The organism is Paraburkholderia elongata, from assembly GCF_013177735.1.
Classification (GTDB): domain Bacteria; phylum Pseudomonadota; class Gammaproteobacteria; order Burkholderiales; family Burkholderiaceae; genus Paraburkholderia; species Paraburkholderia elongata.
The window spans coordinates 1-42,960 of record NZ_WOEZ01000254.1 but is presented as its reverse complement, the minus strand read 5'-3'; the positions used below and the strand labels follow the sequence as shown (position 1 = coordinate 42,960).

The window sequence follows — 42,960 nt, the reverse complement described above, 5'->3', positions numbered from 1 at the left end:
GTCTGACGATCAACGGGCACGAAGCGACTCATCTATGGGCTCTCTCAGTGAACTGGCTGATTCATTAACGCCCAACGTGCCCGCCCGGATGACCAACCTCGGCGCAAACTCCGACAACCTCCTAGTCAACAGACGGTTGCGCCTATCACGATCTCTGTCGCGCAACGTCGAGATTGACCACGCCGTGTCGCGTGCTAGATGCTTGAGAGGACTTCCGCTATTCTGTCAGTTGTTTAATAGCCACACCGTAATGACCATGGATCTCGACAAAATCGACGCTCGCATTCTTGACCTTGTGCAACGTAACAATCGCCTGACCAGCGACGAGCTTGGAGAAAAGGTCGGATTGTCCGCAACTGGAGTCCAGCGTCGACTGAAGCGGTTGCGATCAGAGGGCGTGATTGAAGCAGACATTTCAATCGTTTCACCCAAGGCGATTGGCCGGAACGTGACGATGTTGGTCCTCGTCACCTTGGAGCGGGAGCGGGCGGATATCGTTGACCGCTTCAAGCAGGCGATCTGCAATACTACCGAGGTAATGAGCGGCTTCTACGTTACTGGTGATGCAGACTTTGTTCTACTGGTTACTGCAAACAATATGGAAGACTACGAGCAATTTACCAGGCGTTTCTTCTACGAGAATACGGATATTAAGTCTTTCAAAACGATGGTTGTTATGGATCGCGTTAAAGCTGGCTTTACTCTGCCGATGCCTTTAGGCGCATCAATTTAGATTGATTCGGATAGGAGGGCGCCGGCAAGGTCCTGTCTATTTTTTCTTGACTGCTGGGATGGTGTTGTGAACTGGCTTCGTATGCTCCCGATTTCGGTTCCTTGTCCAACCAATCGAGAGCGTGACATGGCGCGCGAGCGGATACGGACGTCTCGCGGAGTAAAAAGAGCTCCTAAACATCGCGCGACGTAAAGGAGCTAACTCTCGGACCTAAGAGCGGTCAGAGAAACTTAGGAATGCGTCGGCTCTTTGGCCAGTTCGTTCTCAACCTGTGAGACCGCCTGACGAGCAATGCCAACGATGTCGTCGATCTCCGCCTTGGTAATCGTGAGCGGAGGAGCGAAACCCAGGATGTCGCCGTGCGGCATCGCGCGAGCGATCAGCCCGCGGTCTCGAGCGGCTTTCGACACTCGTGCCCCGACCTTCAGTTGCGCGTCAAAGCGTTGCTTGGTCGCCGGGTCAGCAACGAATTCAACCGCTGCCATGAGGCCAACACCACGAACCTCACCGACGATCGGCGAATCGCTGAACGCATCCTCTAGTGCCGTCTGGAAATATTCGCCGACGTTTGCGGCATTTCCGGGGAGGTCCTCACGCTCGACGATGTCGAGGACTGCATTCGCAGCTGCAACGCCAATCGGATGGCCAGAGTACGTGTAGCCATGCGAGAAGGCACCGACCTTCTGTGCACCTGCGTCGAGCACCTCATAGACTTTTTCGCCCACAATACATGCCGACAGTGGCGCGTACGCGGACGTGAGCCCCTTCGCGACGGTGATGAGGTCCGGCTCGATCCCGTACTTTTGCGAACCAAACATCGCGCCGGTACGACCGAAGCCTGTGATCACTTCGTCTGCAATCAGCAGGACATCGTATTTCGCCAGAACCGGTTGGATCGCTGCCCAGTAGCCTTCCGGTGGGGGCGTGATGCCGCCCGTGCCGAGGACAGGTTCAGCGATGAATGCACCGACAGTTTCCGGGCCCTCACGAAGAATGAGTTCCTCCAGCTCGCGAGCACGACGTGCCGAGAACTCCAGCTCCGTCTCACTCGGATTTGCACCCCAATAATAATGGGGTACGCCCGTATGCAAAATTCCCGAGACCGGCAGGTCCATGTAGTCGTGATAGAAGCTCATGCCCGTCATCGAGCCGGACACAACTGAGCACCCGTGGTATCCGCGTTCACGCGCGATGATCTTCTTCTTCTTCGGCAGCCCGCGAAGATTGTTGTAGTACCAGACGAGCTTCGCCTGCGTTTCGTTGGCGTCGGAGCCGGAAAGGCCGTAGAACACCTTGCTCATCTTGCCCGGCGCCATCTTGACGAGGCGGTCAGACAGTTTGGCAAGCTCCTCCGTCGTGTGTGCAGCGTACGTGTGGTAATAGGCGAGCTTGTAGGCTTGCCGCGCAATCGCCTCGGCGACTTCGTCGCGGCCGTAGCCAACGTTGACGCAGTAGAGACCGGCGAACCCGTCAATGTACTCGCGGCCTTCGGCGTCGCGAATGCGAATGCCCTTGCCACCTTCAACGATCGTGGGATCTCCGGCCTTCCCGGCAGCAAAATCGTGAAGCTGCGTGAACGGATGGAGGACCGAATTGCGATCCATTTCCGAAATCTTTTTGATATCCATGTCTATCTCCTTAATCCTTCAAATTGCCGAAGCAGGTGTACTTCTGCTCCATGTAATCACCCATGCCGTAGCGCGATCCTTCCCGCCCAAGGCCCGACTGCTTCCATCCCCCGAACGGAATCGATGCACCCGTGAACTTCGGTGTATTGACGGCCACCATCCCGTACTCCAGTCGATCGGACATACGCATCGCACGATTCAGGTTGCTCGTGTAGACATACGCAGCGAGACCGTATTCGGAATTGTTTGCGCGTTGCAGTACTTCAGCTTCGGTATCAAACGGCAGGATTGCGGCGACCGGACCGAACGTCTCCTCCTTCGCAATATCCATGTCATCTGCGACGTCAGCCAGAACTGTCGGAGGAACGAACTGGTGCCCCAGCGGAGAGGTGCCTCCACCTGCAACGACGCGGGCTCCCGCGCTTACTGCCTGCCCAATCTGGTCGCGACATTTCGCAGACACAGACGGACGAGTCATCGGGCCGATGTCGGAGCTGGGATCCAGACCATGTCCCACCTTCAGCTCTTTGACAGCGGTCGAAAACTTCTCCACAAACTGCTCGTAGATGGATCGCTGGACGTAGATTCTGTTTGCAGCAAGACAATCCTGGCCAGACGTCGCAAACTTCGCATCAATACAGCCCTCGACCGCGACCTCGAGAGACGCGTCATCAAATACGATGAAAGGTGCGTGACCGCCCAGTTCCATCGAGACCTTCTTGACCGTCTCTGCCGACTGGCGCAGCAGGATTCGGCCCACCGTGGTCGAACCGGTGAAGCTGAAGGAGCGGACCTCCGTAGCTTCAAGAAGACGTTTGGACATCTCGGCCGCGTCGCCGTTGATGACCTGAAACACACCCGCCGGCATACCTGCTTCGTCAGCCAGTTTTGCGATGGCCAGCGCGCATAGCGGCGTTTCCGGCGCGGGCTTGACGATCATCGGGCAACCCGCTGCGAGCGCAGCGCCGGCCTTGCGCGTAATCATCGCGATCGGAAAATTCCAGGGTGTAACCGCCGCCGTCACTCCGATTGGGTGCCAGGTGACAGTCAGCCGGCTACCCGCCAGGTGGCTCGGAATAGTCTCACCATAGGCACGTTCACCTTCGGCTGCAAACCAGTCGAGAAAATTCGCGGCGTACTCGATCTCCCCGCGCGATTCCTTGATAGGCTTGCCTTGCTCCGACGTCATGATTACGGAGAGGTCTCCGGAGTTGCTCCGCAGCAATGCAGCCCACCTTCGAAGAATCGCGCCACGTGCGGTCGGAACAAGTTCGCGCCAGCCTTCAAACGCAGCTCGCGCGGCATCGACCGCGGCATCAATGGCATGCGCGGAAAGCATGTCCACTTGGGCAATCACTTCGCTGGTTGCGGGATCGATGACACTTATCTTCTCTTGGCCGGCTTTCCACGAACCGTTCACGTAGGACCGGTGTTCCAACAGGTCCGCGCGGCTCAGCGAAGCCAGTGCATTTCTTGCTAACTCTTTCACGACGTGTCCTCATAAGCTCGTCAAACGACGTATACATGGTAGCGTCGGTGCCTCGCTGAAAAAGCGCACTTGAATTGATTGTGACGTCGAATTCCGGCGATGTTCCTCTCGCTACGCAGCTTTTCAACGCCGCGTGGCATTGAGGGCGTATTCCCGTCGAGGCGACTGGCCGCTGCACGCTCGACCGCACGACCTACGGCTCTTGGCCCGGCGCACAACACCTCCGGGTAGTCAAACGTGCGGCGATTCCCTGCCAGTTGACGGTCCGCACAAATTGTGCGCGACGAAGACAAAAATGCAGATTATCTGCGTGATGTAGCGACCAAACGCCGTATTGCGCTTTTATTGCCGGCGGAAACTCTCTCCATTCCAAATGAATTCGAGGAGAGGAGGCATGAAACCTGGCACACGTTGCGAAGCCGTTCAGATCGGACATCCCGCTGCCGACAGTGCTTCTCAACGCAATGTGCCCGTAATCCCGAAAGATTCACGACGGCGCTTTTGGAATCTGGCAGACCGGCAAGTTGCATCCTGGAAATTCAGCGAGCACGAATGAGCACAGCACCTTTACTCACTGTCAAGCAACTGACGCCGGAGTCTTTTTCTCCGTTTGGCTGGGTGTTGGGTAAAGCAATGGCTACTGCCGGCGACAAGCCGTTCTTCAAAGGCGCCACGCTGTCGATGTGGCGGGAGCACCTGTTCGATACGGGGGCTCCGAACAAGACCGAAATTGTGTGGGGCAACTTCAGCGACGACGACCCGATTGTGCGCACCCTCGAGACACGCTTGTTGACTCAGCAAGCGGTTGTGCCACTGACCGGGCCGTTGATCCAAATTGTTGCTGCCAGCAATGAATCTGGTGGCCCTGACATTGACTCAATCGGAGCCTTTGAAATTCCAATAGGCATGGGGACATGCGTGCGCCCGGGATGTTGGCACGCAATCCGTGTGTCGAAAGGCGAGGTTATGGCCCTTCTGCTATCTCGGCAATCGACAACTTACGATTTGATTGTCCACCTGCACACGGGATGTCCAACAGCAGAGAGTTCAAGGAATTCAATTGTGCCGCGTCGGGTAGTCTTGACGGAGGTCGAGTCAAACGAAATTGTCGATGTCGCATAAATCTTTTCGTTAATACCGAAAAGCGCAGTGATTTTGAGTTATCTCACGTTCAATAACAGGTGGTGATCATGCGCAAAATTGAATCCCTTTCGTATATTGCGGCGCTCTCGTCGCTTTCATGTGCTTTCGCGGTCGTCTACCCGGCACCGGCGGTCGCAGATGAGACAGTGGTGATCGGCCATGTTGCTCCGCTCACTGGCCCTGTCGCACAGTTGGGTAAAGACAACGAGAATGGTGCAAGGCTCGCGGTCGAGGAGATCAACGCAAAAGGCCTCGTGATTGGTGGTCAGAAGGTCGTTCTGCAATTGGACGGTGAAGACGACGGCGCAGACCCGAGGACGGCTACCCAGGTGGCACAGAAGCTCGTTGACGAGAAAGTGGTGGCGGTCGTTGGTCACATGGAGTCGGGCACTTCGATTCCGGCATCAAAAATTTATAGCGACGCGGGAATTACGATGATCACACCATCGGCGACCAACCCGACTCTCACGCGACAGGGTTTCAAAAACGTCTTCCGCCTGGTTGCCACTGACGCGCAACAAGGTCCTGCGCTGGCAAACTATGCAAGCGAGAAACTGAAGATCAAAACCGTTGCGATCGTTGACGATGCTACGGCATACGGCCAAGGCTTGGCGGATGAGTTCGCAAAAGCGGCAAAAAACCTGGGTATCCAAGTCCTCTCTCGAGACACCACGAACGATAAAGCTGTCGATTTTCACGCCATTTTGACGAAAATCAAGAGTGAAAGACCTGACGCAATCATGTATGGCGGTCTGGATGCAACCGGGGGGCCTTTCGCCAAACAGTCCGCACAACTTGGCTTGCAGGCGAAGATTCTTTCTGGTGATGGCGTATGCTCTGACAGATTGGAAGCGCTGGCGGGAAGCGCGGTTGATCGCGTAGTGTGCTCTCAGCCCGGAGCGTCCCCGGAGAAGATGCCGGGAGGCGCCGCGTTCAAGGCCAAATATCAAAAGCGTTTTGGGCATGCGATGGAAATCTATGCACCGTTCACTTACGACGCTGTGTATATCGTGGTAGATGCGATGCGTCGTGTGAATTCGACAGATCCAGCAAAGATTCTGGCTGCGACGCCGGCCACCGACTATCGCGGCGTTACTGGTGAAACCAAATTTGATGAGAAAGGGGATCTTCGGAACGGTGTGATCTCGATCTTTGACTATCAAAACGGGAAGAAGACGTTCGTCGACCAAGTGACGATGTAAGCGGTTCCGTCCGGGAGCAACTGGTCGAGTCGAGCTCCCGGATGTTTGTTTCTCAAGTTTGAGACGTAAAGTAAAGAGAGGACTTTCGTACATTCGATTTTTCAAAATTGGATTATTGAAGGAACGAAAATTCATTTTATGAGGTATTGTCAATGAGCGAAATCTCAAGTGACACCGGATTTCCAAAGCTTCGAAAGTTTTTCGATCGCGCGGAATATTTGGTTCGCTTAGAAAAAGTACGTACCGAGATGGTCTCGAGAGGCATGGATTTGCTGATCGTGTCGGACCCCGCCAATATCGGTTGGATGTCGGGGTACGATGGCTATTCGTTTTACAACCATCAATGTGTGGTTGTTTCGATGGATAACGAACCCGTCTGGTTCGGACGCGGCATCGATCTCAACGGTGCCAAAGCGACCACTTACATGACCGATGCCGCATTGTTCGCGTACCCGGAGGAGTATGTCCAGCGTGACTTGCATCCGATGGAGTACCTTGCTCGCGAAGTGATTGCGGGTCGTCACTGGGAAGGTTTGGCTGTCGGGGTGGAAATGGACAGCTTCTACTTTTCTGCGGCGTCGCTTACGACACTGCAGAAGCATTTGCCGAAGAACTCGTGGGTGGATGCGACAGGGCTCGTTAACCGTCAACGCGCCGTGAAGTCGGAGACCGAACTGCGCTATATGCGGATCGGGGGGCGCATCCTGGAGAAGATGTACGGTCGAATCCTCGATTTGATCGAACCGGGTATGCGGAAGAACGATCTGGTTGCTGAAATTTTCGCAACCGCGATTCGGGGTGTGGATGATTTCGGTGGGGATTATCCGTCGATTGTGCCTCTGGTTCCGACCGGAATTGAGGCTGCTACTCCTCATTTGACGTGGGACGATTCGAAGTTCCAGCGCGGTGCGGGTACCTTCTTCGAAATTGCAGGGGTTTATAGAAGATACCACTGCCCGTTGTCGAGAACGGTATATATCGGTCAGCCTCCGCAGAAATTCCTGGACGCCGAAAAAGCGGTTATTGAAGGAATTGAGGCTGGGCTTGAAGCTGCCAAGCCGGGAAACACGTGCGAGGATATTGCAACGGCCTTCTTTTCTGTCATGAATCGGCACGGCATTCAGAAAAGTGGTCGCGTGGGATATCCGATCGGAATGAGCTATCCCCCAGACTGGGGCGAGCGTACTACGAGCTTGCGCGTCGGGGATAAAACAGTGCTGGAGCCGGGCATGACTTTCCACTTCATGCCTGGCCTGTGGTTCGAGGACTGGGGACTGGAGATTACCGAGAGCATCGTTATTACACCGACAGGTTCATCATGTCTGTGCGATGTTCCGCGGAAGCTCTTTGTCAAAAACTGACTTGTTCTAAGTTGACGCGTGTTTCGGGAGAAGTGGATGAGGGCATTGCTGCTCAACTTCTCCGGAGCACTGTGAGTTGATTGTTGTGCGAAACGGTGACGACCGGGGCGCCGGTGATGTCCAATTAAGGTGTCCTGATCTACCGTAAGGCGCCACACGAACTTTTATCAAGGAGTGGCCCGATGCTGGCTTCACCAATAACCCCCACTGTCGATTTCGACGCCGATGGCGAGCAACATGGGTTCTTGAAACTGCCGTACTCACGGGACGATTCTGCGTGGGGCACGGTCATGATTCCGGTTGCGGTCGTGAAACGTGGTGAGGGACCAACCGTCTTGCTTACGGGCGGCAACCACGGGGACGAATACGAAGGCCCCGTTGCGTTGTCGAAGCTTGCAGGCGAGCTTCGCGCACACGACGTGCGTGGACGGGTCATTATCATTCCGTTCATGAACTATCCGGCGTTCCAGGCCGGTACACGCACTTCGCCGATTGACGCGGGCAACCTGAACCGCAGCTTCCCAGGCAGGCCCGACGGCACCGTGACGGAGAAAATCGCTGACTACTTCCAGCGGTACCTGCTCCCGCTTGCGGATTACGTGCTCGACATTCACGCTGGCGGTCGCACGCTCGATTTCGTGCCATTTGCCGCGATCCACGTGCTCGACGACAAGGCTCAGCAGGCACGTTGCGAGGCCGCGATGCGAGCATTCGGCGCCCCGTACTCGATGCGGCTTCTCGAACTCGACAGCGTCGGGATGTTTGACACGGCAGTCGAGGAGGCTGGCAAGGTGTTCGTATCGACGGAACTCGGCGGCGGCGGTGCGTCAACGGCGAAAAGCGTCGCTATTGCTGACCGGGGCGTGCGTGGCTTCTTACGGTACGCCGGCATCCTGGAGGGTGATGGGCAACCGGGTACGGAGCGGCGCACGACGACACTCCTCGATATGCCGGACGGATCCTGCTACACCACCAGCGACCACGGCGGATTGCTGGAGATGTGCCGCGACCTTGGCGAAACAGTTACGTGCGGCGATGTCCTGGCACGCATCTACGACACGAGTCGCACCGGCGTGCCGGCGGTCGAATACAGAGCACGGCGAGACGGGATTGTCGTAGCCCGACACTTTCCTGGGTTGGTGAAAGTCGGCGACACGATCGCGGTTGTTGCAATAGTCGTCGAGCGCGATGTGGTAGCGGCCGGCTGCCGTGCTGACGAAGGACGATTACGAGGGCTACTTCCGCAAGCATGAACCGTTCGTCGCTGCCTTGAGCGGCGATCTGACCGTGTGATAGTCGCCTTGATGGCGCCCCCAATAAATGGCAACCCAAGAACGCCCGCTCCGTATGGAAAGTGCAGCGTCTCGTGTATGGAATGGAGACTTGTCTGTGTGATACGGCTTGAAATGCAGACTCTTCGTCCTTCTCGCGGTGGCGCCGGCAGCCTACAAGCCCCTGTCCATAAGAAGTTTAAGTGCAGGCTTATTTGTGTACTCACAATAGGTGTATGTGCCTTTCCCGCACTCACATTGGACCAAGGTCCAATGGCGGCCTTTACACCAGACTCATAGCCTATTGGTTGGGGCGTGCCGCTCCATGGGTAAGTAGCATTCTGACACCTGTGGAAGCCCATCAGACGAGGCTAACTAATCGATTTCCCAACCGGAGAGGAACATTGTGAGCCTCGACACCCTGGAAACGCTGATGGCCGCTTCACTCGTCCTTCTGCTCGGGAGGTGGATCCTTGCCCGTACACCCATATTGCGGGCTTACAGTATCCCCGAACCGGTAGTCGGCGGACTACTTGTCGCGCTGCTGGTTTTTGCGCTGCGCAGCGCCTTGAAAATCGACGTGCGTTTCGATCCGGGGCTTCAAGTGCCGTTGATGCTGACGTTCTTCGCCACCATCGGTCTTAACGCAGATCTCGCAGGGCTGAAAGCTGGCGGTCGCGCGCTGATTGTCTTTCTCGGCGCAGTGGTCGGGCTGCTTGTGATGCAGAATGTGCTCGGCATCGGCCTCGCCTGGGCGTTGGGGCAAGAGCGCATTCTCGGCCTGCTCGGGGCGTCCGTCACCCTGTCGGGCGGCCATGGCACAGGTGCCGCGTGGGCCAAGGTGTTTGCAGAACGTCACGGGCTCGCATCGGCGACGGAGATCGCGATTGCCTGCGCCACGTTCGGCCTGATACTCGGAGGATTGATTGGCGGCCCGGTCGCGCGTTTTCTCATCACGCACTATGGCCTTACCCCCAACCCCGAATCGAATTCCGCAGACACGACCGGCTTCGAGCAGCCCAAAGCGGTGCGCCCGATCACCGCGGACGCAGTCATCGAAACAGTAGCGCTCATTGCCGTTTGCCTCGCGGTCGGCTCGGCGCTCGCGTCCTGGTTGAACGGCACGGCGTTCGAGTTGCCCGCGTTCGTGTGTGTATTGTTCGTTGGCGTCATTCTTCGCAACGGGCTTGCTGTGCGCGGCTGGTACCAGGTCTTCGAGGACGCAGCAGCACTGCTCGGCAATGTAAGCCTCGGACTCTTTCTGGCGATCGCACTGATGAGCTTGCGTCTAGCGGACCTGGCCACGCTTGCGCTACCCCTTCTCGCAATCCTGGTAGTCCAGGCGATGGCCATGGCCGGCTATGCAATATTCGTCACTTTTCGGATCATGGGGCGGAACTACGATGCGGCGGTGCTAGCAGCGGGGCACTGCGGTTTTGGCCTCGGGGCTACGCCAACTGCCATCGCGAACATGCAAGCCATTACGGGGCGATTCGGCGCCTCCCATCTGGCCTTCCTGATCGTACCGATGGTGGGAGCGTTCTTTATTGACATCGCGAATGCGATCGTGATCAAGTTGTTCCTGCTGCTGCCAATTTACAGGTAAAGGCAACCAGACCTGCAGCGTGGCGAGCCCCTTCAGCGTACACACGACACGTAGCTTTTATGTGAATCGTAGTAAATGCTCACTCGACCGTTGCCAAGATTGACCGCCTTGTGGAAGCCCTTCCCGGCGAAGGTGTGTGACCAATATATGCTGCCGCCCCCCCAACCATAGAGACCATCTGGATAACGCGAATCGTTTTTTGGCGCGACGATCGCGTACTTGCTCCCTGTAGCTGTACTGTTACCAGCGTTCGCGTAGGCGAACAGCGCCTTCAGTTCTTCGACCGTTGGTAGCCGCATATCACGCTTCGCACAGTGGTACAGCGCGTCGTGGTAGTCGTAGCGCACCACCCGTGATCCATTGAAAGGGTCTCGGGCGCCTTTCGTCGCGCTCAGGGATTTTTTCTCCCATGGATAGGTGTCAGTTGCGGGGCGGCTAAAGCAGGTCTTGTTGTGAGAGAAGACGGTCGTGCCACCGCCGAACATTGGATACGTCCCCGCAGGCATGCAGATTTCTTCAGTGGCTACCATCGCGTCCGCCCCTGCTGCGGCGGTCGAAAGACTCAAACTCAGAAATGGTGCTGCAATCGACAATGCGCGAAGCAGCACCAATCTCCGATTCCACTTTCCGCTGACGAAAGTCATGACAGTCCGATAAGTGTGTTCATGATCGACCACGTGGACACGATCTGGTTGCGTCACAAACCCCGGCCGGGCGTGGAGCGTCGGCCACAGCCCAGATGATCCGGAGACGCTTGCATCCTTGTGCGTCAAGCTAAGCCCGGAAACGGAGGAAGTAAACGTCTTTTTTGGTGGGGCAAATAACTGATAACCCATTTTATAAAGCTGCTGGATCACGGCCGGGATGTATCCTTCAGATAGGGCGTCGCAGTCGCACCGAACACGCGAGCATGGAAGGTGGGTTCAGCGATTCCGGTCGCAGCGCCTTGAGTCGTAGCGGTGATGACATGAAGCGTATTTACGTTCTGATTATGCTTTGCAGTGCGTTGGCCGCCTGCATATCGGCGGGCGTCGACGTCAAACCAGAGCAGCTGTCGAGCTTCAAGCAAGGTGTGACCAGCCTTGACGAGGTTGTCGCCGTGCTTGGATCTCCAACGGCACAGACCACGCTAAGCGATGGGTCGACCGTGCTGATCTATTCATTCGTCACATCCAGGCCCCGTCCCGAAAGCTTTATCCCGCTCATCGGTTCGCTCTTCGGCGGGGCCGACACGCAATCTTCGACAGTCGTGTTCGAGTTCGACGAAAACGGCGTTCTCACGAGTCAACGCAGGACGACATCGAGCGGTGCACAGGGATTGAGTGCGAAGACGCCCGGCACGCTGCCGCAGTCGGATGAGCCTGGTCAAACGAAGTAGCCGGAGCCCGGCCTGTCCGCGAATGCGGGAGATCTGGTGCCCGGCAAGAGCAGAAGGCTCGCTATGACACGTGATCCATTGGTTAGCGAGAGGCTGTAGCACCCGCTGAAGTTCCGTCCTCCGTGCGCGGTACCGCGTCTTGTGCCGGCAGCGCCGGGAGTGCGGACTTGAGATGAACGTCGTGCTGCGGGAATGGGATTTCGACTCCCGCCTGCCGCAACTCACGTTCGATCGCCGTAAGCACATCGTGGGTGGCGGGAATTCGTTGATTCACGCCCTCGACAAAGAAACGCGCCTCAAAATCGAGTGAACTGTCACCGAAAGCGAGGAAGAATACGCTAGGGGCGGGATTGGTGAGGACATAGGGCACTGAGCGCACTGCTTTCAGGATCGATTCGCACGTAGCCGCGGTGTCGGATCCATAGGCGACGCCGACCTTCAGCACGACCCGCGTGATGTGATCGCTCAGCGTCCAGTTGGTGACTCGCTCCGTGATCACGGTCTTGTTCGGTATCACCACTTCCTTGCGATCGAAGTCGGTCACAGTCGTGGCGCGTGCCTGCACACGGGTCACGACGCCGGTCACGTCTGCGACAGTCACGGTATCGCCGATACGGATCGGCCGCTCGAACAATATGATCAAACCGGAGACGAAATTTGCAAAGATCTCCTGCAGGCCGAAGCCGAGGCCCACGCCCATGGCCGCGACCAGCCATTGAATCCGGGACCAGTTGCCGCCCAGCACACTAAACACCGTCATCACCGCCCCGCCCACAATGACGTATCGGGCCACGGTCCTGATGGCATAACGGCTACCGCCCGAGAGCCGTGCCCGGTCTGGAAACGCAATATCAAGGAAGCCCCCGATGTTTTTGACCGCAACGACTGCGACAAATCCTATCGTCAGGGCGAGCATCACGTCCCCGAGCGTGACGGCGCGCTCAACCGTTTGCCCCTCCTCGACATCGGTATAGGTCCAGAGAGAAATCTCGTTGAGCCGGCTCAGACCTGGCAATGCTCCGTGCCAGACCACCAGCACGGCAATCACCAGCAGTACGGCGGATAACGCACGCAACAACCGCGTCGCCTGGGCTCCGATCGAGGCCAGGTCGGGTCGGTCCAGGTTCTTGCGCGCCCCGTCGATGAGGACTTCCGCCTCCCGATCCATGCCCTGCGTCCGTGCGCGCTCGAGTTCGTCGCGCCGGTCGTGCAGCCAGCGCGCTGTCAGCGTATGGAACAGCGCGATCGCTGCCGCAGTCAGGCAACTGATCAGCGTGAGCCGGCCGAAGACCTGCGCAGCATTGTAAAAGCCAACCGCTGACAGTACCGCTAGTGATAGCGGCACCACACAGGCGAACACATAGGCGGCATATTTCATGACCACGTCCCGGTCTTCCGCGCCTGGACCGAAATACCGCGAGAGAACCCGGCCACCCGGGCGGAAGGTCACGCCGATTACTCCGGCGAACACGATGAGCGCCAGCATATGGGTTGGGCGCCCCAGTGAGGCCCGCACGATGAGATCGTCATACTGGGATGCGGCTCGGTTGACGAAGCCAAGCGGCACCACGAGGAACGTGAACACGCGTGATGCGCGGCGCAACGCACGCGCTGACTGGGCGTCGAGTCCGAAATGCAGTTGGGCAATGCCATCACGACGAAACAGCCTTGAGAAGAACAGCCCTATGAGTACTCCCCACGCCGCCGGGCTGAGCCCTTCGCCGACAGCATTGGCAAATTCTGAAGCCGTCGACGAGGCGACGATCAGATTGCCGACCGTCCAGATGGCCAGCGGCAGTGGTGCAACGACGAGCAGGGTCGTGCCAAGGGCCTGCACGGTGGCGGTGACGTCGGGGTCGCCCTCTGCCCCCTTGCGCTCGGACAGGTGCCGCAGACGCGCAAGCAGACGCTTGCGCGCCGCCACGATGGCGAACACGGCGGCAAACAGGACAAGCACCTGCGGCGAGCGTTGCTGCGCCTGGTCCTCGATGGTTTCACCCACTTCGCGCCAGCCCGTTGGCGAAGCGAGCCACGACAGTGTCTGTGGCAAATCGCTGAAGGACCTTTGGGACAGGGGGGCCACAGGCACCCAGAACAGCGCCTTGTCGATCAGGCTGCGATAGTCTTGCGCGGTGCTCAGGAGCTGGTCCTCGGCAGCGACGAGTTCATCCAGTGTGTTCAGATAGGTTCGCTGCGAAGTCGATAGCCGATCGAGCAGTTCCCTGCGGTCCGCAATCAGGACTACCGCTTCGCCGCGCAGGGCCGCCAGTTCTGCCGGGCGCGTGCGCGCAGCCTCTTTGCGCATGACGGCGTCGATCTCCTCGTCCGGGTTCGCGAGACGACGTTGCTCGCGCTCGACCTGGAACGCTGCCGCAGCGATTGACTCAGCGGCTCGCGCCCGTTCGCCGCGCGCGCGACGGAACTGCTCCGCTTCAGGCAGCGCGGCAGCGCGCTCCGCGAGCACCCGGGCCAGTGATTCCGTGAGCTTGCTGCGCTCCAGGCTGAGGCGCGCGCGCTGAAAATCGACCGCCAGTTGTTCCGCCTCCGCCTTGCGCCGATCGCGCGCTTGCCGCAGCGACTCGATTTCCTTCGCCGTCGCCGCAAGCTGTGCAGAGCTTTGGACATTGGCCGCCGCCAATCGACTCAAGGCGGGACTGCGGTCCACCAACTGCCGTTGGCGCTCGGAGGCATCTTCCTCGGCTCGCCGGGCGTCATCTACTCGACGCTGATCGACGAGAGCCACCAGCCGTTTCAGGTCAGCATCGTCGCGCTGCAATTGCGTCCGAATCACTTCCCGCCGCAGTTGCGTCAAACGGGCCAATAGCGGTTGCGCATCGATGCGGCTGCGCAAGGCGTCAGCCTGAGCTTCACGAACCAGCAGCGCGGCCCGCTTGGCCTGTGTCTCCGTCATGGTGAGCAAAGTCTGACGTGACGCACTTGAGGCAGTCTGGATCTCTTCACGCAACCGCTCCAGACCGGCTTGCGCTTCGCGCTGCGTGTTGCGCAGCTCCGCGGGCTCCGTGTCGACACGTTCGATTTCGAGGTCGAGCATCGCGAGTTCGGCGCGCGCCGCGGCCTGGCGAGTTTCGGCCTGGACCAGCGCCTGCTCCAGTTCGTTGAGTGTGCTGCCGGCACTCGAAGGGCCGGCAACCGCCTGGTCTGATTCAGAGCGCAGTTTTTCCAGTGTCCGCTCCAGGTCACGAATCTGGTCCGGCGCATCGCGCATTAACTGACGATAGGTCTCCGCCTGGGCACGCAGCTCGGAAACACGCTCCAGATCCGCGAGCGTTGTGCGGGATAGTTCCGCGATGCGTGCCTTGGTGGGCACATCGATGTCCTTGCGGACCTCTGCTTCCAGGGCCGTGCGCCGCACCTGTTCGACGGTCAAGTCAGCGTTCGAGCGAACCCCAGGAGGTTCCGCCTGCGCGACTACAGCCGTCATGGCTGCTCCGACCAGCAACAGTCGCGCGATGGTCAGGGGACGAACCAGACGGGTTTTGTCTGGACTACTGCCGACGCAAACCACCACCGCCACCCCTTGCGCCGCCCGCGCCGTTGGCTCTCCGGTCGAAACCGCCTCCCGATTGCGCGTAGCGTTGGCTCTGGGTCGCACCTCTCTGACGATTCTGCATGTCGTTGTTCAGCTCTCCAAAGGAAGGCTGTGCGCTGGTCCGGTTGATTCCACCCGCAGCATTTTGAGGCTGGGCAGCGGCCCTGCTCGGCGGTGCTGGCGTGGTGCGCTGCTGCTGATAGTTCTGGGTTCCTTGCTGAGTGGTCCGGGGATTCGCCGGCTGGGTTCCCGCGGGGCGTTGCTGCTGATAGCTCTGCGCGCTTTGCTGAGTGGTTCCGGCATTACCGGGCTGGGTTCCTGCGGAGCGCTGCTGCTGATAGCTCTGCGCGTTTCGCTGAGTAGCGCCGGTGTTCGTCGCGGAAGGCGTGCGCTGAGGCTGCGCGGATTGCGCTTTTTGCGGCGACGACTGCGGCGTCGGTTTGTTCACATTGGACCAGGAACCGTTATCGTACTTCTGCCAGCTCCCACCCGTGTTCTTGTACACATTGCCATCACGTCCTGCGTAAAGGTCGCCGTTTGCTGTCTTACCGGCTACGGCTCTGCCGTTGGCCGTGCTTCCAGCAACCGCCTTGCCGCCTGCCGAATTTTGATAAGTCCCGACCGTGCCCTTCGCTGTGGTGGTGTGCTGCGTCGCCGCCCACTGGTTCCCCTTTGTCACGACCGAGCTTCCCCACTGCCCGTACGCGTTCGATCCTTGACGGGTAGCGGCGTAGGCGCCTGTGTAAGGGTTATAGGCCTGCGCGACGCTTGCGCTGCCGTACTTCCCGGAAGCCGTGGCGCCTCGCGCGTACGTACCGGTATAAGGGTTGTACGATGCGCCCCATTGCGCGCTACCCGCCGGGCCATAGGCACTGCCGCGTACGCCGCGCGCGCCTGTATAGGGGTTGTAGGTCGGATATCCATACGGCGCCGGCCGCGGATAGTAGACCGGGTACGGCCCGTAGCCCACGCGGACATAGGGCGGATAGTAGTAGCCGTTGCCTTGTGCAACGATCGCGCCGACGGCGGCGCCTGCGATAAACATGCCGAGATATCCGGCGGTATAGCTGGCCTGGACAGACCCGCCCGGCACGACTTGTTGTGTCACGTAAGTGACGTTATAAACGGGCGAGGCCGGCGGAATCGTGTAGATCACCTGAGGTACCGAACTGCTGGTTTGCCAGGGTCCGGCTGGCGACGGCGAATCGAACCAGACGCCCCGCGAGCAGAGGTAGTAGTGATTCTGTACCTTGATGATCTTGTCAGGGGTGTTGGTTGCGTAGGCGAGCGTGGTGCCTTCGATCGGTGCGAAATTCGGCTCGCCGCTGTATGCGACCTTGATCTCAGCCGCTGCCGCAGCAGGGTTGACTTCAACCGTCGTCGGAATTTGCGCGAGCAGCACCGCATCGTTAGCCTCCGGCGTGCCCGGTACGGAAGCGAGGACTCGCGAGGCAGGGCTGTCGCGAGGAATGTTGGCGAAATCGGCCGGTAGCTGGTTCGTTGCGAACGTCCATGGCCCATTGGGGTTGGGCGACGAAAACCAGCGCCCTGCGGTCAGATAGTAGTAGGTCTTGGTCGGCGCGTAGACGAACACGTCGCTATCGGTATTCTTCGCGAACACCAGTCCTGTGCCGGGGATCGCGGTGTAAACCGGTTGACCGTCGAACGCGATCAGCTCAGCCGGCGTACTGCTGAAGAAGACCGCCGGCGGCTTCGCCGAGTGCTTCGCAGGCGGCGGAATAAATGGCTTCAGGTCCGTCCAGTTGGGGTCGGCGGGAACCTTCGACATCTTGGCAGGGAGCGTCTTCGTTTCCGCCCATCCGGTTTTCAGGTCGGTCGACGTCATCCATGACTGACCGGTGAACAGGTAGTACTGGTGGGCTGCGTTGTCGACGAACAGCGGCCAACTGGCGTTGACGACGAATGAGACATCTGAATTCTGGATCGGCGCGGGTACGGCATCGCCATCCACAAACAGCAGGATCGCTGGCCCGAAACTGACGAAGACGGTGGGCGGATTGCTCTTGATGGCTGCGACGGGTGCTGCCTGTTTTTTGTCGATGCTCGCCACCAGCCTATCCATCGACAAGGTCAACGACGCCTGCGGATTGAGAAATTTTCGCACTGCTTGATCCAGCTTCTGGCTCGTTGCCTGGTCCGCACCGGGGAACGCGGTACCGGTAATTTGCGGACTGCTAAGAAGTACGTTGCGGCTGTCGATATCCACGTCAGTGTGCATTTGCAACGTGATCACGCCCACCTGTGGTTTGCCACCGCGCAGGGTGATCATAATCGCCATTCGACCGGTCAGTTCCTTGAAGTCTTTCCAGTCGTCGATCTGTGGCTGGTAATAGGTGAGGGTCGCGTCCTCCTGGACCATTTCACGCGGCCAACCAGGGTCTTGTGTCGCGGCGCGAATCGGCTGCATGGCCGACAACGCCAGTGCCAGCGCCAACATTCGGATGGGCAGTCTGGAAGTCACGATGCTTTGCTCCTGTCTGCTTCACGGTACTTCCGCAGCGCGACCCGTGCCAGGGACGGAAGGCGAATGAGCAGACACGGGGTACAGATGTTGGCGGCCGGATCGCTGTTGCCGTCAGTGGTGCAGCTAAAAAGATAGGTTCACCAAGGCCTGCATGCAATTGGACCTTGGTCCAATTGCATGCAGGCGCGCGGCGAGCAAGATGCGGAACAGTAAGAGGGAGTGACCAGAGACGGAGGATTGCCGGGTGAGCCACCTCGTCATCGCGTTGATTGTGTTCTTATGCGTTGTCGGCAGCGCGCTGCTTGGCTCGTATTTGCGCGTCGTGCTGCCGCAACACCACCTTAGCAGTGAATCAACCGATGTCGTCAAACTGGCGACCGGCCTGATCGCTACCATGGCCGCCTTAGTGCTTGGCCTGCTGATCTCGTCGGCGAAAGGCTCGTTCGACACAACCAATAGTGAGATTGTGCATAGTGCCGCCGACATCGTGCGCCTTGATCGAGTGCTGGCCAGATATGGACCGGAAACGCAGGAGATTCGCGGCTTGCTTAAACGTAACACCGCCACGTCGATCGAGGTGCTCGCTTCCGGCGATCGGTCGCAATTGGCGCGAATGAGTGGACCAGAGGCAGTAGGACAGGGGGAAGCCTTCCAGCGCAAGGTGGAGGAACTCTCGCCGCACAACGCTGCGCAAAGTCAATTGCAGACACGCGCCCTCCAGCTCGTCGATGAAGTGTTCGCCGCGCGCTGGTTGGCGTTACTCCAGCAGAAGGGTTCAATCCCCGTACCGCTACTGGTGGTTCTGGTGTCCTGGTTAGCCATTCTCTTCGGCACGTTTGGTTTGTTTGCCCCTCGCAACGGTACGACCATGACAGTGTTAGTCATGGGTGCACTGTCGACTGCCGGCGCGATTTTTCTGATCATGGAAATGAACACGCCGCTCGGCGGGGTAGTCAAAATCTCGCTTGAGCCCATGCGCGCAGCGCTTGCCATTCTTGGAGAGTAGCGGCTCGATTGCGGGAGCGTTGGCTCTGTTGGCCACGCACTCAAGCACGATCAGCGATTGAACCAGCGGTATTGGAGAGCGACCGAGACGGTTTGGAAATTGCCGCCGACGCGTGTTATCAGCCCACGCGACCACGCGAGCTTTGCGGACCACTTCTCGGTAAGCGGCACCGACAGCGTGACGCCGTAGCGCACGCTGCGCTGAAGGTCCTGATCCTGGACGCCGTTCACGCTTGTCCGGCCGCCCGTGAAATACGTCGCGTCCGCGGCGAGCCAAAGCCCGGGGCGCCAGGTGTAGCCGCCATGCAGCTGGAACTCGGGTATCGGATCCTGGCTGCGCCTCCGTCCGCCGAAAAAATCGTTGTTGTCTGTAAAGAACCACACGCCCGCTGCGCCCTCGACGAACCAGTTGCCAATCGGCTGGGACAGTCCGATTTCTGGCTTGAACGACCATCGGTTCGACCCCACGTTGATCAGGCGGGACGGCACGTACTGGCCTGTCGGTGCCACGACGCTCACACTGACCCCGAGGACCGTGGAGGGTTTGCGTCGCGCGAATTCCTCCGGTGTGAGCGCCGGATCGCCCAGCAGATTCAAGGCGACCCTGAACCGCACGTCGCCCAGTCCCGATCGATAGGCATGCTCCGGCCTACCCTCGACGTCACCAGTCACATTCGCGCTTGCGTACGGGACGGACACCGCAACGCTTGCGGTATGACCGGCGACGCCGAAGCTGTGCGAATAGCCGAATGCATACGTGTTGATTTTGGCCTGCACATTGGCAATCGGCAACGAAGGGTCGACCGAGAAGCCGCCGCTCGATCGTGCATAGTCGAACACCACGAAATTCGTTCCGACCGGCGCGGCCGAATAGGCGCGTGGTTCCATTTCCTGGGCGCTTGCCAGCGCGGACCAGAGCAAAGCAAAACCGACACGTGCCGGCCGAAAGCGCTGGGCAGCGCGCGTTGCCGAACGGATCTCAGCCTTGCAACCCGATTTGACTGTGTGATTCGAGTCGATCGATGGTTTCGGCATTGTCGTGACGTTCGTCTTTGATTGACGTATGAGAAGGCTGGATCATCGGTGCTCGCAATAGGACCAAGGTCCAATATGCATACGACCGTATGCGGCTAATCTGGAAGATGCGCCAGTCCGGTCGCGTCGTTCCTGGGAGAGAGTCATGACGAGTTCTGTACGCACATTCGCGGTTCTGCTTGTGTTGGCATGCGTCGTGCTGTCTTCGGGCGCATTCGCGAACTGCGCCACTAACGCGCGCGGCGAGACCGTTTGCGGCAACGGACAGACGGCCGGTGGCTATAACCCGAATACGGGTAACGCGTGGAAGGCCCAAAAGAATCAGAACGGTGTCACGACGACCCAGACAAGCAGGGGCGGAGAGGCCAAGACAAAGAACGGTAAGGGCGTCTATAAAAGCCCGAGTGGGAAGACATGCTATCGGAGCGCCAACAGTCAAGGATGCAATTGAATGTATGAAGCGGCTAGCCGTTTGCGCGCGCGGTGCTACCGTGGTTTTCCTCGCGCGCAGCTAGTCCAGTCGATAAAGGGCCGCCGACAGATCGTGGGCTTTCAGCGACCCGGCCCTTCATTCAGCGAGATAGTCGTGCACCACGGTGCCAAGGCCAAGTGTGAGGTCAGATAGGATGTGCACGCCGGATATCACTTCAATGACAGGCAGCGACGCGACGGGCGCGAGTGCGTGGTTGAGCAGTTCAAGCGCGGCAGGACCTCCCCACGCCCCCTTCACCGTGATGTCCTCACAGAAATAGCGCACCAGTTCGCAGATGCGTGGCGAGCCATCCACGTGCGGAATGATCTTGAGCAGAAAATTGGGCGCGGACAGCGACGCGAGGATCTGGTCGTGCGGTAGCGTGCGATGCTTGTAACCCATCGTCGCAAGTGCGATCGGCACCGGGCCATATCTCAGGATGCCGCCGATGGTGTCTTTTTCGACCCTCAACTCAGGCGACGCGAGCTTCTTGGGAAATCCCCAGATTTCGCGGCCGCCGGCGATCGGCGGTTCGTCGTCGAGAAACATGGCGTGGACATAGCTGCCTCGCTGGCCCTGAAAACTGACCGGGATGACCTGACCGCTTTCAGTGTAGTCGCCAAAGCCCGTTGAATCGGGCATCCGGATGAATTCGAATTTCACGAGCGGTTCGGTCATTTCGAGGGGGGCAGGAATGACTTCGGCCAGGGCGTCCGGATCGGTCCGATAAGTGATGATCAGGAACTCCCGATCGACAAATCGATAAGGACCGGGCGGATAAGCTGGGCTGGTAAGCGGCATGGCAAATGCGCGCTTTTTTACGTCGGCTTCGGTCATGTTGCACGCTCCTTATGTCGGCTGCGATAGTCCGACGTGTTACGCGGTCAGATCGTAGATACGTACACCATTGCCCAGATCGGTGGCTTGACGCCATTGCGGGTTGGCGATCGACTTTTGGGCATCGCTGTATCCGAAGTCCCACAGTTCCATCACGGTCGCGCGTGAGAATTCGTAATCCTTAAAGTTCGACGAGCGCGTGTTGTGCCGGTTGATGAAATGGACAAGGGCGACGGCGCCTCGAGTGCTGATGGCGCCAAGTTTCTGGACGTCGGGGTCCGTTTGAAGCGAGGGTGGCAGCTTGTCGAGCAGGCGGTGCAGCGAGTTGCGAAGGTCTTCGATTTCGCTGACACGAGTCGTATTGAAACGTGTCTTGCTCGAGTACTGGATGTCCTTGGTGCGTTCCTGCACTTCTCTGAGAGTCTTGGGCAGTTCGCCGGCGCCGCTGAATACGTCGACTTGCAAGATCAACGCGCTCATTCTGTAGTCCTCGTCGAGAACGTACCAAAGTGGCGAGTTGCACGCGATACCGCCGTCCCAGTACCATTCTCCATCTATCTGAACAGCGGGAAAACCCGGAGGCAGTGCACCGCTTGCCATTACATGCTTGGGACCGATCCGTGTCTTGCTATTGTCAAAATAAACTGAGTTACCGGTGCGCACGTTGACCGCGCCTAGCGAAAGGCGTACCACTTTCCGGTTGATCAGCTCAAAATCGACCAGTTCTTCAAGTGATGCCCTGAGCGGGCCGGTGTCATAAAGGCTTAACGCCTCGAAGTTTCCCTCGTGCGAAATAAAAGGCGCCGGTATCCGCGGTGAAAAGAAACCCGGCACGCCAAATGCGACCGAGGATGCCGCACTCATGAAATTGAATAGTGGGCGCATCGGCTCGAGCGATAGTGGCGGCACAAATGGGGCGTGTGCTGATACGCGTTCCCAGAACTCCCGCAATCGCTTTACACGCTGCTCAGGCAGATTGCCTGCAATCAGCGCGGCATTAATCGCGCCAATCGACACGCCGGCGATCCAGTCGGGCGCGACGCCGGCTTCGGCGAGGCCGGCGTGAACGCCGGCCTGGTAGGCCCCCAAGGCGCCACCGCCCTGTAGGACCATGACGGTATGGTCGAACTTGCCCCAGCTGGTGGTGGTGCTTGAGGGTTCAGCCTGGTCCCGGTGTGCCTTTGCCATGACTACCCCACAAGTGGAGGGATGTTTGCGCACCACGGCCAAGCCGAAGAGCCTTTTTTTGGAGCCCTGGTTTATTTAAGCATTGCACGTAGTGAGCGTCTATCTGCAGCGAGCCGACGTTGGCATGGCTCCGGTTCTTTCGGACTCGGCGATAACGTCATTCAAGCTACATGCTCTGCGAGGCGTGAACAATTGGACTTTGGTCCAATGCAACGGCGGTCCAGTAGAGCGGTCCCGAGTTGAAATGGTGAAGAATATACTTGCACGTCATTTGCTATTTTCTCATTGCGTACTAGGATTAATTTGCCGTTCAGTTTTATCCGGTCGCGGAAGTTTTTACTGGGATTTTCATCTGGCTGGCGGTGCACACGTCCAGCCCTGCCATCTGCCACGCCAGCAAATCGCCGGACGAACAATGCACAACAAAGGTGGCGACTCGAAAGCTTGCCCATGACGCAGGCTTGGAGCGCGCACTTACGAGCGAATCACGATTCTGAGTTTCCGGCCGGCTTTGTAACATCTAGCGGCGGTAACCAGCCTCCGGGTCAAGGGGCTTTTGCCTCTTATGGAAATCCAGAGCGAGTTCTTGTCAGCCCATCTCGCGGTGCCGACCTTTGAGAGGCAGCTCGGCCATGAGCATCGTCATGCCAGTCGTTGTCGTGCTGGAAACGGCAGCCATTCTGTGGTTGCTGACGATGCTGGCGCGCCGCCAGCGGGCGGCGGCATCGATCGCTAGTCATAATCCGCCACCTCCGTCAGCGCATTACGCTGCCCGCGCCATGCTCGGTCTGCGTGTGATGCGGGCACGCTTATCGGGGATGGCGAGGAGAGCCAGTCCTTTCGATTCGTTTGCGAAGGCAGGTTCGTCAGGAGAGACATGCGAGATTCGCGCGGAGAACCTTCGCGTCACGGAAACGTCACGCGTGCCGGAAGCGGGTCAACGTGGGGCACGCGCCGAGCATCCATTTGCAGAGCGACTCCGCACCATGGTTTCCGCAAGAGGCGTTCACAGGGAGCCTTCTGAGCGTGGCGGACGAACGGTGGGCCTGGCGGGTTCACGCGCCGGCACGATCGAGCGAGGGAGCGGTGAGCGCTACTTTCGCGAGGCACTGGCGCTATTGCCGTTTGCGATTCTGATGCTGGGCGAGCATGGCCTCATGGTGATGGTCAACCCGCAAACTGCGAAGCTGTTTGGATACGAATCCGACGAAATCATCGGGAAATCTGTCGAACTACTGGTGCCTGACCTGCACTTCGACAGCAAAGCCCGCTTCTGGGCAGGCCCGTCCGCGTTACGGCAATCCCGCGGCATGGCGCCTTCGCACGAACTGTCAGCGCGGCGCAAGGACGGCACGGAGTTTCCCGTGGAAATCGGGCTTAGTGCATTTCGCTTCGACGACGACAACGTAACGCTCGCATTCATCATCGACCGGACGGATCGATATGAGTTACACCGCAACCGCCAGGAGCTCGCGCATCTGACGCGGGTGTCCACCATGGGCCAGTTGGCCTCATCGCTAGCCCACGAGTTGAACCAGCCGCTTACCGCAATCCTGAGCAACGTGCAGGCCGCACAGCGGTTTATGGCTAGTGATCCGATCGATCTGGGTGAGGTTCGGGAGATCCTGAATGACATCGTTCAGGATGACTACCGCGCAAGCGAAGTGATTCGGCGCATTCGCGCAGTCGTCAAAAAAGGCGATCTGGAGGTCGCGCCACTCCACCTCGCGGGTGTGATCCGTGACGTGATCCTTCTGGTGCACAGCGACGCGATTGTGCGCGGAATGCGCGTAACACTCAACATCAACGGCGATCTACCGCCGGTGCGCGGCGACAGGGTGCAGCTGCAGCAGGTCATCCTCAATCTCCTGCTCAACGCATTCGATGCGATGAACGATGTGCCGCCGCTCGATCGTGTGGTCTCCGTGACACTCCGGCCCGAGGACGACAACATGGTCTGCATCGCCGTTCGTGATCGGGGCCATGGACTGACTTCCGACAAGCTCGACAAGATCTTTAAGCCATTCTTTACATCAAAACCCCAGGGGCTCGGTTTGGGTTTGTCGATTAGCCGCTCCATCATCGACATGCACTGCGGGCGACTCTGGGCCGGAAACAACATCGATCGAGGCGCGACGTTCTATGTCACTCTGCCCGCAGAGGATACGTCTGCGACGGGGCAGGACGAGTCGCGATACTGGCCATGACAGATTCTGATTCGCTGGTGTTCGTCGTCGACGACGACGATTCTGTGCGCCGTGCGCTGGCGCGTTTGATCCAGTCCGCAGGCTATCGGGTGGAGACATTCGGTTCGGCACACGCATTTCTCGACAGGATGCGCGCCAATACCTGTCCTGCGTGCCTGGTATTAGATATTCAATTGCCGGATCTCAGCGGTCTGGAACTGCAGCGCGAGCTCAATGCGGCGTTGCCGATCATTTTCATCACTGGGTATGGGGACATCCCGATGACCGTAGGCGCGATGAAGGCGGGGGCAACTGATTTCCTGCCGAAACCGGTGCGTGATACCGATCTGCTTCGCGCGATCGGGCAGGCGTTCGAGCGCCTGGCACAAACGCACGCAGCCCACCGTGAACTGGATGCAATCCGTGTGCGTCTCGGACGGTTGACACCTCGCGAGCGGGAAGTGATGGCGCTCGTCGTGACCGGCCGTCTGAACAAGCAGGTCGCCGGCGAACTGGGTACGGTCGAAAAAACGATCAAGGCGCATCGCGCGCGCGTGATGGCGAAGATGGAAGTCACGTCGCTCGCCGAGCTCGTTCGCGTCGCAGACAAGGTCGGCCTCGGCGGCGCCGCTGGAACACGCACATCGCACTAAGCGACGGCAATCTGGCACGCCTGGCGCTCCGTGCTGGCGAGCTTCGCTTTCCCGGTGTCCACTCGGGACCAAGGTCCAATATCGGCAAACCTGTCTGACTCGTAGGCTGTCGTATGGGGGAATGCGCTTGCGCGTGCATGCCCGGACACCGGACTACTCACAATGGGAAAACTCAAACCATTCGTTGTCGTCGTGGATGACGATGAATCGGTGAGCCGAGCGATCAAGAGACTGTTGCGCTCAATCGGAATCGCCGCCGAAACGTTCGCAAGCGGCGACGCGTTTCTCGATGTCCTGTCGTCCATGCCGTCGTATCACCCTGACTGCGTCATTCTCGATGTGCAGATGCCGGGGCTGAACGGGCTGGAAGTCCAGCGACGTCTATCCGGTAGCGGCATACCGGTCGTTTTCATCACTGCCCACGACGACATCGGCGTGCGCGAGCACGCGCTCGCAGCCGGCGCGGTTGCCTACTTGCGCAAGCCGTTCAACGACGAATTGTTCGTCAAGACGGTACGCACCGCCCTTGAAGGCGATCAGCCGCCGTAGCGCAAGCCCATGCGCTTGCGTACTCAGGCGATATGGGACCAAAGGCCAATTGTTTTAACGAGACGCAAACACCACTATTCATGTGGCCTGCGAAGAATTTGAGGCGGAAACGCGTTTCATACCGTGGTGTCAATTTCTGAATGGAGCACGCATCATGATCAAGTACCTTCGGCTAATTTTCGCGGTTCCCCTCTTTCTGTTCGCGGTGGCGTGTTCGACGAACCCGACTGTTGCCAATGGTGGGGACCCCGAGATGGACGCGCAAGCCCGTCAGGCACTGCAGCAACTATTCGACAGCACTCCGAAGGCGAAGGATCTCCAATACCAGGCGAAAGCCGTCGTCGTGTTTCCGAGCATCGTCAAGGCTGGGTTGATAGTAGGTGCGCAAGGTGGAAAGGGTGTGATGTTTAGTCCGGACGGCAGGATCCTTGGGTACTACAGAGTGCGCGGGGTTTCATACGGGATGCAGGCAGGCGCACAAAGCTTTTCGGAGGCGATGTTTCTCATGACCGACTCGGCAATCACTGAACTCACGAGTGGCACCGGAATGTCCGTTGGTGTGGGACCGAGCGTCGTGGTGGTGGATGCAGGGATGGCGAAGTCGATGACAACTACGACATTGAAATCAGATGTCTATGCGTTCATTTTTGGCCAGCAGGGTTTGATGGCCGGTCTGGGCGTTCAGGGGCAGAGGATCGTTAAGTTTGAAGAGTGAAGTCGACCTTAGAACATTGAGGGCCTCAAGCCATGCAACGAATGCAGCGAGTCGCAATTGGTTTGGTGGTATGCGTGCTGACATTCGCGGCCGCCGCGCAGCAGCCCATCATTTATCCGGCAAAAGGCCAAAGTGCCCAGAAGCAACAGACAGACACCGCTGAGTGTCAGCTATGGGCGAAGCAGACGACCGGCGTGGATCCGGTCGCGATTGCACAGCAATCCGGTCAGCCGGGCGCTGCGCCGAAGCAAGGCGGAGCGGTCAAGGGCGCAGCCGGCGGCGCCGCCGTGGGCGCAGCAGTGGGTGCCATCGCGGGTAACGCCGGAAAGGGCGCGGCGATTGGTGCGGTGACCGGGACGGCGGCTGGCGGTATGCGTCAGCGTCGAGCCAACCAGGCCGCGGCCGAACAGCAGCAAGCGGGTCAGCAACAGACGTCTCAGCAGATGGCGACTTTCAATCGCGCAGTTGCTGCGTGCATGACCGGGCGCGGCTACACGGTCCAATAGACATCGATCGAGACAGGAGAGACATCCATGAGCAGGAAATGGTCACGTCTCGCGTTTGCACTGCTCGCGCTGTGCGTTGCCTGTCACAAAGCGGCTACGTTGCCTGCTCCCGGCGCGATCGAAGTCACCGTAATGCCGGTGGTGCAGAGCGACACCCCCGTCGATTTCGAATATACCGCGCAAACGCAGAGTTCTCGCGAAGTCGAGATTCGCGCGCGGGTGGACGGATTTCTCGACAAGCGGCTCTATACCGAAGGGCAAATGGTTCACGCCGGCCAGACGCTCTTTCTGATGGACTCGAAGCCCTTCGACGCCGCGCTGCAGACGGCCAAGGGCCAGCTCGCGCAGCAGCAGGCTCGCTTAACCGTCGCGAAGGCTAATCTCGCTCGCGTGATTCCACTGGCAGCACAGAATGCATTGAGTCAGAAGGATCTCGACGACGCAACCGGCAACGAAAAGCAGGCCGAGGCAGCGGTGATCGCGGCACTTGGCCAGGTGCAAACTGCGCAGCTAAACCTCAGCTACACGACGATCAAATCTCCGCTCACCGGTTTGTCGAGCTTCGCGAGGCAACAGGACGGCAGCTATGTCACGGCCGCCGCCACGGGATTGCTGACCTATGTCTATCAACTCGATCCGATGTGGGTCAACTTCAGCATTTCGGAAAATGAGTTGCTGAAGTTCCGCGAAGAGGTCACGGCAGGCCGTTTGCGGTTTCCAGCCAATGACGACTTTGAAGTCACGTTGATCATGGCGGACGGTACCCAGTTTCCTAACCACGGTCATATCAGTTTCACCAATCCCGCTTTCAGCACCGAGACCGGCACGTTCCTCGTACGGGCGTCTTTCGCGAATGAGAAAGGCCAGTTGCGTCCCGGCCAGTTCGTGCGGGCGCGCGTGTCCGGCGCTTCCCGGCCGAAGGCGATCCTCGTACCGCAACGCGCGGTCTTGCAGGGGGCGAAAAGCCACTTCGTGTGGGTTGTGGACAATGACTCCAAGGCGCATCAGCGTGTCGTGGAAGTGGGCGAATGGCATGGCGACGACTGGTTCATCAGCGAGGGGTTGCAACCGGGCGAGCGGGTGGTGGTAGACGGCGCGATTCGCGTGGCCGCCGACGTGCCGCTAAAGATCGTCGCGGCGCCGGCCGCGCATGCGGCGGCCAACGTGCCAGGGGGCGGGGAGAGCAGTTCGGCGGGACACCCGTCCGGCACGACCGCCGCGCAGTAAGGGGACACGCGACATGAATATCTCCCGTTACTGCATCGACCGCCCGATTTTTGCGTCGGTGATTTCGATTGTCATCACGCTCGGCGGCGCAGTGGCGATGTTCAACTTGCCGATCGCGCAGTATCCGGACGTGACCCCGCCGCAAATCACGATTTCGGCCAATTATCCCGGCGCGAACGCCGACGTGGTGGCCAACAACGTGGCCGCTCCGATTGAGCAGCAGGTGAACGGCGCGGACAACATGATCTACATGAACTCGTCGAGTTCATCGACCGGTAATCTGACCGTCAACGCGTACTTCCAGATCGGCACCAATCCGGAACTGGCGCAGGTCGACGTACAGAACCGCGTGAACCTCGCGCTGCCGCAACTGCCCTCTTCGGTGCAGTCGCAGGGCATTCAGGTGCAGAAGAAGTCGTCGGCGTTCATGATGGTGATCGCCATCTTTTCGCCGGGCGAGCGCTACGACGCGACGTATATCGCCAACTACGCGAATATTTACGTGCTCGATGCGCTCAAGCGCATTCCCGGTGCGAATCAGTCGGCCATCTTCGGCACTCCCGATTACGCGATGCGAATCTGGCTAAAGCCCGACCGCATGGCACAACTGGGTATCACGGCGGGCGATGTGCAGCGGGCGGTCGCCAACCAGAACCAGCAGTTCGCCGTGGGCCGCCTCGGCCAATCGCCGACCGGCGCGCCGGTCGAGCAGTCGTTCGCCGTGACCACCACCGGCCGCCTGAGTGAACCCGAGGACTTCGACAACATCATCATCCGGGCAGCCAACGGCGATGCCGCGATTGTGCGTCTCAAGGACATCGGCCGCGCCGCGCTGGGCCAGAAGGATTATTCGATCCGCAGCCGCTTTCAGGGCAAGCCGGCCACCGTCATCGCGGTGTATCAGCAGCCTGGCGCCAACGCGCTCGACGTCTCGAAGCAGGTCCACTCGACACTTCAGGAAATGAAAAAGACCTTTCCTGAAGGCCTCGAATACGACATCGCATTGGACACTACCGACTTCACGCGCGCGTCGATTTCCGATGTCGTGCACACGTTTTTTGAAGCGCTCGTACTCGTGGTGATCGTGGTGTTCGTCTTCCTGCAAAGCCTGCGCGCGACGCTGATTCCGGTTCTGGCCGTGCCGGTGTCGATCATGGGCACGTTCATGGGAATGCTCGCGCTCGGCTTCTCGATCAATATGCTGACGCTATTCGGCATGGTGCTGGCCATCGGCATCGTGGTGGACGACGCGATTGTGGTGATCGAGAACGTCGAGCGGAATATGAACGTGCACAAACTGAGTCCGAAGGAGGCCGCGAGGCGCGCGATGGACGAAGTGGCCGGCCCGGTGGTCGCAATCGTGCTCGTGCTGTGTGCGGTGTTTGTGCCGGTGGCCTTTCTCGGCGGCATTACGGGGCAGTTGTACAAGCAGTTCGCCATCACCATTGCGATCTCGGTCATTTTCTCCGGGGTGGTCGCACTGACGCTGTCGCCGGCGCTGGCCGCTTTGCTGCTGAAGCCCGGCCACCATGAGAAGAAAGGCTTCTTCAAGTGGTTTGACAGGAACTTCGCGAAGATGACGCACGGCTACACGTCCGTGGTCAAACTGGTGATCAAACGCTTCGTGGTCGCGCTGTTGCTGTTCGTCGGCATGATCGCGCTGGCGGTGGTGATGATGCGCACCATTCCGACCTCGTTCCTGCCGCCTGAAGATCAGGGCTATCTGCTCGGCGCGATCATCATGCCGGACGCGGCGAGCCTCGATCGAACCGGCGACGTGTCGCGGCGCGTGACCGACTACTTCATGAAACAGCCTGCGGTAGGCAGCGTGACGATCGTCGACGGCTACAGCCTGCTCGACAGCCAGAACAAGAATAACGCTAGCACGTTCTTCATCGGCTTCAAGAGTTTCGATGAGCGCTACAAGTTCGCCAACATCAGAACCCAGAACGCGAAGGCGGTGCTGATCGACGCCTACGAGAATCTCTCCAAGGTGAAGGAAGGGATCATCCTGCCGGTCAATCCGCCGTCGATTCCGGGGCTCGGCACAACCGGCGGCACCGAGATGTGGATTCAGAGCAAGGGCGATGCGACGACGTCGCAGTTGGCGGGCGTGGTGGACGACTTCGTGGCGAAGGCGAAAACCCGTCCGGAACTTGCGCGTGTCACGTCCACTTTCAATGCGTCGTCGCAACAGTTGCTGGTCGACGTCGATCGCGACAAGTCGGAAACGCTCGGCGTGCCGATCGAAGAAGTGTATAGCGCGATGCAGACCATGTTCGGCTCGCTCTACGTCTCGCAGTTCAACCGTTCGAGCAGGCTGTGGCAGGTCATCTTGCAGGCCGAGCCGCAGTACCGTCTGACGCCGCAGGACCTGAACCAGCTTTACGTACGCAGCAAGACGAACAACATGGTGCCGCTGAAGGCGGTGGTGAACTCGAAGTACGTCACCGGGCCGGATCTGGTGACGCGCTTCAACAATTTCCCAGCTGTGAAGATCACGGCGAATGGCGCGCCTGGCTACAGCTCCGGGCAGGTCATCAATGCGCTCGAGGAAGTGGCCGATCAGGTGATGCCTTCGGGCTATGGTGTCGGCTGGAGCGGTGAGGCTTACGAAGCGCGGCAATCGGGCAGCACCTCGGGGCTTGTGTTCGTGTTCGGCCTGGTGATGGTGTTCCTGATTCTCGCCGCGCAATACGAGAAGTGGAGCTTGCCGTTCGGTGTGCTGCTGGCGGTGCCGTTCGCGTTGTTCGGCGCGTTGCTCGCGATTCTTTTGCGCGGCCTCGAAAACGACGTGTACTTCCAGATCGGTTTGACCATGCTGGTCGCACTCGCCGCCAAGAACGCAATTCTGATCTTCGAGTTCGCGGTGCTCAATCGTGAAGCGGGCGAATCGGTGTACGACGCGGCGGTGACTGCTGCAACCGAGCGGCTGCGGCCGATCGTGATGACATCGCTCGCGTTCATTCTCGGTTGCGTGCCGCTTGCCATCGCGCTCGGCGCGTCGGCCAACAGCCGGCATTCGATCGGCACCGGGGTGATCGGCGGCATGCTAGGCGCGACGGTGATTGCGGTGTTCTTCATTCCGATGTTCTTCTACGTGCTCGAAACCATGTCGGAAAAGAGCGGCAGCAAGAAGACGCCGGGAGGGAGCGGCGGGCCGGCGGGGGATGGCGGGCCCGATCTCGTTCCGGTAAAGTCTGCGGGCTCTGGCGGCCCTGCGGTCACGCCTTCCGCGCAACGTGAGGGCGACTGACATGCGAGGCTTTGCGTTCCCGCTGCGTTGGCTCCCTGCCTTGCTGCTGACGATCGGGCTGGCAATCGGGCTGGGCGGTTGCCTGTTGGGCCCGGACTACGTCCGCCCGAACGTGCCGACGCCCGCGAACTTCCGGTTCGCAGCGAGCGAAGCCGTCGATGCGGCCAATACGCCGTGGTGGGAACAGTTTCAGGACCCGGTTCTGAACGATCTGATTCTGGCCGCGCTCGCCGACAACAAGGACGTCAAGATCGCCGCCGCCCGCGTCGACCAGTTTCTCGGCCAGTTCGTGACGACGCGCTCGGCGCTGTTTCCGCAGGTCAACGCCGGTTTCGACGCCTCCCGTCAGCGTGCCTCGCAGCGCGGACCGACACCGCTGCCGGCAGGCGTGAGTCCCGTCTTCAACGAGTTCCAGGCGCCGCTGACAGTGGCCTGGGAACTCGATTTCTTCGGGCGGGTGCGGCGGGAGACCGAATCGGCTCGCGCGAGCCTGCTGGCGAGCGAGGAGGGCCGCCGCGCAACGATCCTTTCGCTGGTCGCCTCGGTGGCCACCGCTTACATCAATCTGCGCGATCTTGACCAGCAACTGGCGATCGCGAGAGCGACCACCGACAGCCGCGCCGGATCCGTGAAAGTATTCCAGGCGCGTTTCTCCGGCGGCGATGTCTCGCAGATGGAACTCGCGCAGAGCCAGTCCGAATATGAAGCATCGCTCGCCACGATTCCGCAGCTCGAGACGCAGATCGCGCAGCAGGAGGACTCCTTATCGGTCCTGCTCGGTCGCAACCCGGGCCCGATCTTGCGCGGACGCGAACTGACTGAACTGGTGCTGCCCGCCGTACCGGCAGGTCTGCCGTCCGATCTGATCGAGCGCCGTCCCGATCTGCTGCAGGCCGAGCAGAACCTGGTCGCGGCCAATGCCCTGATCGGCGCCGCACGTGCGCTGTATTTTCCGCAGATTTCGCTGACGGGCCTGTTCGGCTCCACGAGTATCGAGTTCTCGAAACTGTTCACCGGGCCTGCGCGCGTGTGGTCGTACGCCGGCTCGTTGACGGTGCCGATCTTTACGGCGGGCAGCATCAGCGGTCAGGTCAGCCAGGCCGAGGCACAACAGCAACAGGCGCTGGTCCAGTATCAGCTGGCGATTCAGACCGCGTTCCAGGAAGTCGACGACGCGCTCATCGCGCTGCAGAAGTCGCGCGAGCAACTGGTCGTGCAGGCGCGCCAGGTGGACTCGTTGCGGACGTATGCGCGACTTGCCCGGCTTCGTTTCGAAGGCGGCTATACGAGTTATATCGAGGTGCTCGACGCCGAGCGCAGTCTGTTCAACGCGCAACTCAGCTATACGCAGACCAATGGCCTGGTGTTCAGCTCGCTGATCGGTCTTTACAAGGCGATGGGCGGCGGGTGGGTCGTGCAGGCCGAGGCGATGACCGGGCGCGTGATGGGGCAGAAAGCGGTGGCCCAGGTGGCCAGTCAATCCGGCGGTCAGTCAGGGTCTCAGTTGGCAAATCCATCAACGAGTCCATCCGCGAGTCCATCCGCGAGTCCATCCGCGAGTCCGTCAGCGAATCCGTCAGCGAATCCGTCAACCACGTCGCCCGGCGCGGAGCAGCCTAAATGACCACCGCCACGACAAACGAGGCAACCGGGGCCGGTCCGATTCTTCTCGTCGCCTGCCACGAGTGCGATCTGCTGCAGCGGGAATCCGCGGTGCCGCCCAACGGCACGCTGCGCTGCTGCCGCTGCCAGGCGGAACTCTATCGCGCGCATCCCAACAGCACCGATCGGGCGCTGGCTTTTACGCTTACCTGCGTCGTGCTGTTCTTCATCAGTAATCTGTACCCGATTGTCGGACTCGCGGTGAACGGCGATCTCGTCGAGACGACGTTGCTTGGTGCGGTTCGCGTGCTCTACAAAGACGGCATGTGGCCGCTTGCGGGCCTCGTGCTCGCCACCACCTTCCTGATGCCGTTGATGCAGATGACCGCGATGGCGTATCTGCTGGTGCCGTTGCAACTGAACCGCCGCCCGTATCACGCCGATTTCGTGTTTCGCCTGATGCATCTCGCGCAGCCGTGGGGCATGACCGAGGTCCTGATCCTCGGCATGCTGGTGGCGCTCGTCAAGCTCGCGCACATCGCGAGCGTCGTGCCGGGTGTCGCGCTCTGGTCGTTCGGCGCGCTCATGCTGCTGCTGGCGGCGGCCGGATCCGCGTTCGATCCACGCGCGCTCTGGCAGCGCATTGGCAGCTTCGACGATGCGGCCTCGAAGACGGAGGCGGCGGCCGCCGCGTCGGCCCATACCGCGCTGCGTTGCGGCCTGCTGAGTTGCCATAGCTGCGGCCTGCTGGTGAAGTCGGCGGCTCATGTGCACGGTGCTGCGTGCCCGCGCTGCGGCGCCCATCTGCATGCGCGCAAACCCGAAAGTATCGCGCGAACCTGGGCCTTCCTGATTGCCGCCATCGTGCTGTATATCCCCGCGAATGTGCTGCCCGTGATGAATACCAGTTCGCTGTTCGGCTCGGAGAAGGACACCATCCTGAGCGGCGTGGTCTATCTCTGGACCTCGGGCTCATGGCCGCTCGCCGTGGTGGTCTTCATCGCCAGCATAGCGGTGCCGATGCTGAAGATCCTGGCGCTGATGTATCTCGTGATCTCCACGCAGCGGCGCTCGGTCATGCTCGTGGAGCAACGAACCCGCATCTATCGGCTGGTGGAACTGGTGGGCCGCTGGTCGATGCTCGATATCTACGTCATCACCATTCTCGTTGCGCTCGTGCAGTTCAATGCGCTCGCGACGATCCAGGCTGGGCCGGCCGCCGTCGCGTTCGGTTCGGTAGTCGTGCTGACGATGTTCGCGGCCATGTCGTTCGACCCGCGCCTGATCTGGGACGCGACGGAGGATCATCATGTCTAGACCTCCCGGGCCGCCGGAGCTTCCCGAAGCGGTAGCCACGCCTCGCTCGCGCTGGCGCATGCAGATCGTCTGGCTGGTGCCGATCATCGCGGTGCTGATCGGCGGCTGGCTCGCGGTCAAAGCGGTCCTCGAACAGGGGCCGACTGTCACCATCAGCTTCGCGACCGGCGAAGGCCTCGAAGCGGGCAAGACCAAAATCAAGTTCAAGAACGTGGATGTTGGCGTGGTCAAGAGCGTGACCTTGTCGAGAGACCACAGCAGCGTTGTCGCGACCGCCGAGCTGGTCAAGGACGCATCAAGCATGCTGGTCGACGATACGCGTTTCTGGGTCGTGCGCCCGCGGATTTCCGGGGGCACGGTGTCGGGCATCGGCACGCTGCTGTCCGGTTCCTTCATTGGCATGGATCTGGGTACTTCAACGAAGTCGCGGCGCGACTATGTCGGACTCGAGTCGCCGCCGGTCTTCGCCAGCGGCGTGCCGGGGCGGGAGTTCATATTGAAGAGCGAGGACATGGGCTCGCTCGATATCGGCTCTCCCATCTTCTTCAGACGCCTGCAGGTCGGACAGGTCACCTCATACGCGCTCGACCCGGACGGCAAGGGCGTCACGCTGCACGCTTTCATCAACGCGCCCTATGACAAGTACGTGCAGAACGATACGCGGTTCTGGCACGCAAGCGGCGTCGACGTGTCCCTGGGTACCGATGGCGTCAAGGTCAACACGCAATCTGTGGTCGCGATCCTGATCGGCGGCCTTGCGTTCCAGACGCCGGATGAGACGACCGGTCAGTCCGAGGCTGCCGTTCGTACCGAATTTATGCTGTTCCACGATCGTGCGGACGCGATGAAGCGCCATGACCGCATCATCGAGAGCTATGTCTTCAATTTCAACGACTCGGTGCGCGGGTTGACGGTCGGTGCGCCGGTCGATTTCCGCGGCATCGTGGTGGGCGAGGTGGCCGCGATCTATACGCGCTTCGATCAGGCCAAGAAGCAGTTCAGCATTCCAGTCGAGGTGCGCCTTTATCCGGAGCGGTTCACGTCGCGTTACAAGTCGGGTGCGACCGGAGGCAGGCTCTCGTCGGATCCCCACCGGATGGCGGAATGGCTGGTCTCGCAGGGCCTGCGAGCGCAGTTGCGAACCGGCAACCTGTTGACCGGACAGTTGTATGTTGCGCTCGATTTCTTCCCTGCTGCGCCCAAAGCCGAGGTGAACTGGAGCGCGAACCCGCCGGAAATGCCGACCGTGCCTGGCGGACTGCAATCGCTGCAGGATTCGGTGACCGGTCTGGTGGCCAAGCTGAACAAGATCCCGTTCGAAGGGATCGGCAAGGACGCACAAAAGACATTGGCGGATGCGGATTCGCTTCTCAAACAGTTGCGCACGGAGGTCATGCCGCAGGCTCGGGACACGCTCGCCGCCGCGCAGACGGCGCTGGACTCGGCGAACGGTGCGTTGCAGCCGAACTCGCAGTTGCAGCAGGGCACCACCGATGCGATGCGTGAACTCGCGCGCACCGCGGCGGCGTTCCGCTCGCTCGCGGATTACCTCGACCGTCATCCTGAGGCACTGATTCGCGGCAAACCGGGGGATAACAAGTGATGCGCCTATCCTTACTCCTCGCAATCGCACTGGCTGTCGCTACGCTGGCCGGTTGTGCCTCGCCAAAGGCCGACTTCTACACGTTAAGCGCGGAAGCGCCAGGCGACAGTGCACGTCCTGCTACGCCGGTCACGGTCCTGATCGGTGCGGTCAGCGTCCCCGAACTCGTCGACCGGCCGCAGATCGTGGTGCGCGCCGGCGCCAATCAGGTGACGATGAACGAATTTGCCCGCTGGGCAGACTCATTGAAGAGCCAGATTCCGCGGGTGATTGCCGCTGATGTCGCACAGGATCTGAATAGCCCGCGCGTGTCGGCCTACCCGATGGCCGGAGATCAGGCCGCGGTTTATCGTGTGCAGATCGACGTCCAGCGCTTTGACGCCACGCTCGGCGACGCGGTCACGGTCGATGCGTTGTGGTCGGTGTCGTCGCCCGGCAAACGTGCGCCGCTCAGCGGTCGCAGCACCGTGCGCGAGCCTTGTTCCGGGGCCGGCTACGATGCGTTGGTGGCGGCATACAGCCGGGCCTTCGCCACAATCAGTCGCGATATTGCCACCGCGATCCGCCCGGCGTCGCCTTGAGAGAGGGGGCAGCGGCGTCTGAACCGCCGCTCCTGATTGCGGGTCAACCAATGAGCGTGGATAACGGCCCGATCGTGCAAGCCTGTCAATGCTCGCACAAGCTGTGCGTCTGAGTGGACGTCGAGCGGAATGTGCGAATGGAATCGCGCAGGTTATCCACAGAAAATGTTCATATCCTTGTGGACAAGTCCTGGCCGAAGCCGCCAAGTGATTGAGCACAAGGCGATTTCTGGATGGGAACGGCGAACACGCCCATCCAGGCAAACCCAGGCAAACCGCCGGCAACGCGCCGCTCATTCCACCGGAGAGGCCAGCAGCGATACCGGCACGCCGTGGCAACTTACCTGGCCCACGAGCGCCGCGCCGAGGCCGGCGCTCGTTTTTGTGTGAGCGTCGAACGACGACACTTCCTTGTCGACCCGCAGAATATTGATCGGCCACGATGCCCGGGAGAGCCGTTCGTGCGCGAAAGCCCCGACCCACAGCGGGGTGGTCGACGCACCGTTCTCCACGGCATAGCCGCTCGGCCAGAAACGCAGGACGTCGCGTTCGTCGCGGGTGTCGCCGGGACGCATGAGGACCAGCGATGAAGGCACGCCGTTGTTCAGCTTCGGCAAGACCGGCAGCGCTACCGCCGCGACGTTCGGCGAAGCAAGCGAGAGCAGGCTGTGCGCGGAGAGGTCCGTGCCCTCGACCCATCCCTGCGCGCGCAGTTGCCCCTTGATCGAATCGAGGTTCGACACCCATTGCAGCGTGAGCGGTTCCTTGCGGTCGCCGCCCATGTCCGAGCGATAGCATGGCAGGCTCTTCCACAGCGACACCGTCCACTGCGCCTGCGTGACCAGCACGGGCGGCGGGCGCAGCGTGTTGTCCGGCGGTGGCGCCGGCGGATTGACGCTCAGTTGCACGCCCACGCTCACGAGCATCACCGCGAGAACCACGACCGGCATGAAGCCGCGTGAGGGCGGCACTTCCGGATGCCGCAACATCGCCGTCAGCGAGACGATCGCCACCCAGATGTACGCGAGCGCGGCGCCGCCGATCGCGTCCGAGACCCAATACCTGCCGAAGTAAAGCCCCGCGAGCGCGACCACGATCACGACAACCGTACTCGCGGTCGCCACGAGCAAGCCTTCCAGCATGCCGACCCGTCGCGCGAGCAGGAACGCGAGGAAGCCGTAGACAATCACCGTCGCAGCGACGTGATTGCTCGGAAACACGTAGGCGGCGGACAGGAGCTCATTGGGCGGCGCACGCTGCATGGCGAACTGCAGGGCGAAGATCAGCAATTGGGAAAACACGACCGCGGCGAGCCAGTAGCCGATGGTGCGCCAACGCCGCTCCAGCAGCATCCACACCATCACTGTCACAACTAGCGCCGTCAGCGTGAAGACGCTGCCGAGCGTCGCCAGTCCTGCAAGGACCGTGTCGCTCCAGGGCGTGCGCACCGATTGCAGGAAGTGATAGACGGACAGATCGACGTTGACCAGCGGATCGCCGCTGATGACGTCGTCGAGGACCCCGAAGAAGAGCGCGCCCGACGCCAGCACAACCAGCGATGTCACCACGATGCTGCTGGCATCCGGCTGTTCGGGGTCCAGCAGTCGCCGCGCGAGCCGGCCGAACGGGCCTGGGTGGCGGCAAGCCCAGCTTCCCAGATAGCGGCCCGCCGCGCTCGACCACGCACTGGCATGTGAGAGCAGGAAACCCATCGCGCGAAAGCTCAGCCAGACGATGCACACCAGTAACGCGATGATGACGACGAGACGGAACGACACCGCGCCGGCCAGCAGCACCGAGGCGCCAAATACTACGCCCGGCAGGATATGCGCGGGGGCCCATAGCAGAGCCGACAGCACATTCATCGCGTAGAAGCGCACCGGCGTCATGCACAGCATGCCCGCCACGACCGGCACGATCGCCCGCAATGGTCCGATGAAGCGGGCGAACACAACGCCTTTGGCGCCGTGTTTCTGAAAGAAGCGGTGGCCTGCGTCGAGTACTTGTGGGTGTTTGCTGAACGGCCAGAGCTGGACGATTCTGTCCTTGTAGCGCTTGCCGATCCAGAAGCTCATGCCGTCCCCGGCGACGGCGCCGACAATCGCCGACAGGAACACCCAGCCGAGGCTCAGTGACCCTGTGCCGACCAGCGCACCGGCGAGAAACATGGCGGTGCTGCCTGGGATGAATGTGCCGATGACGGCGATGGCCTCTAGGAAGGCCGCAAGGAAGATGACCGTGAGCGTCCACGCCGGATGGCCGGCAAGCAGATGCAAAAGGTGGATGTAGGCGTGCTCCATCGTGCGCGATCAGCCGTTCTGGCGTAACGGTTGATCATAACGCGCACGGCGTGTCCCCACATTTTTGCAAGCCGGCATCCGGTGAAATGCCGGCGCAAGACCTCACGAAGCCGTCAGCGAATCGCCGGATACGTGAACCCGCTGGCCGATCTGGACGTCCGGCTGCGTCGGGTAGCTGAAGTTGCGGTAGCTGCCGTCCTGCATGCGCACCTGGACCTGATAGGTGGTCTGCTTGCGCACGGCATGCTCGATCCCGTTGCCGGCAAGGCCGCCGCCTACGGCACCCGCGATGGTGGTGAGAATCTTGCCGCGTCCGCCGCCGATCTGATTGCCGACGAGTCCACCCGCGACTGCGCCACCCAGTGCGCCGAGCCCGGTGGTCGGCTCAGGCGCCTGGACCGTGTTGATGGCAACGACTTCGCCCGCATAAGGATCGGCGGCCGGCCTTGCCGGTGCAGATTCATACGGTGCCTGATAACCCTGATTGTTGGCGTACCTCGGCGTGTCCGCGGCAGGCGTGCTGTGCGTGTGATGGACGCGCGGACGTGGCGGTGCGGCTTGCTGGACCGGTTGCTGCGCCATTTGCTGAACCGGGGCCGGTTGGGGCGCGGCGACCGGAGCGCTCGCAACCTGCGCCGCGACCGTGGTGGCCGGCTGCGCGGGCTCCGTCACGGCGTGCGAGGTCGGCAGAAGACCGGTCATCGCCGCGATGCCGGTGGCGCTCGCAAGGATGACGGCCACGGCAGCGCCGGCGACGAGGGGGTGAATGCGGCTGCGCTGCGGATTGCTGGGGGTGAGGTTGGTATTCATTGTGGGCTCCGCTGGTAGATGCCTGCAATAACGTCGCAGCAGCGCGGACGGTGTACGCCGGGGACACACTGCTTTGTAAGCATTTGTACAACTTGCCGACGAAGATTGGCCCGCTCAGATCTCGTCGGTAAATTTGTCGAGGAAACGCTGCAAGCGGTTGTGGCGAATTTTCGCCAGATGCGCGCCCGTCGTCGTCTGGAAACCGGATGCCAGTTTCAACAGCCTCGTGTGGAAATGGTCGAGCGTGTCGTTCAAATTTCAGCGATGAACAAACGCAGCAGGCGGCCAGTCTTACTCTTTGACCGGATTCCTTCCTGAGCGTCGTTGGCTCGACATCGCTACGATGATGTGAGTAGTTCGGTCAGGCAATTCGACGGAATGACGGAGTGGGCCATGAAAATCGTGACAAAGGGTGTTTTGACTTCGGCGCTGGTGTTGGGTCTGGCGAGCGTGGCTTGTGCTCAGTCAGCAAACCTTGGCGCTAATGGGTTGGGCGGTTTGCAGGCAGGTGGGGCCACTGGTGCGGGGCAGGGAATGAGTGTGGGGACGGGTGCCGCAGGCCTGAGCCCAACGCCGGGCTTGGGTACGGTGGGCAGTTCCCCGGCGATTGGCGGAACCGGCAGCATGGGATCAGGCCCGGTCCTCAACAACATGCGCGCGAACGGCACCAGCCTGAATATGAGTCCGGATCCTCGTGCGCCGAATGTGGCGGGAAAAGCGTTCGGACAGCAGTAGTTAGCCACTCCGAAGGAGTTGCAGAACGATGCGTTTCGCCGACGCAAGGTGTTCCACTGTCATCGACCTCGCGAGGCGTGCGTTGCCCGCCTCGCATGCTTCGAGAATCTTGAGATGCTCGTCCTGAAAGGCCGGTGTGTCGGCAAGCAACGTGCCTTGTAACCGCTCGTAGCGCTCGACCTGAGCGCACAGCTCGCGGATCGCTTTCAATTGCCGGCCGTTTGCACACGGGCGGTATAGCAGCTCATGAAACTCGCGATTCAGTTCACCCTGTCTTTGCGCTGTATCCGCGTCTCCCAGAAGCCGATGAACGAGTTCGGCGCGCGATAGCGTCTCGCTGTCCATGCGTTTGACCGCGTGGAAGATAGCGTCTCCTTCGAGCAACATGCGCAGGCCGTAAATCTCATCCAGGTCGGACTCCGTCAGGGTTCGCACGACGGCGCCGCGATTGCGCATGAGCTCGACCAGTCCTTCGCCCTCGAGCTTTTGGATGGCCTCTCTCATCGGTACCCGGCTCACCCCGAATCGATCGGCGAGTTCGCGCTCCACCAGCCGTGCGCCGTCCTCCAGTTCGCCGGCCGCGATGAGTTCGCGTAGTGAGGCGGCGATGGCGTCGGCCGTCGAATCCAGTTTGTGGTCCATGTGCTTCTATCGGTTGTCATTTGGAATAATGGTATACCAAAACTGTCGCGCGCATATAGAATCCATGTGTTGCGAATTCAATTCCGGGTCAACAGCAAAGGAGATTGGCATGGTGTATGGCGAGCACAAATACGCGGTATCGGTGCAATGGACAGGCAACCGCGGCAGCGGCACCTCGGGATACCGTGAATACGGTCGGGACCATATCATCGCTGCGGGAAGCAAGCCCGACATTCCCGGATCATCAGACGCGGCATTTCTCGGCGACGCGAACCGGTGGAATCCGGAAGATCTGCTGGTCGCCTCGGCTTCAGCCTGCCACAAGCTCTGGTATCTGCATCTTTGCTCGGACGCGGGCATCGTTGTTCTGAGCTATCGCGACAACGCCGAAGGCACGATGCTCGATAGTCCGGAGCAGGGCCGCTTTTCGCAGATCGTTCTACGCCCGCATGTGGTCATTCAGGCAGGCGGCGACCTCGAATTGGCCGGGCGTTTGCATCACGTGGCGCATGAGAAGTGTTATATCGCGAACTCGGTCAATTTTCCGATTCTGTGCGAGCCGGAAATTGCGACGAGTGGGGCGTGACGGATGCGTGGCCGTCACCAGCATCCGGTAGAGAGAAGGTCGCAACGCAACTGATCAGGCAAAGCAGTGTGCGGCGCGTAGGGCGGAGGTCGATCGTTGTCCCCGCCGCTCCCCGAAACAACTGGGAGCGGGCGGGGGCAGCATCGATTTAATGCAGCAAAGTCATCTGCACGACCTTCACGACAACGAGAATGACAGCCACGATCAGATAGCCGCGCAGCACTCCCATCCAGACACGTTTGGACAGGGTCAATTGCGGCGCCGGCAGTTCTTCCAGGGGCGGCATGCGCCACGTATTGCGTGCTTCTTTCGAAAACGCTTGCTCATTATCGATAACCGCGGAAGCCGCGGCATCCGCCGGTGCGAGCCGCAGCCTGCGAGCCATTACGGTCGCAGCGTAGCCGACTACGGCCAGTAGCGTGCCGCCGGCCAGCACTTCAATAATCGCTTCGCCGGTAATGTCCGGATACATCACCGATGCAGTCAGGATGATGGAAAGCATGACGAGCACCCAGACAACTGCGCCTGTGAAGAAGTTGAGCTTCTTCGAGTTCACCCAAGGACCGAGGACCGCGCGGTCGTTGCACAATAGCAGCAGGAACACCGTCGCGCTCGGAAGCAGCACGCCTGCGAGCGTCTGCACGGCTTCAGTCAGAAGACCGAGCGGGCTGCCGGGAATCAATACCAGTGCCGCGGCGGCCGCAACGATGCGCCCTTCGCGTCCGTCACGCCGCGATGCAGCGAGTGGCGAATCTTGAACACGTCGCCGATTGCGTAAGCGGTGGACAGCGAGACGGCGGCCGCGCCGATGATGCAGGCATCGAACAGCGCAACCGCGAAGAGAACCGCGGGCGTGCGGCCGGCATATTTTTCGAGGTTGGCGATCACGCCACCCGCATCCGTGAAATTGCCGAACTCGGGTTTGCCTGCGTACAGTGCGGCGCAGAACGAGATCATGGCCACCGCACCGATCATCACGAATACGATGCCGATCCACAGGTCGGCTTTCTCGTACTTCATGAAGCGCGGCGTGATGCGTTTATCCACGATATAGCTCTGCTGGAAAAACAACTGCCACGGCGCGACGGTGGTGCCGACGATGCCGATCACGAGCAGCATCACGTCGCTCAATTTCGAATTGGCGGGCCAGTCCGGAATGAAGAAATCGCGCGTCATCTGGCTAACCGAATTAGTAAGGACTTTCCCGATCTCGTGGCATAGCGATATGCCAGGATGGTTGGTGCTGGGCAACCCATCTGAGAAGGGGAAAGTCATGGACAACATTACTCGTATAGGCGTGGATCTGGCC

At 60.3% G+C, this 42,960-nt stretch carries 34 protein-coding genes and 1 pseudogene; 22 read left to right on the top strand and 13 right to left on the bottom strand.

The window, feature by feature from the left end; translation table 11 throughout:
• Positions 1-733 (top strand): Lrp/AsnC family transcriptional regulator (locus GNZ13_RS43205; RefSeq protein WP_216675250.1); only part of this gene is annotated, 733 nt, incomplete at its 5' end.
• Between the two features lie 230 nt (positions 734-963).
• Here GNZ13_RS43205 and GNZ13_RS43200 read toward each other — a convergent pair.
• The gene (locus GNZ13_RS43200; RefSeq protein WP_216675249.1) at positions 964-2,361 is read right to left on the bottom strand and encodes an aspartate aminotransferase family protein; all 1,398 of its coding nucleotides are present in this window, start codon (positions 2,359-2,361) and stop codon (positions 964-966) included.
• 10 nt (positions 2,362-2,371) lie between these two features.
• Positions 2,372-3,850 carry an NAD-dependent succinate-semialdehyde dehydrogenase gene (locus GNZ13_RS43195; protein WP_172176540.1) on the bottom strand — a complete coding sequence of 493 codons (1,479 nt, stop codon included), beginning with the start codon at positions 3,848-3,850 and terminating at the stop codon, positions 2,372-2,374.
• 552 nt (positions 3,851-4,402) lie between these two features.
• Here GNZ13_RS43195 and GNZ13_RS43190 point away from each other — a divergent pair.
• The 5 genes from GNZ13_RS43190 to gltS all read left to right on the top strand — a co-directional run bounded on the left by GNZ13_RS43190 (position 4,403) and on the right by gltS (position 10,433).
• A complete protein-coding gene (locus tag GNZ13_RS43190; protein ID WP_172176538.1) occupies positions 4,403-4,972 on the top strand; it encodes an ureidoglycolate lyase in 570 nt (189 codons plus the stop codon).
• 68 nt (positions 4,973-5,040) lie between these two features.
• Entirely contained in the window at positions 5,041-6,195 is a 1,155-nt protein-coding gene (locus GNZ13_RS43185; protein ID WP_216675248.1) for a branched-chain amino acid ABC transporter substrate-binding protein, read from the top strand.
• Between the two features lie 152 nt (positions 6,196-6,347).
• A complete protein-coding gene (doeA, locus tag GNZ13_RS43180) occupies positions 6,348-7,556 on the top strand; it encodes an ectoine hydrolase DoeA (protein WP_172176536.1) in 1,209 nt (402 codons plus the stop codon).
• A 182-nt stretch (positions 7,557-7,738) separates the two neighbouring features.
• A complete protein-coding gene (gene doeB, locus GNZ13_RS43175; RefSeq protein ID WP_172176534.1) occupies positions 7,739-8,809 on the top strand; it encodes a N(2)-acetyl-L-2,4-diaminobutanoate deacetylase DoeB in 1,071 nt (356 codons plus the stop codon).
• 424 nt (positions 8,810-9,233) lie between these two features.
• Positions 9,234-10,433, top strand: a complete 1,200-nt coding sequence (gene gltS, locus GNZ13_RS43170; RefSeq protein WP_407945698.1) for a sodium/glutamate symporter — start codon at positions 9,234-9,236, stop codon at positions 10,431-10,433.
• A 32-nt stretch (positions 10,434-10,465) separates the two neighbouring features.
• Here the strand turns inward: gltS and GNZ13_RS43165 are convergent, their stop codons facing one another.
• Complete coding sequence (locus GNZ13_RS43165; RefSeq protein WP_172176532.1) at positions 10,466-11,290, bottom strand: DUF1566 domain-containing protein; 825 nt, start codon at positions 11,288-11,290, stop codon at positions 10,466-10,468.
• A 53-nt stretch (positions 11,291-11,343) separates the two neighbouring features.
• Between GNZ13_RS43165 and GNZ13_RS43160 the strand changes: the two genes are divergently transcribed.
• Positions 11,344-11,811 (top strand): hypothetical protein, encoded by a 468-nt coding sequence (locus GNZ13_RS43160; protein ID WP_328807377.1) that lies wholly within the window; start codon positions 11,344-11,346, stop codon positions 11,809-11,811.
• A gap of 82 nt (positions 11,812-11,893) precedes the next feature.
• On the opposite strand, the gene GNZ13_RS43155 is transcribed toward GNZ13_RS43160, so the two are convergent.
• Together GNZ13_RS43155 and GNZ13_RS43150 are read right to left on the bottom strand one after the other, a co-directional pair.
• Positions 11,894-15,253: a mechanosensitive ion channel domain-containing protein gene (locus tag GNZ13_RS43155; protein WP_172176530.1), complete on the bottom strand. Its 3,360-nt coding sequence runs from the start codon at positions 15,251-15,253 to the stop codon at positions 11,894-11,896.
• 64 nt (positions 15,254-15,317) lie between these two features.
• Positions 15,318-17,843: a hypothetical protein gene (locus tag GNZ13_RS43150; RefSeq protein ID WP_172176528.1), complete on the bottom strand. Its 2,526-nt coding sequence runs from the start codon at positions 17,841-17,843 to the stop codon at positions 15,318-15,320.
• Between the two features lie 247 nt (positions 17,844-18,090).
• On the opposite strand from GNZ13_RS43150, the gene GNZ13_RS43145 reads away from it, so the two are divergent.
• Positions 18,091-18,852: a bestrophin-like domain gene (locus GNZ13_RS43145; RefSeq protein ID WP_172176526.1), complete on the top strand. Its 762-nt coding sequence runs from the start codon at positions 18,091-18,093 to the stop codon at positions 18,850-18,852.
• Between the two features lie 50 nt (positions 18,853-18,902).
• Here the strand turns inward: GNZ13_RS43145 and GNZ13_RS43140 are convergent, their stop codons facing one another.
• The 3 genes from GNZ13_RS43140 to GNZ13_RS43130 form a co-directional block, all read right to left on the bottom strand.
• On the bottom strand, positions 18,903-19,886 hold the full coding sequence (locus tag GNZ13_RS43140) for a transporter (RefSeq protein WP_172176524.1): 984 nt from the start codon (positions 19,884-19,886) through the stop codon (positions 18,903-18,905).
• A 568-nt stretch (positions 19,887-20,454) separates the two neighbouring features.
• On the bottom strand, positions 20,455-21,195 hold the full coding sequence (locus tag GNZ13_RS43135; protein WP_172176522.1) for an acetoacetate decarboxylase: 741 nt from the start codon (positions 21,193-21,195) through the stop codon (positions 20,455-20,457).
• Positions 21,196-21,234: 39 nt separating this feature from the next.
• Positions 21,235-22,383 carry a patatin-like phospholipase family protein gene (locus GNZ13_RS43130; RefSeq protein WP_236002436.1) on the bottom strand — a complete coding sequence of 383 codons (1,149 nt, stop codon included), beginning with the start codon at positions 22,381-22,383 and terminating at the stop codon, positions 21,235-21,237.
• A 632-nt stretch (positions 22,384-23,015) separates the two neighbouring features.
• Here GNZ13_RS43130 and GNZ13_RS43125 point away from each other — a divergent pair.
• From GNZ13_RS43125 to GNZ13_RS43075, 11 genes are all read left to right on the top strand, one after another.
• On the top strand, positions 23,016-24,590 hold the full coding sequence (locus GNZ13_RS43125; RefSeq protein WP_172176520.1) for a PAS domain-containing sensor histidine kinase: 1,575 nt from the start codon (positions 23,016-23,018) through the stop codon (positions 24,588-24,590).
• Positions 24,587-25,222, top strand: coding sequence for a response regulator transcription factor (locus GNZ13_RS43120; protein ID WP_172176518.1), 636 nt, complete (start codon positions 24,587-24,589; stop codon positions 25,220-25,222). Before GNZ13_RS43125 ends, GNZ13_RS43120 begins: the two co-directional genes overlap by 4 nt.
• 162 nt (positions 25,223-25,384) lie before the next feature.
• Entirely contained in the window at positions 25,385-25,771 is a 387-nt protein-coding gene (locus GNZ13_RS43115; protein WP_172176516.1) for a response regulator transcription factor, read from the top strand.
• 154 nt (positions 25,772-25,925) lie between these two features.
• Positions 25,926-26,486, top strand: coding sequence for a lipid-binding SYLF domain-containing protein (locus tag GNZ13_RS43110; protein ID WP_172176514.1), 561 nt, complete (start codon positions 25,926-25,928; stop codon positions 26,484-26,486).
• 32 nt (positions 26,487-26,518) lie between these two features.
• On the top strand, positions 26,519-26,992 hold the full coding sequence (locus GNZ13_RS43105; protein WP_172176512.1) for a YMGG-like glycine zipper-containing protein: 474 nt from the start codon (positions 26,519-26,521) through the stop codon (positions 26,990-26,992).
• A gap of 27 nt (positions 26,993-27,019) precedes the next feature.
• Positions 27,020-28,219 carry an efflux RND transporter periplasmic adaptor subunit gene (locus GNZ13_RS43100; protein WP_172176510.1) on the top strand — a complete coding sequence of 400 codons (1,200 nt, stop codon included), beginning with the start codon at positions 27,020-27,022 and terminating at the stop codon, positions 28,217-28,219.
• Between the two features lie 13 nt (positions 28,220-28,232).
• Positions 28,233-31,475: an efflux RND transporter permease subunit gene (locus GNZ13_RS43095; protein ID WP_172176508.1), complete on the top strand. Its 3,243-nt coding sequence runs from the start codon at positions 28,233-28,235 to the stop codon at positions 31,473-31,475.
• A 1-nt stretch (position 31,476) separates the two neighbouring features.
• Complete coding sequence (locus GNZ13_RS43090; protein WP_172176506.1) at positions 31,477-33,099, top strand: efflux transporter outer membrane subunit; 1,623 nt, start codon at positions 31,477-31,479, stop codon at positions 33,097-33,099.
• Entirely contained in the window at positions 33,096-34,394 is a 1,299-nt protein-coding gene (locus GNZ13_RS43085; RefSeq protein WP_172176504.1) for a paraquat-inducible protein A, read from the top strand. Before GNZ13_RS43090 ends, GNZ13_RS43085 begins: the two co-directional genes overlap by 4 nt.
• Positions 34,387-35,997, top strand: coding sequence for a PqiB family protein (locus GNZ13_RS43080; RefSeq protein ID WP_172176502.1), 1,611 nt, complete (start codon positions 34,387-34,389; stop codon positions 35,995-35,997). Before GNZ13_RS43085 ends, GNZ13_RS43080 begins: the two co-directional genes overlap by 8 nt.
• On the top strand, positions 35,997-36,578 hold the full coding sequence (locus tag GNZ13_RS43075) for a PqiC family protein (protein WP_216675247.1): 582 nt from the start codon (positions 35,997-35,999) through the stop codon (positions 36,576-36,578). The genes GNZ13_RS43080 and GNZ13_RS43075 overlap by 1 nt, the downstream gene beginning before the upstream one ends.
• Before the next feature lie 293 nt (positions 36,579-36,871).
• Here GNZ13_RS43075 and GNZ13_RS43070 read toward each other — a convergent pair whose 3' ends face one another.
• The 3 genes from GNZ13_RS43070 to GNZ13_RS43060 form a co-directional block, all read right to left on the bottom strand.
• Complete coding sequence (locus tag GNZ13_RS43070) at positions 36,872-38,878, bottom strand: bifunctional DedA family/phosphatase PAP2 family protein (protein ID WP_172176498.1); 2,007 nt, start codon at positions 38,876-38,878, stop codon at positions 36,872-36,874.
• Between the two features lie 102 nt (positions 38,879-38,980).
• Positions 38,981-39,688 carry a glycine zipper 2TM domain-containing protein gene (locus tag GNZ13_RS43065; protein WP_172176496.1) on the bottom strand — a complete coding sequence of 236 codons (708 nt, stop codon included), beginning with the start codon at positions 39,686-39,688 and terminating at the stop codon, positions 38,981-38,983.
• A 114-nt stretch (positions 39,689-39,802) separates the two neighbouring features.
• Positions 39,803-39,943, bottom strand: a complete 141-nt coding sequence (locus GNZ13_RS43060; protein ID WP_216675246.1) for a hypothetical protein — start codon at positions 39,941-39,943, stop codon at positions 39,803-39,805.
• 138 nt (positions 39,944-40,081) lie between these two features.
• On the opposite strand from GNZ13_RS43060, the gene GNZ13_RS43055 reads away from it, so the two are divergent.
• On the top strand, positions 40,082-40,423 hold the full coding sequence (locus GNZ13_RS43055) for a hypothetical protein (protein WP_172176494.1): 342 nt from the start codon (positions 40,082-40,084) through the stop codon (positions 40,421-40,423).
• Here GNZ13_RS43055 and GNZ13_RS43050 read toward each other — a convergent pair whose 3' ends face one another.
• Positions 40,424-41,065, bottom strand: a complete 642-nt coding sequence (locus GNZ13_RS43050; protein WP_172176492.1) for a GntR family transcriptional regulator — start codon at positions 41,063-41,065, stop codon at positions 40,424-40,426. It abuts the gene before it with no gap.
• Positions 41,066-41,174: 109 nt separating this feature from the next.
• Here GNZ13_RS43050 and GNZ13_RS43045 point away from each other — a divergent pair, with 109 nt between their 5' ends.
• On the top strand, positions 41,175-41,651 hold the full coding sequence (locus tag GNZ13_RS43045) for an OsmC family protein (protein WP_172176490.1): 477 nt from the start codon (positions 41,175-41,177) through the stop codon (positions 41,649-41,651).
• Positions 41,652-41,799: 148 nt separating this feature from the next.
• Here the strand turns inward: GNZ13_RS43045 and GNZ13_RS43040 are convergent.
• Positions 41,800-42,836 (bottom strand): annotated as a pseudogene (locus GNZ13_RS43040) (NRAMP family divalent metal transporter); the annotation flags it as partial.
• Here GNZ13_RS43040 and GNZ13_RS53130 point away from each other — a divergent pair.
• Positions 42,751-42,960 (top strand): hypothetical protein (locus GNZ13_RS53130; RefSeq protein ID WP_236002437.1); only part of this gene is annotated, 210 nt, incomplete at its 3' end. The pseudogene GNZ13_RS43040 and the gene GNZ13_RS53130 sit on opposite strands and share 86 nt — an antisense overlap.

Excerpts from the sequence above, each read along its gene's own strand:
- GNZ13_RS43160 (WP_328807377.1), top strand. The coding sequence starts at position 11,344 with ATGGAAGGTGGGTTCAGCGATTCCGGTCGCAGCGCCTTGAGTCGTAGC.
- GNZ13_RS43115 (WP_172176516.1), top strand. The coding sequence starts at position 25,385 with ATGGGAAAACTCAAACCATTCGTTGTCGTCGTGGATGACGATGAATCG.
- GNZ13_RS43050 (WP_172176492.1), bottom strand. The coding sequence starts at position 41,065 with ATGGACCACAAACTGGATTCGACGGCCGACGCCATCGCCGCCTCACTA.
- GNZ13_RS43055 (WP_172176494.1), top strand. The coding sequence starts at position 40,082 with ATGAAAATCGTGACAAAGGGTGTTTTGACTTCGGCGCTGGTGTTGGGT.
- GNZ13_RS43155 (WP_172176530.1), bottom strand. The coding sequence starts at position 15,253 with ATGACGGCTGTAGTCGCGCAGGCGGAACCTCCTGGGGTTCGCTCGAAC.
- GNZ13_RS43140 (WP_172176524.1), bottom strand. The coding sequence starts at position 19,886 with ATGCCGAAACCATCGATCGACTCGAATCACACAGTCAAATCGGGTTGC.
- GNZ13_RS43075 (WP_216675247.1), top strand. The coding sequence starts at position 35,997 with ATGCGCCTATCCTTACTCCTCGCAATCGCACTGGCTGTCGCTACGCTG.
- GNZ13_RS43200 (WP_216675249.1), bottom strand. The coding sequence starts at position 2,361 with ATGGATATCAAAAAGATTTCGGAAATGGATCGCAATTCGGTCCTCCAT.
- GNZ13_RS43190 (WP_172176538.1), top strand. The coding sequence starts at position 4,403 with ATGAGCACAGCACCTTTACTCACTGTCAAGCAACTGACGCCGGAGTCT.
- GNZ13_RS43090 (WP_172176506.1), top strand. The coding sequence starts at position 31,477 with ATGCGAGGCTTTGCGTTCCCGCTGCGTTGGCTCCCTGCCTTGCTGCTG.
- GNZ13_RS43045 (WP_172176490.1), top strand. The coding sequence starts at position 41,175 with ATGGTGTATGGCGAGCACAAATACGCGGTATCGGTGCAATGGACAGGC.
- GNZ13_RS43110 (WP_172176514.1), top strand. The coding sequence starts at position 25,926 with ATGATCAAGTACCTTCGGCTAATTTTCGCGGTTCCCCTCTTTCTGTTC.
- GNZ13_RS43105 (WP_172176512.1), top strand. The coding sequence starts at position 26,519 with ATGCAACGAATGCAGCGAGTCGCAATTGGTTTGGTGGTATGCGTGCTG.
- GNZ13_RS43185 (WP_216675248.1), top strand. The coding sequence starts at position 5,041 with ATGCGCAAAATTGAATCCCTTTCGTATATTGCGGCGCTCTCGTCGCTT.
- GNZ13_RS43080 (WP_172176502.1), top strand. The coding sequence starts at position 34,387 with ATGTCTAGACCTCCCGGGCCGCCGGAGCTTCCCGAAGCGGTAGCCACG.
- doeB (WP_172176534.1), top strand. The coding sequence starts at position 7,739 with ATGCTGGCTTCACCAATAACCCCCACTGTCGATTTCGACGCCGATGGC.
- GNZ13_RS43095 (WP_172176508.1), top strand. The coding sequence starts at position 28,233 with ATGAATATCTCCCGTTACTGCATCGACCGCCCGATTTTTGCGTCGGTG.
- GNZ13_RS43085 (WP_172176504.1), top strand. The coding sequence starts at position 33,096 with ATGACCACCGCCACGACAAACGAGGCAACCGGGGCCGGTCCGATTCTT.
- GNZ13_RS43070 (WP_172176498.1), bottom strand. The coding sequence starts at position 38,878 with ATGGAGCACGCCTACATCCACCTTTTGCATCTGCTTGCCGGCCATCCG.
- GNZ13_RS43130 (WP_236002436.1), bottom strand. The coding sequence starts at position 22,383 with ATGGCAAAGGCACACCGGGACCAGGCTGAACCCTCAAGCACCACCACC.
- doeA (WP_172176536.1), top strand. The coding sequence starts at position 6,348 with ATGAGCGAAATCTCAAGTGACACCGGATTTCCAAAGCTTCGAAAGTTT.
- GNZ13_RS43065 (WP_172176496.1), bottom strand. The coding sequence starts at position 39,688 with ATGAATACCAACCTCACCCCCAGCAATCCGCAGCGCAGCCGCATTCAC.
- GNZ13_RS43135 (WP_172176522.1), bottom strand. The coding sequence starts at position 21,195 with ATGACCGAAGCCGACGTAAAAAAGCGCGCATTTGCCATGCCGCTTACC.
- GNZ13_RS43125 (WP_172176520.1), top strand. The coding sequence starts at position 23,016 with ATGAGCATCGTCATGCCAGTCGTTGTCGTGCTGGAAACGGCAGCCATT.
- GNZ13_RS43120 (WP_172176518.1), top strand. The coding sequence starts at position 24,587 with ATGACAGATTCTGATTCGCTGGTGTTCGTCGTCGACGACGACGATTCT.
- GNZ13_RS43100 (WP_172176510.1), top strand. The coding sequence starts at position 27,020 with ATGAGCAGGAAATGGTCACGTCTCGCGTTTGCACTGCTCGCGCTGTGC.